General features: G+C 67.1%; 31 protein-coding genes and 2 pseudogenes. 17 read left to right on the forward strand and 16 right to left on the reverse strand.

Features of this window, described 5'->3' with window-relative positions:
* Positions 1-95: 95 nt before the first annotated feature.
* Positions 96-593 (forward strand): annotated as a pseudogene (locus ABZ842_RS35700) (IS5 family transposase); the annotation flags it as partial.
* A gap of 19 nt (positions 594-612) precedes the next feature.
* Here ABZ842_RS35700 and ABZ842_RS35705 read toward each other — a convergent pair.
* The 6 genes from ABZ842_RS35705 to ABZ842_RS35730 all read right to left on the reverse strand — a co-directional run bounded on the left by ABZ842_RS35705 (position 613) and on the right by ABZ842_RS35730 (position 6,981).
* The gene (locus ABZ842_RS35705) at positions 613-1,104 is read right to left on the reverse strand and encodes a MarR family transcriptional regulator (protein ID WP_361546866.1); all 492 of its coding nucleotides are present in this window, start codon (positions 1,102-1,104) and stop codon (positions 613-615) included.
* 656 nt (positions 1,105-1,760) lie between these two features.
* Complete coding sequence (locus tag ABZ842_RS35710) at positions 1,761-3,086, reverse strand: AAA family ATPase (protein WP_361546869.1); 1,326 nt, start codon at positions 3,084-3,086, stop codon at positions 1,761-1,763.
* 11 nt (positions 3,087-3,097) lie between these two features.
* The gene (locus ABZ842_RS35715; protein ID WP_361546872.1) at positions 3,098-4,546 is read right to left on the reverse strand and encodes a hypothetical protein; all 1,449 of its coding nucleotides are present in this window, start codon (positions 4,544-4,546) and stop codon (positions 3,098-3,100) included.
* Complete coding sequence (locus ABZ842_RS35720) at positions 4,543-5,685, reverse strand: hypothetical protein (RefSeq protein WP_361546874.1); 1,143 nt, start codon at positions 5,683-5,685, stop codon at positions 4,543-4,545. The genes ABZ842_RS35715 and ABZ842_RS35720 overlap by 4 nt, the downstream gene beginning before the upstream one ends.
* A 50-nt stretch (positions 5,686-5,735) precedes the next feature.
* Positions 5,736-6,524 (reverse strand): hypothetical protein, encoded by a 789-nt coding sequence (locus tag ABZ842_RS35725; RefSeq protein ID WP_361546877.1) that lies wholly within the window; start codon positions 6,522-6,524, stop codon positions 5,736-5,738.
* Positions 6,525-6,729: 205 nt separating this feature from the next.
* On the reverse strand, positions 6,730-6,981 hold the full coding sequence (locus tag ABZ842_RS35730) for a hypothetical protein (RefSeq protein ID WP_361546880.1): 252 nt from the start codon (positions 6,979-6,981) through the stop codon (positions 6,730-6,732).
* A gap of 124 nt (positions 6,982-7,105) precedes the next feature.
* Here ABZ842_RS35730 and ABZ842_RS35735 point away from each other — a divergent pair, with 124 nt between their 5' ends.
* From ABZ842_RS35735 to ABZ842_RS35760, 6 genes are all read left to right on the forward strand, one after another.
* On the forward strand, positions 7,106-8,347 hold the full coding sequence (locus ABZ842_RS35735) for an exonuclease SbcCD subunit D (protein WP_361546883.1): 1,242 nt from the start codon (positions 7,106-7,108) through the stop codon (positions 8,345-8,347).
* Complete coding sequence (locus ABZ842_RS35740; RefSeq protein WP_361546886.1) at positions 8,344-11,547, forward strand: SMC family ATPase; 3,204 nt, start codon at positions 8,344-8,346, stop codon at positions 11,545-11,547. Before ABZ842_RS35735 ends, ABZ842_RS35740 begins: the two co-directional genes overlap by 4 nt.
* 458 nt (positions 11,548-12,005) lie before the next feature.
* Positions 12,006-13,607 (forward strand): Mu transposase C-terminal domain-containing protein, encoded by a 1,602-nt coding sequence (locus tag ABZ842_RS35745; protein WP_361546889.1) that lies wholly within the window; start codon positions 12,006-12,008, stop codon positions 13,605-13,607.
* Entirely contained in the window at positions 13,604-14,377 is a 774-nt protein-coding gene (locus tag ABZ842_RS35750; RefSeq protein WP_361546892.1) for an ATP-binding protein, read from the forward strand. Before ABZ842_RS35745 ends, ABZ842_RS35750 begins: the two co-directional genes overlap by 4 nt.
* Before the next feature lie 116 nt (positions 14,378-14,493).
* Positions 14,494-15,561 (forward strand): hypothetical protein, encoded by a 1,068-nt coding sequence (locus ABZ842_RS35755; RefSeq protein WP_361546895.1) that lies wholly within the window; start codon positions 14,494-14,496, stop codon positions 15,559-15,561.
* Positions 15,562-15,737: 176 nt separating this feature from the next.
* Entirely contained in the window at positions 15,738-17,978 is a 2,241-nt protein-coding gene (locus tag ABZ842_RS35760) for a hypothetical protein (RefSeq protein ID WP_361546898.1), read from the forward strand.
* A 303-nt stretch (positions 17,979-18,281) separates the two neighbouring features.
* On the opposite strand, the gene ABZ842_RS35765 is transcribed toward ABZ842_RS35760, so the two are convergent.
* The 5 genes from ABZ842_RS35765 to ABZ842_RS35785 form a co-directional block, all read right to left on the reverse strand.
* Positions 18,282-19,103 carry a DUF4041 domain-containing protein gene (locus ABZ842_RS35765; protein WP_361546901.1) on the reverse strand — a complete coding sequence of 274 codons (822 nt, stop codon included), beginning with the start codon at positions 19,101-19,103 and terminating at the stop codon, positions 18,282-18,284.
* Between the two features lie 165 nt (positions 19,104-19,268).
* The gene (locus ABZ842_RS35770; protein WP_361546904.1) at positions 19,269-19,829 is read right to left on the reverse strand and encodes an ATP synthase F0 subunit B; all 561 of its coding nucleotides are present in this window, start codon (positions 19,827-19,829) and stop codon (positions 19,269-19,271) included.
* A 313-nt stretch (positions 19,830-20,142) separates the two neighbouring features.
* Positions 20,143-22,092: a DUF3732 domain-containing protein gene (locus ABZ842_RS35775; RefSeq protein ID WP_361546907.1), complete on the reverse strand. Its 1,950-nt coding sequence runs from the start codon at positions 22,090-22,092 to the stop codon at positions 20,143-20,145.
* 31 nt (positions 22,093-22,123) lie between these two features.
* A complete protein-coding gene (locus ABZ842_RS35780) occupies positions 22,124-22,609 on the reverse strand; it encodes a three component ABC system middle component (RefSeq protein ID WP_361546910.1) in 486 nt (161 codons plus the stop codon).
* A complete protein-coding gene (locus ABZ842_RS35785) occupies positions 22,606-23,817 on the reverse strand; it encodes an ABC-three component system protein (RefSeq protein ID WP_361546913.1) in 1,212 nt (403 codons plus the stop codon). The genes ABZ842_RS35780 and ABZ842_RS35785 overlap by 4 nt, the downstream gene beginning before the upstream one ends.
* Before the next feature lie 729 nt (positions 23,818-24,546).
* Here ABZ842_RS35785 and ABZ842_RS35790 point away from each other — a divergent pair.
* From ABZ842_RS35790 to ABZ842_RS35810, 5 genes are all read left to right on the forward strand, one after another.
* Positions 24,547-25,086 (forward strand): DUF4365 domain-containing protein, encoded by a 540-nt coding sequence (locus ABZ842_RS35790; RefSeq protein WP_262834366.1) that lies wholly within the window; start codon positions 24,547-24,549, stop codon positions 25,084-25,086.
* A complete protein-coding gene (locus tag ABZ842_RS35795; protein WP_361546917.1) occupies positions 25,083-26,291 on the forward strand; it encodes a hypothetical protein in 1,209 nt (402 codons plus the stop codon). Before ABZ842_RS35790 ends, ABZ842_RS35795 begins: the two co-directional genes overlap by 4 nt.
* A gap of 848 nt (positions 26,292-27,139) precedes the next feature.
* Positions 27,140-27,844 carry a hypothetical protein gene (locus tag ABZ842_RS35800; protein WP_361546919.1) on the forward strand — a complete coding sequence of 235 codons (705 nt, stop codon included), beginning with the start codon at positions 27,140-27,142 and terminating at the stop codon, positions 27,842-27,844.
* 61 nt (positions 27,845-27,905) lie between these two features.
* Positions 27,906-28,319 carry a hypothetical protein gene (locus ABZ842_RS35805; RefSeq protein ID WP_361546922.1) on the forward strand — a complete coding sequence of 138 codons (414 nt, stop codon included), beginning with the start codon at positions 27,906-27,908 and terminating at the stop codon, positions 28,317-28,319.
* A gap of 187 nt (positions 28,320-28,506) precedes the next feature.
* Complete coding sequence (locus ABZ842_RS35810; protein WP_361546925.1) at positions 28,507-30,858, forward strand: hypothetical protein; 2,352 nt, start codon at positions 28,507-28,509, stop codon at positions 30,856-30,858.
* A 34-nt stretch (positions 30,859-30,892) separates the two neighbouring features.
* Here ABZ842_RS35810 and ABZ842_RS35815 read toward each other — a convergent pair whose 3' ends face one another.
* The 3 genes from ABZ842_RS35815 to ABZ842_RS35825 form a co-directional block, all read right to left on the reverse strand.
* Positions 30,893-31,534, reverse strand: a complete 642-nt coding sequence (locus tag ABZ842_RS35815; RefSeq protein WP_361546928.1) for a hypothetical protein — start codon at positions 31,532-31,534, stop codon at positions 30,893-30,895.
* A complete protein-coding gene (locus ABZ842_RS35820) occupies positions 31,531-31,707 on the reverse strand; it encodes a hypothetical protein (protein WP_361546930.1) in 177 nt (58 codons plus the stop codon). The genes ABZ842_RS35815 and ABZ842_RS35820 overlap by 4 nt, the downstream gene beginning before the upstream one ends.
* Before the next feature lie 545 nt (positions 31,708-32,252).
* Positions 32,253-32,429, reverse strand: a complete 177-nt coding sequence (locus ABZ842_RS35825) for a hypothetical protein (protein ID WP_361546933.1) — start codon at positions 32,427-32,429, stop codon at positions 32,253-32,255.
* A 171-nt stretch (positions 32,430-32,600) separates the two neighbouring features.
* Between ABZ842_RS35825 and ABZ842_RS35830 the strand changes: the two genes are divergently transcribed.
* Positions 32,601-35,585 carry an ATP-binding protein gene (locus tag ABZ842_RS35830; protein ID WP_361546935.1) on the forward strand — a complete coding sequence of 995 codons (2,985 nt, stop codon included), beginning with the start codon at positions 32,601-32,603 and terminating at the stop codon, positions 35,583-35,585.
* A gap of 114 nt (positions 35,586-35,699) precedes the next feature.
* Here ABZ842_RS35830 and ABZ842_RS35835 read toward each other — a convergent pair.
* Positions 35,700-35,957, reverse strand: a pseudogene (locus ABZ842_RS35835) (IS5/IS1182 family transposase); the annotation flags it as partial.
* Positions 35,958-36,100: 143 nt separating this feature from the next.
* Here ABZ842_RS35835 and ABZ842_RS35840 point away from each other — a divergent pair.
* Both ABZ842_RS35840 and ABZ842_RS35845 read left to right on the forward strand, forming a co-directional pair.
* Entirely contained in the window at positions 36,101-37,678 is a 1,578-nt protein-coding gene (locus ABZ842_RS35840) for a hypothetical protein (RefSeq protein WP_361546938.1), read from the forward strand.
* Between the two features lie 49 nt (positions 37,679-37,727).
* Positions 37,728-39,965 (forward strand): hypothetical protein, encoded by a 2,238-nt coding sequence (locus tag ABZ842_RS35845; RefSeq protein ID WP_361546941.1) that lies wholly within the window; start codon positions 37,728-37,730, stop codon positions 39,963-39,965.
* Positions 39,966-40,009: 44 nt separating this feature from the next.
* On the opposite strand, the gene ABZ842_RS35850 is transcribed toward ABZ842_RS35845, so the two are convergent.
* Positions 40,010-40,192, reverse strand: coding sequence for a hypothetical protein (locus ABZ842_RS35850; protein ID WP_361546944.1), 183 nt, complete (start codon positions 40,190-40,192; stop codon positions 40,010-40,012).
* Between the two features lie 441 nt (positions 40,193-40,633).
* Here ABZ842_RS35850 and ABZ842_RS35855 point away from each other — a divergent pair, with 441 nt between their 5' ends.
* Positions 40,634-41,620 (forward strand): hypothetical protein, encoded by a 987-nt coding sequence (locus ABZ842_RS35855; protein WP_361546947.1) that lies wholly within the window; start codon positions 40,634-40,636, stop codon positions 41,618-41,620.
* 271 nt (positions 41,621-41,891) lie between these two features.
* Positions 41,892-45,065: a DEAD/DEAH box helicase family protein gene (locus ABZ842_RS35860; protein ID WP_361546950.1), complete on the forward strand. Its 3,174-nt coding sequence runs from the start codon at positions 41,892-41,894 to the stop codon at positions 45,063-45,065.
* Positions 45,066-45,812 lie beyond the last annotated feature (747 nt).

Raw genomic sequence — 45,812 nt, forward strand, 5'->3', positions numbered from 1 at the left:
ACTCTCGGCAGTACCGCCGAGCTGTCCCGTCAGCCCCCACAATCCAGATCATCCAGCCGTACACACCTCACGGCCAGGGATCACAAACACCTACTGAGCCCGACGACCATGCGCTCGGTCGTTCCCGCGGGGGCCTGAGTACGAAAGTCCATCTCGTCAGCGACAGCCATGCACGACCCTTGGTCCTCCATGTCACTGCGGGACAGGCGGGCGACGCACCGGCCTTCGAGGCCGTCATGGCCGGCATCCGTGTTCCGCGAAGCGGGCCCGGAAGACCAAGGACCCGGCCGGACACCGTCCTGGCGGACCGGGCGTATTCATCCCGCGCGATCCGGAGCCATCTCAGCCGACGCGGGATCCGTGCAGTCATCCCTCAGCCCTCCGACCAGGTCCGCCACCGCCTTCGACGAGGCCGTACCGGTGGCCGCCCGCCCGCTTTCGATGCCGAGGCTTACAAGCAGCGCAACGCGGTCGAACGATGCATCAACCGCTTCAAGCAGTGGCGCGGCCTGGCCATGCGAACGGACAAACTTGCCATTGCCTTCCAGGCCGCACTCCACCTCGCCGCCATCCTCATCTGGACCCGCGGCTGACGAAACTGCAACGAAGTAGCTAGGAGCTCCCGTCTCCCCCGACGTTGGCGATCATCGTGCGCAGCACCTTGAGCGCGGCCACGTACTCCTCGTCACTGATGTCCTTGTGGACCTCCGCGCGCAGCTCCGTGGCCAGCCCGCGCAGCAGGACCCTGGCAGCCTCGCCGGCATCGGTGAGGTGCAGGTTTTGTCCGGCGTCGATCCGTAGCCAGCCACGGTGCAGCAACTGGTCGATGACCCGAGGGATCTCGTGCTGCCCGCCCGCGAGGGGGGTCAGCTGGGCGATCACCTCTTCACGGCTGGGTGCCGTGGGCCCGCCGGTTACTCGGTTGAGTACCCAGTACTGCGGCTGGGTGACATCGATCCTGGCCATGGCGTCACGCAGACGCCGGGTCACCGCCTCGTGGACGAGGCCGGCCCAATAGCCGATGGGCTGGCTGGCCAACATGTCGTCTGTGGCGGCCGGATCAGCCGGCGCCTGGTCAGTGATGCTGCCGCTTAACGGTTTCATGATCGCGAAGCTACACCCCCGTCGTGCACGTGGACACTGTCGAACGCTGGATCTCGGCCTCAAGCACTGCGCGGCCTCGCGGGGCGCACCGGAAGGCTCGCCATCGCTACCAATTCACCCCGCCTCTCCCGTATTCGTATCGCCTCGGTGTCGACCAAAGAGACAGGCCCTAGCTGCAGACCGCGACCATTCTGCTCTGTCGGACCGGGTGTCCTGGCACGCATGGCGCCGGCATCGGACTCAGAGTCACACACCTGCAGCAGGGTGTGGTCCTGGAAGATCTCCACGATCAGCCGCAGGGGGCCGGAGGCGTGCTACACAGCGTTAACGATAGATTCGTTTACCGTCAGCACCATGTCATCGACCTGCTCGGCCGGATACGAGGCCATGGCGTTGCGGATCGCTTCGCGGGCCACGTTGGTCGGCCGGGCACAGTGCGGTGATCTTGTCGCGGCTGCTGCGGATGGGGGCTGTGGCCTTGTGGGGTACGCCGGCGGCGCTGGCGTGGACGAGGGATTCTTTCTCGTCGGCGAGGTAGCGGCCGAGCCATGCGCAGGCCACGGGCTCGGTCCCGACGGCAGCGAAGCAGGTGAGCAGGCCCGCGCGGATCGGCTCGGGATGTGCTTCCGCGTGGCTCGTCTCCCGTGGCAACGGGCCTACGTCGGGGCGTGGATGGTGTGCTGGGCCAGATGGGCGAGGAGGGTGTGGTGGGCCCCCCAGCCGTCAGGGGTCTTGGCGGGTGTGGGGTGTACAGGGTCGTTGGAGGGGTGGGCGTCGAGGAGTTCGAAGATGCCTGCCCTGGTCACGATGATGCAGGCGTGACGGTGGCGTGTGGTGAGAACGCACAGTCGACCGGCGTCCAGGTGGAAGGCTGAGGCGTTGCTGCGGCCGGAGAGGGGGTGCAGGACGATGGTGACTGTGCGTTCGCAGCCTTGGAGCCGGTTGGCGGTGTCGATGGTGATGCCGTGCAGCAGGGGGTAGTGGCGGGCGAGGAGTGCGCGGAGGTGGCCGACCTGGACGCGGTGGGTGGCGCCGATGGCGATGTCTTTGGGGCGCAGTTTGTGTCCCCCGGGGTTTTGCTCGCAGGTGGCTGTGGCGCCTCGGATCAGCAGTCGTTCGGCGATGCGGAGGGCTGCGTGGAAGGCTTCGCTGTCGAGGTGGTGAGTGGTGCGTGCTGGTAGTTCGAACAGTGCCCATCCGGTGCGGGCGGCGTGCTCGATGACGTGGTCGGTGGCAAGGCGTATTCCGGCGTTGAGGTACGTGAGGGTTCTGTCCGGTGCGTTGCTTCCGGCTTGGAAGGGTGTGAGGGGGTAGAAGGCCTCGCTGATCAGGGGGATGGCTGAGGCCGGCAGGCGCCAGGACACGGGCAGGGAGCGGACGGGCAGATCGGGGTTGTTGGCGAGTGCGACGGCGACTGCGCTGCTCATGGGGTCGTGGGTCATGTCCGCGAAGCGGTCGGTCTCGGCAGTGGAGAAGGGGTCGAGCTGTCCGGGATCTCCGACGAAGAGTGCCTGGTCGAAGAGGTGAGCCGTTCTCAGGAGGGTGTCGGAGCGCATCTGGTAGGCCTCGTCGATGACCCCCCATGGCCATCGCCGGTCGGTGACCGTGGCCCATTTCATGGCCGTTCCCACGATGACGTCTGCGGTTCGTTCGAGGTCTTCGATGCGGGTGCCGACACGGATGCCGGTGTGGGCCTGCAGGTCGTGGGGGGCCGCGTTGTCGACTCCGGTGAACCGGGCGATTCGAAGGTGCGGGTGGTCGTCGGTGAGCCGCTGCACGAGATGGTCGGCCTGATTATTGGTCTGGGCGATGACGGGGCAGGGGCCGCTGGACCTGGCGAGCGTGGCGGCGGCCTGGGCGACCAGGGTGGTCTTTCCGGCGCCGGGTGGGGCTTTTACGACGAGCCCGTGGTGAGTGAGTGTGGGCAGTTGTTCCAGGACGGCGCGGGTGGCGTTGTCCGTCTGCTGCTGTGCGGACGGCATGCGGGGCGGTGTCACGGCTTGTCCCCGCTCTGTTTCTCGTTGCCGTCGTGCGTATGGCCGGCGGGCGGGCCGCCGTGGGTCCAGGGAGTCTGGTCGCGTGTGGGGAACTCCGGCATCCGGTGGTGGTCGGGTGCGCGAGTGAAGACGAGGAAGGCGCCTGGTTCGGGCAGGACCGCGTGGTTGGGGCGGGCGATGGGGCCCATGCCCGCGGTGATCTCGAGATCGACCAATGTGTCGCTGTCTGTATGGGTGACTGTGCGGATCCTGTAGCGGGCGTTGGGGTGAGTGTGGCTGGCCAGGGGCCGGCCGGGCTCCAGGAGCACGGGATCTGTGGTGGACACCGTGAACCGGGGGCGCCAGAGTCTTCGGCCGGTGGGGCCGCGGAGAGTGTGTTTCGCCTCGATCGTGGTGACGGGGCCTGCGAATGCCTCACCGGTGGTGCGCAGTTCGGCCCGTACGAAGGGATCGTCGGCGGCGCGTTCGGCGGCGAAGGCGGTTGCTGCGGGTTCGGTGCGGGCTAGGCGGACGGCGGTGGCGACGGCTTGTTCGCGGGCGGGGCGGGGGCGTCCGTCCTGGGTCAGGTAGTTGTGTTCCTCGGTGAATGCGGTGCGCTCGAGGGTACGGCGGCGTGCGGTGTTCGGGGCTTCGGGGAGGGTTTGGAGGAGGGCGTAGGCGTGCCACATGCGGTCCCAGGTGGGCTGCATGTGTTGGGTGAGCAGGCTGTTGAGTTCCTGCAGGAGGGGGGTCTGGTCCTGTCCCCGGGCACGGGCCTGGGCGTGGGCGTAGAGGAGAGGGATGAGTTCGTCGTTGTCGAAGGCCGCGCCGGTGGTGGGTCCTGCGGGCCGGTGTGTGGCGGGGTCTTCTGCCTGGTCTGCGGCGTCGCGTCCGGAGGTTGTGTGACGCGGCGGGTCGATCCAGGCCACAAGGGTGGCGAGGTCCTCGTCTTCGAGGGGGCTCTGGCCTGTGATCCAGTGCATGCCGAGGAAGCCGGTCAGGGGGATGAGTGCGGCTGTTCCTGGGATTTCGGCACGGTCGGTGAAGTAGGTGAGCCAGTGTCCGAGGCGTTGGATGGCCCGGGAGCCGGGCGTCTGGTCGTCGGCACGACGCAGTCTCAGGTCGGTGCCGAGGTCTTTGAGGTACTGAACGCTCTGGGCGTTGGGGACGAGCAGCTGGGGTGCTTCGCCGGTGCGACGGCAGGTGTCGATGTAGGTGGTGACGGTGTCTGCCAGGGCGGCGAGCAGGGGTGTGTTGGTTCCCGAGAAAGGCGCGGTGTGGAGTTGGGGACGGTAGGGGTCTGTGCCCAGCATGACGGCCAGTGGTCGAGCTGTGGGGCCGGTTCGGTTCAGCGTGATCATCATCAGTGGCCGGTCGCTGAGGTGCAGGTGGCGCAGCTGGCAGGCGTGTTCGGCGTGGCCGGTGGAGGCGGCCCGCGTCCGCAGGAGCGAGGCCAGGAGGCTCATGTGCTGTCTTTCCTGAGTGTTTCGTGGATGCGTTGTGCGTGGCGTAGCGCGTGGGCGATGTCTTCGTTGCCCGGGGAGGGGCGGATGCGTCCGTCGGCGAGGTCCAGGGCTGTGTGGATGGTGTCGATTCCTGCGAGGTCGTCGCGGACGGTGGGGCCGAGGGCCCCGATGCTGCCCCGGTTGCGGGCTTCGGTGCGGCAGTGGGCAGCGAGGTCGCAGTGGTGGCGGCAGTCAGGGGTGTAGTGGGGCTTCATGGTGGCGAGTGTGGCGATGAGTTCGTCGCGGGGCCTGGTCGGTGTCCCGTCGGGTCCGGGTGCCAGGTCGCAGGTGGTGCCGTCGGGGAGGGTGTCGAGCAGGTCGGGCAGGCGGTGGAGTCGTGCGAGGTGGCGGCTGAGGTGCTTGATCTGTGGGGCGGCGTTGTAGGGCGTGGCGGTGGGTTGGCGGGTGAAGTTTCGCGGGTTGATGAGGATGACGGTGTCGGAGACGCGGGCGGCGGAAAGGTTGCGGCCGGTGAGGAGTTCACGCAGGGCCAGGATGTAGGCGGCGGCCTGGGTCAGTGATGCTGCGACCTTGAGGGGGTCGGGCCTGCCGTGGATGACGGGGAAGGATTTGATTTCGACGATGTGGAAGACGTCGTCGTGGTGGAAGGCGATCGCGTCGGGCTCGAGGTATGTCTGATGGCCGGCGACGGTCAGTGTGAGCACGGGGTGGTCGAGCAGGGTGTGGGGCTCGGATCTGTGCTCTGCCGCGCCGAGGATGCATGAGCTGGTGTAGGCACGGCGCAGTCCCAGGGGGGATGTGCCGTCGTCGGTGGCGAGGTTGTTGATGTCCTTGTAGGACGCTTGGTGCAGGGGCAGTTGGAGGGCTTGGCGGAGCAGTGGCGCCAGGGCGCCTCGCTCCGGGTCGGTGACCTGGCGCTCGAAGGCGATGCCGTAGTCGAGGGCGAGCTGGGACCTCCTCAAGGGCTGCGGAAGGTCCAGGTGGGTGGCGAGGGCGGCTTTGTCGATGCCGGCGGCATCGAGCAGGGCGCGGCGGTCGCAGTTGGGATTGGTGGTCAGAGCAGCCAGGGTTCGTGCGTTGTGCGGGAGAGGCGGGGCGGGGCCGCGTAACACGCTCAGTCGTGTGTCGAGCGAACTCACTGTTTTCCTCGGAGGAACTGGGCGCTTGCCCGGTGTGGTCGTAGGGGGGTTCACGCGGTGCGGTGTCGGCGGGAGACGACTCGCAGAGTGCTGCCGAAGTTCTGTTCTGCATCGCCGAGTTGTTCGCGGGCGCGTTGGGCCGCTTCGGTGCAGGTTTGGGCGTCTTCGTCTGCGTGGATCTCCAGCTCGGCTGTGGCGGCCTGGCGCAGGGCGGTCAGGTCGAGGGTGCCGGTCCGGGTGTCGTAGCCGTGGACGTTTTGGCTGTAGCGCAGGAGAAGAAGTTGGACGGGCTGGGGCAACTCGGGTTCGCCGCTGAGGTGTTCGGCGGCGTCTGCGAGGCGGAGGGCTGCGGTCAGGAAGTGGACCCGCTGGGTGAGTGGTCCCACGATGCGCCGTTCCAGGGGCCAGGTGCTCAGGGCGAGCAGGGCCCTGGTTGGTGCGAGCAGGTCGGAGGTCAGGGTGGAGCAGACGTAGTAGGCGCGGGCGTAGGGGGCGGAGCGGAAGGAGCGTTCTTCGTCGCGGCGCAGGGTGGTGAGACGTGCGGTGTTCAGGGGGGTGGCGAAGAAGGCCTCGTGGACCTGGCTGAGGAGTTTGGGGGAAGCGGGCACCGTGAGGAGAGTGAGTGCCTGGTGGGCCTGGTCACGGAGGGGCAGATTGTCCCGGGTGGGCTGCGGGGTTGCCGGTGTTGGTTGCGGCTGGACCCTGTCAGGGTTGCTGTCCAGGCCGCACAGCACTTCCCAGGCTCGCTGGACGCGCCTCAACTCCTCGCCCAGAGTGCCCAGCTGGGCGTTGTCGCCGTGCGTGAGCGCCTGCCGGATCGCATGCTGCAGTTGCTGCATACGTTCCTCGAGTGCAACCAGATGCTCATGCATACTGGGATGCTAGCAGCCACCCACCCTTTCCCATTTTCTTCCCGCTTTATTGTGTCGGGTTTTCGTTTCGAACGACAGGTCGATCTGGCGTACGATTTCCGTCAGATTCCCGGAGGGAGCCTGGGGAGGCCGGGGTCATTCGTTTGGGTGAATATGATGCGGCAGGCCAGGGCTAATACCGACGGCCCAGGTCGCTGATGCGCGGGCCGCTCCAGTCACTCGGGGCCGACGGCGAAACAGACTTCGGCGGTAGCCCGGACGGGGCGCCGTTCAGGCCGCACAGCACTTCCCAGGCTTGCTGAGAACGTCTCAACTCCGCGTGCAGAGTGCCGATCTGGGCGGCTTCGTGCTGTGCGAGTGCCTGCCGGATCGCGTACCGCAGTTGCTGCATGCGTTCCTCGAGTGCAACCAGATGCTCATGCATGGCACGACGCTAGCAGCACCCGCGATTCCCCTTTTTCTCCCGCTTTTTTGGTGTACAGTCCCGGCCTCATAAGGCACCGCCGAGTGCTGTCCTACGCCTCGCTTCCGAAAGGGCGCATGCAGGCATGAGCAGACTGCTCCACACGTCCGACTGGCATGTCGGCCACACCTTGCACGGATATCCACGCACCGACGATTTCGACGCCGTGTTCGCCGAGATCGTGGAAATCGCCCGGGAAAGCCGGCCGGACCTGATCGTCCATACCGGGGACCTGTTTCACACCTCCCACCCCACGGCCCCGGACCTCATCCGCGCCATGGAGGTCCTGAAACAGCTCGCAGCCGTCGCACCCACCGTGGTCGTGGCCGGCAACCACGACTCCCCCACCTACTTCCGCTTCTTCGACCTCTTCACCGGCCCGGCCGTGGGACGGGGCCTGTTCTTCGTCGACCGGTTCCGCACAGCCGAGGAAGGAGGCGTGTTCACCTTCGATGCGTGCGGCGGCGAACAGCGCATCCGCCTGGCCACCATGCCGTTCGTGCACCCGAACCGGTTCTGGCAGCGGCCCGCGCTCAGCACGTCGTACGCCGAGTACGCCGCAGGGATGCGCGGGTTGCAGCAGCAGCAGCTGGAGGCCATGGGAGAGGGGTACGACCCCGACCGGGACGTGCTGTTCTTCGCGGCGCACGTGTACGTCGCGGGCGCCACGCGCGCCGAGAGCGAGCGGCGGATGGACGAGTCCTTCAAGGTCGCGGTCGAGGATCTCCCGCAGGTGTCGTACACCGCGCTGGGACATATCCACTGCCCCCAGACCGTGCGTGGGCCCACGTTCCCGGCCCGCTACGCGGGCAGTCCGTTGGCCATGGACTTCGGAGAGGTGGGCGAGTCTAAGAGCGTCGTCATCGTCGACGCCGAACCCGGGCGGCCCGGCCGACCGTTGCCCCGCCCCCTGCTCAGCGCGAGACGGCTGGAGGTTTTCGAGGGAACCCTCGACCGGCTGAGAGCCGAGGCCGCCCAGTACGACGGGACCTACCTGAAGGCGGTGATCTCCGGGGAAGAGCCCGACGTGCAGCTCGCCCGGAAGATCGCCGAGATCGTGCCGAACGCGATCGTCATCAAACCGACACTGGACCTGGAGCCGGCTGCCGACATCCTCCTGGACTTCGACCCTGGCGAGGAACCGGAGCTTCCCGACGCGTTCCGCGTCTACCTCGGGCAGGAGGGTGTGAGTGGTGCCGCCGCGGACGCCACGGTCGCCGCGTTCGTAGAGCTGCTCAACGAGGTCGACACCGAGGCGCCATCGCCAGTCTCGGCCGAACAGCAGTTGCGCGCCGCGCTGGAAGACACCTGGACGGAGGAAACGTGAGACTCAGGAAGCTCACCCTCATGGGGGTCCGCAGCTATACCGGCCCCTGCACCATCGACTTCGCCGACAAGCGTCTGTTCGCCATCCTCGGCAACACGGGCGAGGGAAAGTCCAGCATCCCCGAGGCGATCATCTTCGCCCTGTTCGGGACGTGCTCCTGGTCGAAGTCGGCGCAGGAGCTGATCAGCAAGGGTGCGCACAGCATGCATGCGTCGCTGGAGTTCGAGGTGGATGGCCAGCCCTGGAACGTCCGGCGCGTTGAGTACGCGGACACCGCCAAGAGGCCGAAGGCGGTACTCGAGCCCCTGCCTGGAAACACCAAGAGCATGCGGGTCGACTACAAGAAGGCGGTGAACGAGGCGATCACCGACCTGCTCGGGATGGACCGGGACGGTTTCATCGCCACGTTCATGCCGCGCCAGGGAGACTTCGACGCCCTGCTGAGGGCGACTCCGGCCGTCCGGACCGGCATCCTGCGCCACGTCTTCGGCATCAGCTCGCTCGAGCGCGTGCGGGACCACGCCGAAACACGTCTGAAGCGGCTCGAGGACCAGATCACCAATGCGAGGGCGGCCCGGGGAGATCTCGGGAAGGACCCCCGCGCCGCGGCAGACCAGGCCGTGCTGGACGTCGAACGCACCCGCGGCATCGCCCACAGCCGGCGCGCGAGGCTGGATGCTCTGCGTGAGGCCCAGAACCGGGCCGCCGAGCACCACCGTCACAAGCGCGACGTGGACAAGGCAACACAGCTGCTGTGTAAGCGTGCGGTCCCCGACGCGGGCGCCACACTGCTCGCCCTGACACGCACGAAGCACGAACTGGACGAGGAAGCCGCGGCCCAGGACGCCATCGAGGGTGAGCTGAACCTGCAACTGGACGCTGCACAGAGCACCCTGGACGCCTGCGAACAGGCGGGTGACACCCTGCCGTCCCTGCACGGCGCGTTCGCCGTCCTGTCCCGCCTGCCCGACCGAGCGGCAGGCTTGAACACCCTGCGGCAGCGGCGGGAGCAGGAACAGCAACAGCACGCCGAACACGAGCAAGAACACGCGCAGGCACGACAGGCACTGGCCGAGCACGGGACGGCGATCGCGGAGCTCGCCGAGGCCGCCGCGCGTGGCAAGGACCTCGCAGCCCAGGCACGCACGCGTACCGAACAAGTCAAAGACGCCGTCCAGGAGGCGCTGCAGGAGGCGAACTCCGCGGCGACGCACCTGCAGTCGCACCAGGCCACGCTCAAAGCGGTCGAGGAACACCGTCAACGCTGCACCGCGCTGGCGGACACTCGGGAGGAACTGAACAGTGCCCTGACAGCAGCCCAGGACCATCTGGCTGCAGCCCAGCGCGGTGAAGCGGCCCACACGGCCGGCTCCGGCCTGGCCCCGGGAGAGGACTGCACCGTCTGCGCCCGGCCTCTCCCCGACGGCTTTACACCCCCAGCCCCGCTGGACGCCAAGGCACTGAGCCGCGCCAAACGCGCGGCCACCAAGTACGGCAAGGCCGTCAGGGATGCGGTCGTGGCTCAGGCGCAGGCAGTCGGCGAGTTGAAGGCCGCGGAAGAGACAGCCCACAAGCACCACCATGCACATGTGGCCGCCACACAGCGCACCACGACGGCCCTGCTGCGGGTACGCGAGCTGGACGACGCCATCAGGCCGGCCTGCTCCCCCGCAACAGCCGTTGCCCTGGACTCCCTCCACGAGCGGACAAAAGCACGGGCCCACCTGCTCGCCGAAGGCGACCCGGCGAGCAGGCAGCAGATCACCCGGATGGTCAGCACCCTCGTCCAGCCTCTGCTCAACGCAGAAGGCGATGCCCGTACGGCACACACGCAAGCGGAGGCCGCCCTTGCAGCAGCGCAGGCCGAACACGAAGCCGCCAAGGCCGACCTCAAGCGTCAGCACGGTCGCCTGCGACGTGAAGGAAAGCGACTGGACGGGCTCGTGCTGCAATTCGACACGGAACTGCAGACGCTCCTGACGGACATCGCAGGCCTCCCGCCATCCCTCCGCCCCGCCCAGCCTGACCCGGACGCACTACCCGAACCGCACGACATCGCAGCCGCACTCGACACGGCCGGCCGACGGCTCGAACAGCTAGAGAAGACAACACAGGAGCGAGACGAGATCAGGCAGGCGCTCGCCGAACATGCCGCAAGCCGGCAGGCCCTGGACGAACGCCGTCGGTGCACCGTCGACACCCCCGCGCGTCATCTCGTCAAACAGCTGGAGCGCTGGGCGGACGCAGCCGACGATGCCGCAGACCTTGTCGGCGACGAGACCACACTGCCCGCCGCACCGGACGGAACGGACCTGGCCACCGTCGACTCCTACCGTCTGTCCCTCGCCTCGCTGGACCAGAAGCTCGCCGAAGCGCTGGGTCAGGAGGCCCAGCGTGCCCGCGACGAGGTCCTGGCGTTCGAGAAGGAACTCGTGCGCCAGGGTGACCGCCCCGAGGACGCCAGCGACATCGCCCCTGGGTTCTTTGTGCCCTCCCAGGGCGATCTGCTCGACCCTTCTGTTCTCAAACCGCTCATCAACAAAACGGACCACGCGCACAGCGCGTATGAGCGGGCCAAGGACGACCTGCGCATCGCGCGCTCACGTATCCCCCATGCCGAAGCCCTCGACGCTGCCGTCACGGCCGGAGAGAAGCAGGCCGAGCTGTGGCGTAACGTGCGGCGGCTGCTGACGGAGGGCAAGTTCATCGGTTATCTCGTCGAACAGCGCACACATGCGCTGCTCAGTCACGCCAGCAGGAACCTCCTGGAGATCTCCGGAGGCAGCTACGCGTTCACCAACGGGTTCGAGATCGTGGACTGTGCCACGCACCTTGCACGCAATCCGCAGACTCTCTCCGGTGGTGAGTCCTTCCAGGCTTCGCTGGCCCTGGCCCTGGCTCTCGTCGAGCTGAACAGCCGCAGCCGCGGTCACCGCCGGCTGAAGACCCTGTTCCTGGACGAAGGATTCGGCTCGCTGGACGCTGAGCACCTGGATCTTGCCCTTTCCGTCCTGGGCCGCAGGATTGCCCCGGACACAACGATCGCCATCATCAGTCACATGTATCCGGTGGCCGACGAGGTCGACGACATCCTGCACGTCATGAAACCCGCCACCGGCTCCACGGCCCAGTGGCTCTCGCCAGAGGAACGCACCCGCATCATCCACGACGGCCTGCAGAAAATGCTGCACCACGCGTGAGCGCCGGCGGGCTCCTGTCGGCACAGCCACCAGGAGCCCGTCCCATGGGGGCAGTGTCCCCACACTCCGAAAGCGCGGCCGTTGCCTGTCTCCTGCCCTCGCAGGACTCTGTCTGAAGAGTCTGCTGCCGTCCCCGGCCGCAGACCTCCGTACCGGCGCGATACCCGCGGCCTGAACCACGCCCTTCGACATCCCTACGCAAACGCCCCACCTGTGTCCGCAGCCTTGGACCGCCCAGCCGCCTCGTGCGGCGCGCACGGCACACGGCCGTGTGCTTCCGGACAGCGGCTACCCGGTGGCTGGCGCTCGGCCACGCCCGCCGGCACGACGGCGGCCCCACCGCCACAGCGCGGTCCGCAATCCGGCCACGCGCGTACTTGAAACCCCCTCTTCCCACCGGTCGGGCGCACCGCGCCGTCGACTTTTCCCTGATCTCCTCGTCTGGAGGGAGCAGAACCGTGAGTGATGCCACGACGGACGGCGTCGGCGGTGCCGTCACACCAGTCTTCACCGCAAGTACAGGACGGCGGGCCGCGATGCCGCGGCTGAGGCATCTGGACCAGCACGGCCTGCTGACCAGCGCGCACGTGCGCCTGGTCGCCGCGACCGTGGGCTGCTCCGAGCGGACGGTGTGGAACTGGCTGGCCGATATGCGCGCCACCGGCCGCATGGGCGCCGTGGCCCGGCCACGGTTCACCGTCACAGCTGAAACCCGGCACCTTCTTGCGCTGTCGGGAGGCAATGCCTCCGCTGTGCACCGTGAACTGGAGAAACGGGCCCAGGCCGATCCGAACCTGCCCAAGGCTCCCTCCCTTGCGACGCTGCACCGGGCGCTGCGGCGGGACCTGACGCCCGGGGAACGGGCCGGCCTCGCCCGAGGGGAGGCCGCGCGGAGGGCCTTCGACGTGTTCGGCAAGCGCCCTCCCGGGCACCGCAACGAGGCGTGGGAGGGCGATCACAAGTGTGTGCCCGTCAAGGTGGGGCTCGAGGACGAACTCGTACAGCCGTGGCTGACGTGGTTCATCGACTGCGCCAGGAACGTCATCACTGGTTGGGCTGCGACGCCCCACGCACCGAGCAGGGATGCAGTGTTGGCGGCCCTGCGCACGGCGCTGGACCGCAGCGATCCGTTCGGCCCGGCCGGTGGGCTGCCTGGTCTGGTCCGCGTGGACCGCGGCAAAGAGTTCCTGTGCGCCACCGTGGCCTCGGCTCTGGGCGCGTTCGCCGTGCCGGTCATCGATCTCCCCGCCTACAGCCCGCATCTGAAGGGCACCATCGAGGCCCTCAACGACACAATCGAGCGGATGCTGTTCGTCTCCATGCCGCACTACACCGGCCAGCAGAAGCTCACCGGCGGGCGCACCGCTGATCCCGATGAGCCCGCGCTCACGTTCGAGGCTTTCGTGGAGCTGTTGCAGGAGTGGGTGCGGTGGTGGAACCACGAGCACAAGCCCAGGAAGCTGGGCGGCCTCACTCCGATCGAGGCGTGGCGGGCCGACCCCACTCCCCTGTATGACGTCCCCGCCCAGCAGCTGGCCCACTTCGGGCTCGAGGACGACGGAAAGACCCGCGTCATCACCACCCGAGGTGTGCAGTGGCGCAACCACGCCTACGTCGGCCCCTGGATGGTCGGCATGGGCGGCACCCGCGTCGTGGTGCGCTACCTCCCCCACCACGACGCAACCATCGAGGTCTTCGGCCTCGACGGTACCTACCTGGGCAGCGCCGTCCTTGCCGAGCAGGCAAGCCGGGAGCAGGTCCGTGCCGTGCGCAACGCCCGCAAGGCCAAGGAGCGGCGGCTTCGGGCGGACCTGAAGGCCGCCGCCCGGCTGCGGCGCGGGAAGTTCGAGGCCGTCACCTCGGCCACCCCGCCCCAGCGTCTTGGCTCGCTGACAGAGGCGGAAGCCGAAGCGGAGCTGTCCGAGGCAGCCGCTACGGACCTGCGGAACGTCAATCCCGGCTACATCCCTCACCTGCCGGTTCCCGATGGCTGGGCCCGGCCAGCCCAGGCGGACCAGGATCAGTCAGAGAGCGCTGACGCTGCCAAGGGGAAGGAGTGAGCGACGATATGGACTACGGCAGCCTTCCGGCGGAGGAGGACGACCACTTCCACCGGCTGGACGCACACCTGGTGGCCACCGACACGCTGATGACGACGCTGGACAACGTCCAGGCGACGATCGAGGCCAAAGGCATGATGGTCGCCTACGGAGCGGCCGGGTGTGGCAAGACGATGTCGGTGAACTCGGCGCTGCGGAAAGTGGCCCCCGACATCACCTACCGCCTGGAGCTGCGTTCGGGACCGACCCCCCGCGACATCCGGCACGGCTTGTTCCGTGCTCTGGGGCTGCCCGGGGAACCTCCCACCCGTCCCATCGAGTTCGACACCCTTCTGAAGGACGCGCTGTCGCAGACGTTCCGGGTGCTGGTGTGTGACGAGGCCCAGTGGATGGGCCGCAGTTCGTTCGAGTACTGGCGTCACCTCTGGGATGACCGGCACACCGACATGGCGGTGATCTTCGCCGGCGGGGACAACTGCTACAAGGTCCTCAAGCGCGAACCGATGCTGGCGTCGCGGATCTACATCTGGCAGAAGTTCACGCGCATGCCCGAGGGCGAGGTCGTCGGGACGCTGCCGGCATTCCACTCCCTGTGGTCCGGGGTCGATCCGAAGACGATCGTCGGCATCGACCGGGCTGCGGCGCACGGCAACTTCCGTAACTGGGCCACCATCACCAAGCACCTGATGGAAGGCATGCGGCAGAAAGGAGTGAGTGAGATCAGCCAGGACCTCATCGACTGGGTCTACGGCAAGCTGGGCGGCATGTAGCACCCATCAGCTGTGTGCGCCGGTTCCGCCGCAGGGTGGCGGAACCGGCGCCGGCCATCACACAAGGACACAGCGCCTGAGCCGATCCGCAACCAGGCGGCCAGAGGGCGCGCGGCATGGATGAGGGCAGGGTGGTGGCAGCGGGCTACGGAGATGTGACCGTGGTGGTGGACGAGCAGGACGATCTGTTCTACACGCGGGCGGCACTCGAGGCGCACTGTCCTGGCGCGGGCCGCGTCACGGTGCATCCGACACCGGCGAGCGGCCATCCTGCCGCGCTGGCGCACGACGTGCTGTACGCGCTGGGCAAGCGGCTGGCCCCAGGCCCCGACTCCCCCGACGTGTGGCTGGACTCGGTGAAGGCTGCATGGCAGGCCGCAGCCGCGTGGACGCAGGCGACCGGGGTACGGCACGTACTGATCCCCCGTGCCCATCTGCTGACGCCCCGACGGATCGACCAGCTTCTCACCTGGCGCACGGCAACTGAGGTGCAGCTGACGCTGCTGTGGCAGGAAAAGGCACGCAAGCTGCCGCCTGCGCTCGCTCAGGTGGAGCGCCGCCTCAGCAGCAGAGACAGCTTCGAGGAACTCCTCGCCGAACCGGGACCGATTCCCGCGCGTCCGTCCTTCCCCCCGGGTGCATCAATGCCGGCTGCGCCTGGGGCCAAGGTCGTGGCGGGGGTTTCACGGCAGCCGTCTGCGTGGCTGCCGCAGGAGCCCCGGCCGGCTTCGGCGAGGCAGGTGCAGCACGCGTTTCCCTGCGTCGGCGCGATGGCGACAGCACACCTGGTGCAAGCCGTGCCCTCGGTCGATGCCGCGGCGCAGGGCACGGCTGTCCTGTCGGCTCTCGCTCATCCGCTTGCCGCCGGGGCGCTGAGCGTGCTGGCTTTCACCCGGGTCGGTCTCGGCAGGCTGCGGAGCACGCGCGACCTCGACATCGCCGGCGACGTGTCCGTCATCAAGATCCACGGCATCGCGCACCGGTCCTGCGCCTTGTACGCGGTCCCGGACTGGGCACAGCCGCTGCTGGCGGCTGCCCGCGCCCATCACCGGCTGAAGCCACACCCGGAGGAAGACAGCGTGTTCGCGCCAGTGATGCGCTGCGAAGCGCGGCATCTGCGAGCTCATGCGGAATGCCTGCTACACCTCAACGTGGCTGCGCTCGTAGATGTTCTGGTCCCTTGAGTAACTCTGTGCTGGCCCGGTGACGGAGGTGGCAACCCAGATCTCAGGTCTGTCGAAGGCGTACGGCGTTGGACAGTCCGATGCGGTTCTCCCCATAAGCATGGTGCGATGTCGGCGGCCGGACATTGGTGTCCGAGGGCGTGGTTATGCTCACGTCATCGCTAGGGGGAGGTTGCATGCCGTACGGTCTGCTGACGCCGGACGTGCCGCTCGGTCCGTTCGAGGGCGCTGTCGTCACTCTGTGGTCGACGCAGGCGAGAGATGCGAAGCTGCACTCCACGTCCTCCTGTTCTTACGTGCGTTCCGCTCGTGTCGCCGAGCGGAAAGTACGGCTGGATGCCTCGGCTGTCGGCCGACTGTGTACCCAGTGCGCGTCGTACGGCTCGTGGGCACGTCCCGGGACGGGGCTGGCTGTCTTCCTGAACGCGGTCACGGGCATGGGTCTGTTGTATGAACTGGACCGCTACTGCGATGCCGAGGAAGACAGCTTCGACGGGCAGGAGTTGGACGACGCCGCCTCGCTGCTCTTGCCTGCCTCTGCGGAGGGCGTGAGCGCGCAGACCGGCGTAGAGGAAGAGGAGGACGATCGCTGGGAGGAGGTGCAGGAAGCCCGGCAGGTGCGTGAATCCGTCGTGGCCGAGTGGCTTGACGCCTTGGTCAGCCTGCACCGCGTGCACCGCGTCCTGGCTTTGTTTCCCTGGATGAGTTCCTGGGCTGAGCCGCGGGTGCAGCGGAAGCTGGACCGCCTTCAGGTGTTGCGTGCCCGGGCCAGACGGCTGATCGCCCCGGATGCACTGGTCTTGGCGGCAGCGGTGTCGGGTATGAAGGAACCGGACCTTCCTGCCTCGGATCCCGCTTTCGCCGTACTGGGTGCACGCGGCGAGGTGACGGACTCATTGACGTCATTGTGGCGGCAGTGGCGCAGCGTGGTGGAGGACAGCTGGGATCATCCGTGTGAGCAGGAGTATCTCGCCTACCGGCTGACCCGCGGGATGAGCAGTCGGCGCAAGGGGCGGGATCAGTTGCTGGAGCGGGCCCAGGCACTGCTGGGTGCCTGGACTGAGGAAGCTGCCGGATCGGTCACAGCCGACTGCGGGGAACGGGTCCTGTCCGTGCGGCTTGGCGGCGGTTCCCTTGCGGCATCCGGCCGGAGCACGTCTGCGCTCGACCGGCTCAGTCAGTGGGAGCGGGGCGTGCTCGCCTCGTACACGGTCTCGGTGGACTGGGCGGCGGCTGAGCCGGTCATCTCACTGCGGGTACCGGAGCCGATCGCGGCCCGCCTGTTGTCTCAGCGTTCCAGGCTCGTGTACGAAACCCAGGCCGAGGAAACGCCTCCAGCCGGAGACACGGCATTGGCTCTGGGGGCGGGCTCCGGTCTTGGGCTTGGGGTGTTCGACGACACCCCGGTGTATGGCCGCCAACTGCTGCGGCAGGAACACCTGCGGGCGCTGCGCGACACACCGGGCGGCGCGGAGCAGTTGTACGCGGTCCTGAGCATGGACGCTGGTGTGGAAGTGGTGACGCTGGGCGCTCTGGAACAGCGCTGCGCGGCCGGGTGGCAGGGTGTGATCCTCACCGCCGCCAGCGACCTTCCCGACGTCCTGGTCGATACCGCCTTGCGCCCGTACGCCGGGGAGTCGGCTGAGAGCGACGACGTGTGGGCCCGTCCTGTGTACGACCCGGAGGAGGATGAGTTCGGCCGGAGCCTGAGCGTATCGGAGGGCGAACGGGTCCTGGTGCGGCTGTGCAGGGAGAAGCGGGAGATCCGCCAGGCTCTGAAATCCCTGGCCTTGGCACGTTCGCTGCCGGATCTGCGGGATCTCGAGGCAGTCGTGGAAGACGAGCGGGGCTATCCGCTCAGGCCGTTTGCTGCGGCTGTGTGGAACGGGCTGTTGGCGATGGAGCAGCCGGACCTGGAGCCCTTCGCCTCAGACGACAACGAGGACTGGCCCGAAGGTTCGGGCCTTCCTCTGGGAGTGCTCGCTTCTGTGCAGGTGTACACCACGGATGCGTTCGGCCGTTTCCAGGGCCGGGCCCACTCCCCCGGCTGTGCGCACCGGCGGCCCTACACCGGGGTCGACCGCCAGGACGAGAAGGCGAGCATCGAGGAGCTGCTGCGCGCCAAGGGGTTCGATCCGTGCAGCAAGTGCGGCGGGTACGCGGTGCGCCGGCTCAGTGATGCCCAGGTCGCCTACTACCGGGCCGCACACCGGCTGCACAGCCTCATCCGGATCTCGGCTTCTGGCTCTGGGGCGGCCGAGGCCGGGTCGTACTTGAGTCGGCTCGATGAGCTCAGCGGTCTGGATGATCAGACTGAGCAGGCATGGTTTCCCGATCGGGGGCAGGCCCGACGTTGGCGGCAGGTCGTCATCCGTCTGCGCGCCACGCTCCAAAACCGCGGGGCCCTGGAGCGCTGACGCCACTGGCGTGGACGCGGCGCGCCGAACAGGTCGGGGTGTCTGGCTGCCGGGGCCTGTCGGTCTGGACAGCGCACGCTGAGGCCGCGGCCCGAAACCGGTGTTTCACACGCTGGTGGGCACACGGCCGCATGGCGGTTCTTTGGCCATGGGCGGAGAAGAGGACGCTGATCGCTACAAGCGCTCCCCTGACCGTGCCCCAGCCGGCGAGCCGAAAGGGAGAGGCTCCGTGAGCCGGCAGGCTCTGGATCACTGCTGTGATCTCGTCGGGTGCCTCCTCGGCCGTGGAGCGTCCTGTCCGGGTCAGCCCGTCTTGCTGGCGCGCCATTCGAGTGCCTGCGGGGTCTCGGTGAACTCCACCAGGTGTTCGCCCGCGAAGCGTTCCAGTGCGGTGCGTACCTCGGCGGGGGTGACGTAGAAGAACTCCTTTCTGTTGTTGACGCGGTTGACGCGTCGGTCGGCGAACTCTTGGTGGAGGCGGGTTTCGAGGCCGACGGCGTCCTTGCTGAAGATCAGGGCGTGGACGTCGAAGCGGAAGGGGACGGCGGCGCCGCTGAGCTCGTAGACCCGGTCCAGCGGTTCGAGGCGTCGGGTCATGCCGATCTTGACGATGCTGTCTCCGAAGACGCCGATGTTGGAGACGACGTAGACGTAGCCGGTGCGGACATTCGCCGCGCGGGCGTCGACGTCCTGGAGCGCCTGCTGGATCTCGGCGACTTTGGCTTCCATGTCGCGTACGGCCTCGTGGTCGCCCTGGGCGCGCATGCGTTCGAGGGCGGCCTCGTAGTGGTTGAGTTCCTTGTGCAGTTTCTCCCGTTCGCGGTCCAGTTCGCGTTGGGCGGCCGCCTCCTCGCGTTCGCGGGCTCTCGCCTCGCGCTGGGCTTCCTTCTCCTCGTCCTTCTTCTGCAGGAAGTCGGCTGTCAGCTGCAGTTCGCGGACGCGGGCGTCGTGGTAGGCGTCGGAAATGCGGATGTGCATGGTGGCGCCGAGCTTGGCGATGGTCTCCCGGCTCTTGTAGAGGCGGTCGACCAGTGAGGTCAGGCGGTGGGGGCGCATGGTGCGTACGGCGTAGTCGGCTTCGGCGTTGTAGGCGCGGAGCATCAGTTTGGAGAAGTCCCGGATCATCTTCCGGCCCTCGCGTGCGGAGCCGTTGACGGTCCAGTCCGTGGCTGCCAGGACCGCCTGGTTGTTGCGTGCGAGGTTCTTGATCTCGGTCTTCAGGGAGTCCAGGCGGCTGCGGTACGCGACTGCGTCGTGGAGCTGGTGATGGTAGGCGTAGATTCCGACCTGTTACAGCAGGACGGTCTCGTCGGTGGTGACGATCTGCGCGCGCAGCTCGGACAGGCGGGTTTCTGCCTGGTAGATCTCGCCGCGGTATTGCTCGGCTTCCTTGCGGATCCGTTCGGTGTCCTTCGCGGCCTGCTTGGCGTCGGCCTTGATGTCCTTGGCGGCCTGGCGGGCCTGGTCGACGACGGCTTGGGCCTCTGTCTGCGCCTGCGTCCGCAGCGCGGCCGCCTCTTGGCGTGTCCGCTGCATGAGTCCGGCGACCTGGGCGGCGTCAGCGCCGTGGGTCTGCGCGATCCACTGCCTCAGTTCCTCCAGTTCGCTCGCCTCGTCACGTCGCCGACGGCCGAACCAGCCCCTCTTCCGCCCGGCGGGGACGCCGGGCGGAGGCGCGTACTGCTGGGGAACGGCGGCTGTCGGCGGCGCGCCTTCGGGTGCGTCGGGCAGCCACATCTGCCAGCCGGACGGAGGCGGTGGCCAGGACGGGTCGGGCTCCCAGCCGACCGGCGGGATCCAGCCCTGGGCCAACGGCCAGTTCGGTGGTGGATTGAACCGAAAGCCGTTCACATTCACCCGTGCACTCCCCTCCCGGCACCGTCCGGTGCACCCTCGACAACTCGCGCGATCATGCCGTGCAGGCTGCCGGGAAGACGGCCGATCGAGAAATTCGGCGCAAAAGGCACCTTGGCCGGTCTACCGGCCCGGAACCTCAGATGACGGCGAGACTGACCACGATCGGAACACGGCGGTCGTGCCAGGCCAGCGCCGACCGCCGGCTCTGCCACATGCGCGGCTCTCGCGCCTCCCCGTTGCCAGGCGTGCTCGCGCTGGGCATGGCAGTGTCTGGTTCGGCACGGACGGCCTGGCCGCGGTGGCAGCGTCAGTCGAGCCAGTCCAGCGGAATCAGCGCGGTGCGATTGCCTTCGGCGTCGGGACGCCAGTTGCCGATCACGGCTTCCTGGAACCAGTCTTCGGGCAGGTTCGCGTGGTCGCAGACGATGATCTGGAACGCTCCGTTGTTGAGCTGCACGACGTCGTTGAGGAGTTGGAAGTAGGCGGTGACGGTGGCCCAGTCGGCGTCTTCGATGGTGGAGGCGTCGCGGGGTTTTTCCGGGAAGAACGCCTGGGTGGGCTGGTCGAGCATGAGGAAGCCCGGGACGGGCCGGTTGTTGCGCCGCAGGTAGGTGTGCAGGGCGAGGTGGGCGACCAGGTGGTAGCCGATGTGGTTCTTGGCGCTGCCGATGCGGGTGAGGGGCAGGCGTCCGGAGGGTCGTCTGAGGACGACGTTGAGGAGCTTGAGGCTGATGGCCGCCTCGGTGGCGTCTGCTGCTCCTCCGAGGTTGAGCCGCTTGGCCCAGGCGGTCATGCCGATGGCGACGTCGGCAAGGCGGCGCTCGGTCTCGGCTGCGACATCGTCTTCATCGACGAGCCGCTCAAGCGTGGTTGCGTGCTCTTCGGCGAGGGCGAGGTTGTGGCGCAGCCGGGTGATGTCGCTGTCTGTGCCTGTGCGGGTGAGTGCTTCGGAGATCCGGCCCTGGATGTGAGCGACTCGCAGGTTGTGTTCCTGCAAGCGGCCCATGCGTTCGTCGCTTGCCAGGAGTTCTCTGAGCTGGGCGCCGTTGATCCTGAGGCGCTCGGTCACGGCGGCGCGCTCGCTCTGGAGGGCGCGCCGGTGTTCTTCGCGTACGGGCTGGAGTGTCTGTGCCTGGGCGAGTTCTTGTGCGAGGTGGTCGGTCAGCTCGGAGATGTCCTGCGCTGTGGGGTCGGGGTGTTGCAGAGGCTGGGTGCACATGGGGCACACGCTGGTGTCGTGCTGGCGTTCAGGGCCGAGGAGCTCGAGCGTTTTGAGGCGGTCGAGCTGGAGGTGCAGTTCGCCGGTGAACGCGCGGCCCTGCTGCTGCCAGCGGTCGACTGCGGCCAGGGCCTCGTCGAAGTCCTGGAGCTGTTCGCGCAGGATGCGGCGTTCGTCGTTGAGTTCCTGGCGCCGGTCGCGCATGTCGAGTGGGGCCGCGGTCCGGGGCGCGGCGGCCAGGGCCTGGTGGAGGAGGCTGAAGACCTGTGCGTTCTCGGGGGCTGCGGGAACATCGGTGAGGAGGCCTTCGGCCTCCGCGAGGCGTACGAGAGCCAGACCGTTTGCGTCCATGGCCTGCTGGTGGCGCAGGGCGTCGTCGAGTTTCCGCTGTGCTGCGCGCTGGGCTCGCTGGGCTTCGCCGAGGCGGTGACGGCGCAGCGCCTGTTCGGGGCCGGCTGCACCGAGGAAGTACGGCAGGGTGTCCTTGAGGGTCTGGGCCATGCCGGGTTCGGTCTGGCGGTGGAACAGGGCCGTCTGGGAGGCGATCTCGTTCTGGTTCTGGAAGCAGAGCAGGGCCGCTTGGCCGATGGAGACGTCGAAGGCGCTGCGGGCCGCGCCGACGGGCGGCTGGAAGTGGAAGTCCTCGATCCCGAGGCGGGCGCTGAGTTCGCTGCGCAGGACCGCGACGTTGGAATTGTTGACGAGTTCGTCGGGCCGGGGGATGTCGAGGGTGGCGTCGCCGGTGCGGATGAAGGCGTGCTGGGTGGAGGCTCCGGCGGGGCGGGGCCGGGCCAGGACCATGCGTGAGCTGTCGGCGAAGGTGACCAGGAGGGCGTACCAGCCGACGGTCTGGTCGATCAGGTCGTCGGGCAGGTTGGGTGCGCTGCGTCCGAGGCAGTAGTCGACGATGGTGAGGACCTCGGACTTACCGGTTTCCGACTCGCCGGTGAGGATGTTGAGCGCCCCGGGGCGGAACCGCAGGACCCTCGGGGGTTTCCTGCCGTCTCGGTGGTACAGGGCCAGGGCGAGCAGCTGCATGGCGGTTCTGGGGCTCCTTTGTAGGGGCGGGTCAGGGGCGGACGCCGAGGGCGGTGAAGGCTCGGGTGGGGTCGGTCACGGCGAGCCAGCGGCCGACGAGTGCGGCTGCGCGGGCGCAGTCGGCGACTTCCTCGCCGGGGGCCGCGGACGGGGGCCTGGGGGTGCGGGGGCAGATCAGTCCGGCGGGGGTGACGTCTATGGCGTGGTGGCGCATGGCGGTGCGCAGGCTGGCACGGGTGTAGGTGGTGAGTGCTGCGGCGCGTTCGGCGAATGCGGCCTGCAGACGCGGGTTGTCGTTGGCCCAGGCGGTGAGCGTCACGGTGGACTTGCCCGGCAGGGATTCTCTGGTGTCTGTGGGCAGGACGAGGGGCAGGATCAGGAACGCACTGGGCCAGGGCAGGGGGCGCTGCGCTTTATTGGTGGCGGTGCTGACGGCGCTGGCCAGGAGGTAGGCGCCGAAGGCGGGGTTGAACAGCGCCTGCGCCTCCGACACGTTGCGGTGGGAGTCGCTCGTCACTGTTCCTGCGTTTCGTCGGGGTGCTTGCAGCGGTTCTGGTAGTCGGGGTGCCAGCCGAGCTGCCGATCGGGCTGCGCGGTGTCGGCCTGGTCGGACAGGCCGTGGGTGCTTCCTTTGCCGACCCAGGGCGCGGTGACGGTGCCGGGGCGCAGCGGGGTGTCGGCGACGCGGTCCATGGTGGCGTCCAGGATTTCCTGCCCGATGGCCTGGCGCTCCTCTTCGCCCGTGTCATCGGGGATGCGGCGGGTGCGGCGGCGGAAGGCGGTCTCCCACTCGTAGTGGAGCTCGCCTTCGTACTCGTCGAGCCGCTCCGGGGTGATCTTGAAGGTGCGCAGCCATTCGGAGCGCTGGGCCCGTGCGAGGTGGTAGTCGCGCAGGTGCATCGCCACCTCGGAGTCGGGCAGCCCGATCCACCGCATCTGGGCGACGACCAGGCGGTCGCTGTAGCCGGCGATCTCCGCCTCGGTGAGGTTGCGCAGGGTCTCGGTGATCGGCAGGTGCTTGCCGGTGTAGCGGCCGGTGACCTCGTCGCGGCGGCACATGAGTTCCTGGGCGCTGACGGAGGCGCGCATGTGCTGGGGGTTCTTGCGTTCCAGCAGTTTGACCGCCACGCCGTACCACCACCCTTTGATCTCCTCGAGGGCGGCCTGAGCGTGGTCGCTCGGCGTGATCCCCAGTTCTTTGGCCAGACTAGGGTCGAGGTCTGACATCAGGGGGGCGCCGTCGTTGACGGTGATGGCACTGACGAGTTCCTGGCGCCGGGCCGGGGTGAGCCTCATGAACAGGCGGCGGTCCTTGGCTGTGGTGTCGGGCCCTTTCTCATCGCTGGCGACCTGTTCCATGCGCTGCAGCGCCTTGGCTTCGTCCCGGTCCGGGCCGGCGCCGACGTAGTGGAAGAAAGTGTCCCGCGGTGCGGTCTGGGTCGAGACGAGGCGCAGGATGGGCATGGCGGCGCCCGAGGGTTCGGAGAGCTTTTTGAGAGCGTCGATCCAGGACCCGACGGAACGCCAGAAGTCTTTCCCGGTCTCGCTCAGCGGGCCGGCGGCTTCGCGGTGCTTGGACTGCAGGAGCTCCCGTGGCGTCTTGTCCGGGTCGAGCAACTCGATGTCGTCGAGGAGTTCCATGCGGATCTCGGCAGTGGGGTCCTGCCAGCTGCGGCGGGCGAGCTCGAGCAGGGCGAGCTCGCACTGGTAGAGGTACCCGGTCATCTGCCCTGCCGCCGAGTGCGACCTTGCTCGTGCCACGTTCCCCACTACTGATCGTGCTTGTCCGAGCGGCGCGAGTCCCACCCCTGTGACGGACCGCACCAGATCAGCGCCCTTGGGGCTGTTTGGTCTGGTGTGATGCGCTGTGCCGCTCCCCTGCGGCACAACGTAGCACCCGCCGCGGCGTCGCCGTCAGCCTTGAAAGGATCGCCGTCCGTGATCTTCGGCCGCTGTGTGGTGAGCCTGGTTGCAGGTCTGCCGCCCAGAGACCGCTGCGCTGCCCCTTAGCCGAGGGTGGCTCGCCGTTGTTGCTGTGGGCTTGCTGTAGACCGTCTTCCTATGACCGCGCCACAGGTGTGCTGGCAGGGGCGTGCCCCGCCCCTCTGGGGTGAGCTGCGGTGAGAAGCGTCGATCGCTTAGCGGACTCTCGGTGGGACCCGGGGGTCCGAGGGCCACAGCCAGTCGTTGGGTCTCCCGGCTCATGGGACGCCACCGGTTTGGCGAGGGCCGATGGGGGTGGCATGCGCGGGGTGGTGGGGTGGTGTTGCGGACGTGGATCGCCCCCATGTTCGGATGCCCGTGGCTTGCCGCTCGCCCTGGCGTCGCGGTCGGAGGCGTTCGCCCGCCGCGTGTGCAGGGGGCTTTCGCATTCGGGGAGGGCGAGCGGGGCATAGGGTGTGGCGAGGGTCGGGCGGTGCGGGTGGGCCCTTGGGGCGGGAGCGTGATCGGCGGGTGGACGAGGCGGGGTTTCGCCGAGCGGGTATCCCGGCGAGCGCGCACAAGGAACGCGCGAGCTATCACGTCCTGGGGCTTGTGGCCAATAGTGCGGGCTGCCAGCTGCAGGATCCGTGGCTCGACTACGACTGTCTCGACACGACGGTGCTGGGTTCGGGGCCGCACTCTCGGCGCGGTCCCCGGTTCGACGTCCAGCTGAAGTGCACCAGCAGCGTCCACACGGCGAGGCCGCTCACCAATGGCGACTACGCGATGAGGCTGCCGGCCGACCAGTACCTGAAGCTACGGGAACCGGGTTACGTGCCGGTGCGGCTAGTGGTGATGATCCTCCCAGAGGGAGTAGAGGTTCCGCAGGTCAGGAACGACGGAAGCTCCTGGGCCCTGGACGGTTTCATGCTGTGGTCCGACCCAGAGGACTGGCCCGTGCTTGAGCCTGGGAGGAAGTTCGGCAGAGTGGTTCTTCCGCGGGAGAACGAGTTCACCCCGGAATATGTCAGAGATCTGATCAAGCGCCTGGGCAACGGAGGTGGGCGGTGAAGCTGGACAAGCTGGACACTGGGGCCTTCCGGCCTCTGGTTCCGTCTGTCTCCGTCGCGATGATCTCGGACTTCCTTCATGAGGCCGGATGGGTGCTGGCCGACGAACGTGAAGGACTAGCGGAGTACTGGCTGTCTCCCAACACGGAAGCCGATGGGACGGAGGATGACGCCTATCTCCTGCCGCTGAACGACGGGATGCGCGACTACGACCGCAGGCTGGCCGAGCTGCTCGCGGGATTGGCCGACTACTTCGGTGATGACGCCTCGCAGCTTCTGCAGCGGATCAGTTCCGTGGACTGGGACACACTGCTGTTCCGCGTAAACCCTGTCGGCCCCGGCGAGTCCGTGCCGCTTGCCGAGGCGGCGAGCGTCCTCGCCGTGGGCTCGGAGATGCTGAGGCTGTCGGCCCTCTACACGGACAATCCCGAAAGGACCGGATGGGGCAGTCGCCGCAGTGCCAACGTGGCGGACTATCTGCGCGACGGAGTGCGGCTCGGCCACACCCGGCAGGGCAGCTTCGTCTTCCCTGTGATGTCTCGTACCGGGCCGTGGCAGGGGTCCCTGCCGCCATTCGGACGGCAGGTCATGATGAACCTCGCCGCAGCGCTCGACCGTGTTCATCGCTGGGCCAGTCCCGGTGCCCACGAACGTGAGGGTATGCCCCCGTTCGAGACCGCCGTTGCAAAGTCCTTGCGCCCGCTTGCACGAGCCGGAGACCTGTCGCTTCATCTGTCGTTCCAGTGGGCCGCAAATCCGCCCGCAGCAGAAGACATCCGAAACAGTTCCCTGGTCTTCGACGTCTCCGCCATACGGACACTGGACAGACGCGTACAGCAACCTGCAAAGGCCCTGCCGCGCAGCACCCAGGACGACCTGCTGGCGCCGGCAGGGACCGCTCTGCGGTCTCCTCTCACCATCACGCGCCGGCACCCGGAACAAGAGCTCACCGGCGAGGTCATCGCCATCGGCGTGGACGACCGGAATGCGGCCCGAGGGGAGAACCCCTACTTCATCGTGCTCCGTGTTAGGGAGAACGATTACGTCATGGCGGTCAACCATGACGAGCATGACTACGCGCTCCGCGCACGCGCGGACGGACGGGGGGTCACGGCCAGAGGGGAAGTCACCATTCGTGAGGCTGGGGCAACGATCCAGGGATCTCTGGTCCGGGACCAAACTCCATCGCTCCCACGTCGTCCCTAGGATGCACGGGCGCAGCCGAGAAATTGCTGATACCCGGCACCCGCGCCGACGATCTGTACGAGGTATGCGGTCAAGCAGCACGTGGCGCGAAATGGCGTCGCGAGTACGGAATCGACGCCCTGCTGCGAACAGTGGGCCGCGGAGCGGGCAAGCACGCCACCCACCATCCCGGCAAGACGCCTTACCTGATCGGCAGTGTCCAGGACGCTGTACGCGCCCGGGAACGCACACCCTGCCTTCGCCCGCACATCACCACTGCCAGCAGCCCGCAGCAGTGAACAGCAGCACCTCCTCGCCGGCGCCTCCTACGTCAATGCCTTCACCGAAGGTACTTTCACCATCTGCTGCAGCCCATGGCCCGAGCAACTACACCGACCGCCCATTGCCACCGACGCCTGGCTGGGCTCGGCACTCGCGGACCCGGCTTGACCGCCGCCGAGTGGGTGGTAGACACCGACAGAGCGCCCTTCGATGGATCTACCAACTCCCCGCCCGGCGCATGAGGACAGCGGAGCACGTGACACTGCTGTGTGGCGGGAGCCACGAAAGTTGCAAGCCTATGGCGGTCATCACGGGACGTCGTCACGGCACGCTCTGCCGCTTCAGCCCTCCAGTCACCCCGTGCATGTCCGAGACCGGTCCTATGCTGATGACGTCTTGACCCGATGAGGCTTCGTCCCAGTCACTGTGCATGGGATGGAAGCGGAAACAGAGGTTCCGTGTCGGAGTCGTCCCTCGGCCCACAGGCACAATCCTCGGCAACGGCTTCAGGTGAACGGGCCGTTGCGGCCGCGGGCAGTATCACCACCGCTGTAACCGGCGACGGGAACGTCGTCATAGCTGGCGATGTGAACGTCATCAACTGTTACATGCTCTTCGGCGGCGCCGAGAAGGATGGACCAGGGCCGGCAGCGGTGGCGGCGATGCCTCAGCCTCTGGCCGCAGCCAGGGGGAAAGTAATCGTTCCTGTGCTTGTCGGCATCGTGAACTGGGTGGGCCAGGACGTCTCGCTGCATCCCGGCCCACGCCTGGTGCGTTCCTATGTCGAACACGCCCTGCGCCAGGTAGGCACCGACGGGGTGATCGCCTACGGCCAGGAGCTCGACAATGGCGACACATTGCTGTTGTTCACTGGCGCCGATGATGTACGCGCGCTCGGAGCGCTCCTGCTTCGCGAGCTGGATCAGCTGATGGCGACAGACTGGCAACGAGCCACACGCAAGGAGGGCTATCTGCTGCCGCAGGTACGACTGATGCTGCATGCCGGGTTCGGGGAGTTCGACGGCTCCAGCATCTCCAGTCCGTCACTTGTTGATGCCCTGCAGTCGCACTCCAGGACCACGGCGATGAACGACGCATACGCCGGGGACGCGGTCGGTGTGGTGGCACTGGTCACGCGTGAAGCCTTTGATGCCGAGGTCTACAGGCTGTATTACGGCGAGAGGCAGCGCTGGCTTTCGTTCACACAAACGATGCCCGGTGCTCCCAGTCTGGACTTCTGGTCCCGCGGCGCGCTAGGCGTGGAACGTCGCGAGCCGCCTGCCGACACATGATGCGGCCGGACCCAGGATTCGCAACTAGGTTGCTTGGCAGTAGAGATGAGCAGGAGTGGTGATGCTGACAGGTTGGCGCAGGGGCGTGTTGTGGACGGTAGCGACGGCTGCTGGTCTGGTCGTTGTGGGTTTGACGCTGCTGCTGTGGCTGAAAGGTCTTGGGACCGCGGGGACGGTGGCGGGTTTCGTCGCTGATACCGCCGCGATCATCATCGTCGTCCTGACCGTGCGGGCGCTGTTGCTTCAATCCGGTCAGCAGCAGAATCACACTACGGCGTCGGGCCCGGGGGCGGTTGCGGCCGGTCGTAGCATCGGCAGGGCCGTAACGGGCGACGGCAATCAGGTATCGGGGCCAGCCCCGGCCGTTGCGCCGGGTGGTGCAGCGCCGGGTGGAGCGGTGGAGGCGTCAGGCTCGAAGTCGGTCGCGGCGGGTGATTCGATCGGTGAGGCTGTGACAGGCGACAACAACACGTGAGAGACAGCTGGAGCTCCATCGGCTGGGCGAGCGTGGGGGACGGGATCAGCGCGTGAAGTCCTGGCGGAGCCGTTTCGGCATCGGGTGGGAGAACAGGTGGTCCCGTAGCTCCCAGCAAGGTTCAGCTGAATCGCGTGAGGTGTCGGCGTCGGGTGACGGGGCCGTCGCGGTGGGCGGGGATGCTGGCTTGATCCTGAATGGGCACAACAACACGGTGCTCATGGATCCGGCGTACGGAGGGCCGAGAACGCTGGATGACCTGGCTGCCGCAGGTCGGGCCCGCATGGTGCAGCGCTGGCATGCGGCTGGCGTTCCGCTCGATGTGGCGTGCGCGTTCGCCGATACCCCACGGCTGGGATCCCTTCCCTCTGCGATGGTCACCTCGTCCGAAGGCCGTGTAGTGGTCCTGGAGGGTGGCTTTGGGGCGGGCAAGTCACTGGCAGCGGAGCGGAAGCACCAGCAGGACATCGCTGCGGCCCGCGCCGATGCGCAGGCCCCCATTCCTGTTCACCTCCACGCCAAGCACATTCAGGGCGGTGTGGTCGACGCGGCGATCCGGGCAGCACGTCCCATCGGTGATCCCGCAACACGTGGTGTCGCTCTGGTGGTGGACGGACTGGACGAACCCGGCCCGATCCGCGGCAAGGAATTGCTGGATCAAGGTCTCAGCTGGACCGCATCGACGGCCGGGCAGTGCTGGCGCATCCTGTTCACGGCCCGTCCCGGCCTGGAGCTGCACGACTCGGTTCGCCGGATCATGCCGGAGCTGGACGAGGATGAGACGGCCCTGCTGATCGACCGGCTCGGCGGGAACGGATCTGCCGTGGGCGGTCAGCCGGGCATGGTGCGCCAAGTGCTGCGTCGGCCGCTGTTCGCCATCATCGCAGCCGGCCTGCAGCGCAATCAGAGCCCTCTGCCAAACAACCCGTTGGTCTTCCTGCAGGCGCTGGTGACCCGGGCACTGCGCGATGCGGAAGAGGCCAAGGAGGAACGCGCCGAGCGGTTGCTTCAGCGGCTGGCCACGGAGTGTGTGAGCAATGCTGGTCTGGCAGCGGCCGCTGACGTGGGCAGTCCTGGCGACATGCACGCGCTGCTGGATACCCGACTTGTGGTACGTGTCGGCGAGCGACACCTGGCGTTCGCTCTACCCGTGCTCGAGCAGTACTTCGCTGGTCAGGCTCTGCTGACCGGCGGAGTACCTGCCGAGGTGACGCAGAACGTAGAGCTGCTGGACCGCTGGCGCTACGGGCTGGCCATGGCGGTCGCCTCGGCAGGCTGGGAGGCGGCACGAACGGTGCTTGAACCTCTGCTGCGCACCCAGCCGGGCATCGCGGCCTGGGCCGTCCACGAGGCCATCCCTCGCACTGTGCATGAGGGAGAAGGTCTGTGGCCGGATATGCCTGCCAGTCTGGTCAGCCAGCGCCTGCAGACGACACTTGAGGCCTGGCAACAAGGTCTCGGCCCGGCAGGTGACCTGATCTTCCTCTACACAAGATGGTCTGGTCCCGTCACGGTCGATGCCCGCCTGGAGGGCAACGAGCTGGGACTGCAAATCCTGCGTCGCCATGCCGACCACACGCCGGGACTCGCTATCCCAGTCTCCCATCGCTGGGCAGAGCCGCGTGAAATACGTCCCCTGGCGGCGTCGGCCGGGCCAGTTGCGGCGGACTACGCCGCCTGGCCCTGGCAGGAGACCCTGGGCATAGTCGCCTCGTACCTGCACACGCTGTGCGAGCGCAGAGACTTTGACCTGGCCGACTGCGACGCCTACACAAAAGAGCGGTTGTGGTTGGCAAGCACAGGCCTGCTGAGACGTTCACGCCGGCGCTTTGCACCGCTGCAGGCAGACGAAGCGCATCAGGCCTTGCGCCAAAGCCTCTACTCCACGGGAAGCCTGCCTGTCCGGTCGAGCTACGGTCACCAGTTCAGCGGCCGACAGGCGGAGTTGCTTCGGATTGACGAGCAACTCGGCAGTGGTCAATGGGCTGGCGACAGCGGCATGCTTCACTACCCCTATGCTGTGCCCGACCAGGAAGACGGTCCCCACGTGCACTGGGTCTGGAACACCTACAGTCCTCCACAGCTCAGGCTGCGCACCGAGCAGGTCCTCACCGCTGCCGTTGAGATCTACACCGCGCTCGTCGACACCTGGTTCCCCCACCTCAAGCAGGTCCTCGGCCTGGCCAGCGCCTGCCCCGCCACTTTGGTCGCTGACCTGTACATAGCCCCGCCCCAGGACAGTGACTCCTACGAACCACCCCTCATGCGGCTCTCCCTCCGCCCCTCGACGGGCAGCTCGGTCAGCGTCCGTCTCGTGCCGTCAGAGGATGACCTCTACGCTCCGGTCCCACCTCTCCCACCCGGAAACGAGCCGACAAGGTCCCCATGGGCGCGCCCGAGCACGCCGGTCGTCAGCGAACCCGAAGTCTTCGACGATGCTCCCGCGACCGGCTATGCCTACGCCTGGCTCCACGAAGACCTGCACCGCCTGCATCTCACCGAACACGGACCACGAAGAACGAACTCTGGCCTGCCATAGCGCTCTTACGCGCGGCGCACGGCAGAGCTGCCTGTTACGGCACGCGGCGCTCGGGTAGCAGGCCCAGTTCACGTGCAGCGGCCAGGTCCTCGTACGCCGTGGTCCGTCCAACATGCATGCCGGGGCAGACGAGGGTCTCAATCACCTGGCGTGTGGAGAGATCGGCTGGTGCATCCCAAATGATCTGCGCGGTCTTCTCGATACGGGGCAGGTAGGTGCCCCACCATCGTGGCCCCGTACGGCGCCGGAGCTCCCTCACGAGGGCGATCTGCGGATCGGGCATAACATCGCAGAGCCTTCCGACAAGTGGTGGCCCCCATCCGTCGTCGATCCACTCCCAGCCCTCCTTGGTACTCCTGAAGGGGCCATAGGGAATCACGGACAGAGCGAGCGGCAGGGCGAGCTTGCGAGCAGAAGCTCGAATCCGGTCCTTCTCCTGGTCCGAAGTCACGCCGCCAACCGTGGTGGCGTTCTCTTGCTCGACGAACCCTCCGCGGTCGACCTCGAGCGCGACGCACATGTCCACGCCGGTGGCGCTGCAGCTCAGCCAGATGCGGAAGCGAGGCGGGAAGAGATGGCCAGCCACCTGTACCGGGCGGTCCTTGAACCAGACCTCGTCTCCGTCGTGAAGACTGGAAGGCTCAACGATCAGACCTTCCGTCCAGTACCGGTTCACTCGGCTCCCCCACCACGATTGCTGCGGAGCGCACCGATCAGCAGCAGACCAAGAGTTGTCGTCCCGGCGAACGCCACGGCGGCGTCCCGTACGGCCTTCGTGACCGGCTCGGAGTCGACCTGGGCAAGGATCACGGCTGCGGCAGCCGCAAGCAGCCCCACCAAGACAGCCACCAGTACGCGGTAGTGAGTAGGTTGCACGGCTCCACTCTCGGGGCATCGAGCCCGGCAATCCAGCGTTCCTTGGTCCGCAGAACACGGGACGGAAAGGCGGACAACTTCTGACCTGCAAAGATGTCCCTTCAACGTTGCCCCTGGGCGGGCGGCCGGGAGCTGCCGCGCAGGCTGCGGGGCTCGTAGGGTGTGCGGTGGGACGGCGTACGAGCCCGCCGCCTTCTTCGGCTGCCGCCAGTGCCTGGGCATTCCCCTCGTGGGGGCCTTCGCCTCCGGTTGGCGGTCCGCCGCGCGCAGGTGGTGAGAGGGACTTTTCGGTGCTGTCCAGCTCGGGGCGTTCTCGCCGGCGGTGTGCTTTCTCGCCTCGGCGCACGTGATGCGCCGATCTCGGTGACGGCGTCGAGCACGCCGGTGAACTTCCAGCGGTCAGCTGATCGGTGTCCTCAACCTCGCAGGGGCGGATCACCAGGCGGTGAATCTTGGCCGCCGGACGGCAGGTGCCCGGCGACATCTACCTCTGGGCATCGGCGGGCACCTGCTCTGCGTCACTGGTCGTTTCTGTCGCGGCCGAGCAGCAGGGCCAGGACCATGCGGGCCTCCTTCCTGCGTTCGGCGGACGGGTCGAGAACGGCCATCAGAGCGGTGGTGGCGACAGTCAGGCTGTGGGTGGCGATGACGGTGGCGCTGATGGGCTCGTTGATCAGTTCGAGCAGGGTAAGCACGGTTGGTCTCCTCACGGGTCGACCCCGCCGTTCATGGCGTGGTGAGGTGATTCGGCCTCGTCCGGGGAGTTTCCGGCGACGTTCGCTCGCGTTGCCGGGAACGTCTACGCTGGTCAGGGCCCGCATAACAGGTTTTCCGGCGAGTGCGTGGCCCGGATGGGGTGGTGGTGGATGGCAGGGCGGACGGCGGCCCAGGAGCTCGCGAGCGTGCTGGGTGGTCTCCACCTGAAGGCGGGCAAGCCGACTCTCCAGGCGCTGGTCCGTGCAGGGCAGCAGCAGGTTCCGGCTGTTTCGCTGAGCACGTCTTCGCTGGGTGCCTGGCTGAAGGGAGAGAGCGTTCCTTCAAACCGGGCAGCTGTCGGGTTCCTCTTCGGACACCTCACGGCACTGGCCCGCAGGAAAGGTGAGCCGGTCCCCGACGTCTCGTGGACCAAGCTGTGGGAGGAGGCCTGCGCGGAGAAGCGGGCTTTGCGCGGCGGGCGTCCGCCTCGCCCCCGTGTGGTGACAGCCGAGTCCCTCGCTGCCACTGAGGGACGGGGAACGCTCGTTTCGGCTCTTCAGGCTGCCGACGCGTGCAGCGAGTGGGAAGTACACCCCTCGGCAGTTGCAGCTTCCGGCGCAGGAGGGGCGCTGCCGTTGTACATGCGCAGGGCGCACGACGCCGCGGTGCGGCAGGTAGTGGCGCAGGCTGGGGCCGGGTCGAGCGGGATGGTGGTTCTGGTCGGGAGTTCGTCGGCCGGCAAGACCCGGGCATGCTGGGAGGCGGTGCAGGAGCTTCCGGCAGGGTGGCGGTTGTGGCACCCGCTCGTCCCGACTCCTGCCAAGGCGCTGGCCGATGCCCTGGAAGAAGGCGTTGCGCCGCGCACTGCGATCTGGCTCAACGAGCTCCAGCGGTACGTCGGGGAAAGCGCCGACGAGGAAGCGGAGCGGGTGGCAGCGGGCCTGCGCGCGCTGCTTCAGGATCCAGAGCGTGGTCCTGTCCTTGTCCTGGCGACCGTCTGGCCGGAGCACTGGACCGCGATGACCGACCGTCCCTTCATGGGTGCTGACCGCTATCCGCAGGCACGTGAGCTGCTTGCGGGCCGGGCCGTCCACGTGCCTTCTTCCTTCGACCAGCCCGTAAGCGACGACATACGTGCGGTCGGTGCACACGATCCGCGGCTGGCAGAGGCGATGGAGCGGGCGGCGGACGGCCAGATCACGCAGTATCTGGCCGGTGCTCCTGCTTTGACCGACCGGTATCACACAGCTCCGCCTGGCGCGGCCGCGCTGGTCCGGGCCGCCATGGACCTCTCCCGCCTCGGTGGAGTGTCGCGGATACCGCCGGGATTCCTGGAAGCAGCCGCGGACGGGTACCTGAGCGACAGCGAGTACGACGCCCTGGGCGAGGACTGGTTCGAACAGGCCCTTACCTACGCGACCACGCCGTTCCGCGGCGTGCGGGGCATGCTCAGCCCGGTCCGCACCCGCCCTGGCGTCTCCGACAGCACACCCCGGTTCCTGCTGGCCGACTATCTGGACCAGACGGGTCGCAAGGAGCGCCGGTACGCCGCTCCCCCGGCATCGTTCTGGCAGGCGGCACGCCGGCATCTGGATGAGCCTCAGGTACTGACATCGCTGGCCAGGGCGGCTCAGGCACGATGGCGTGATCAGGAGGCGACGCTGCTCTATCAGCAGGTCCTCGACAGCGGTGACACGCGTTCCGCTCTGAGCCTGGCCTGGTTGTGGCAGCAGCGCGACAGGCCCGAGGAAGCCGCACAGGTCCGCCGGCAGGCAGCCCTCGCAGGCCATGTGGAGGCTCTTGAGGAACACCTGCGGGAGCTGGTGGACGCAGCAGATCTGACAGGTGCCGAGGAGGTGCTGCGAGAGGCGGCGGACAAGGGTGTGCCAGCCGCTCAGCTCATTCTGGCCAGGGCGTTGGAGGAAGACGACCAGCTTGACGAGGCTGCCCGCTGGTACGACGACGTGGCCCGGTGCGGTGATACGGAGGTGCTGCGTGCGTATGCGAGTGACCTTCGGTCCAGAGGTGACCTTGACCGCACCCGCCGCATCCTGCAAGCGGCAGGAGACGGCAAAGCGGTACGTGAGCTTGCCTTTCTCGCGGCCGAGTCCGGTTCTGCGGAGGAGGCCGAGAAGGCTGCCGTGGAGGCATTCGCGTACGGTGAGACGCGGCCGCTGCACCTGCTCGCACAGAAGGCAGTCGCCGAGGGACAGTCTGCGGACGGAGTCCGGTACTACCGCCATGCTGTCCCCGTGATGGAACGCCGGCGCCGGCTCCGTTCCACGCAGGGCGGTCTCATCGATCTCCTGGCTGGTCCAAGGCCCCTGACGGACTTCATCAACCCCAGCGAGCTGCCGATGCCTTCGGGCGAGACGTGGGCTCTGCGTGAACTGGTGGCCCTCCTGGACGAGGTTGAGGGGCAGCAAGCAGGCGACAAGGCCCTGCGCAGCGCCGCTGATGGCGGAAACCGGTGGGCCCTGGAGATGCTCATCCGCCGCCTGCACGAGCGGGGAGCAGAAAGGGACGGTGAGGCGCTGCTCATGGAAAGGGCGGCCGAGGGCGAGCTGTGGGCTCTATGGACACTGGCCCACCGTGCCCGCCACGATGCGACCGCCGACAGGGCCCAGGCGCAGGCCCTGCTGAAGAGCGCGGCTGCCGCGGGCATCGCGCAGGCTTATGCGGCCATGGTCGAGGACTCGGAGAACGCCGGCCTTACGGAAGAAGCCGACCAGTGGGCCCTGCGTGCCGCAGCCGGCAACTACACACAGCCACTGTGGAACTTGATCCGGGAGCGGGAGAAGACCGGCAGCTTCGACACGGCCGAACGGCTGGCCTGGCACGCGGCCGCCTCCCTCGGGACCTCGGTCGTGCGGCAGCTGGCAGAGAAACGGAACGCGGACGTGGCAGTGCCCTTGCTGTGGCGCGCCCACGAAGCGGGCATGCCCTGGGCTCCCGGCATGCTCGCCATGCGTCTGGAAGCCGCCGGAGAACACACGCGGGCTGAATCCCTCGCCCGGATCGCCGCTGACACCGGCGACAGAGAGCCTCTTGAGGTTCTGGCCGGGAAACGGGCATGTGACGATCCCGGCGGCAGCTGGAGGGCGCTGCTGGCCAACGGCCTGACGGCACAGGGCACAACCGCGCCTCCCTGGTGAGATGAGAGGGCCGGCAGCCGCAGGTTCGGGCCCGCGACGAGCCTGCCGCGCCTGGCTGCGGACCTCCCCGGCGAGAACTCCGGCATCGCGGTTGGGTTCGGCCGACCGCTCGGGTCAGCTGGCTGGCAATGGAGTGGCCCGGGCGTTCTCCCTGACCCATCGCAGCTCGGCGCTGACGCGCTCCCCAGCAACTGCTTGAGGCGGCAGAAGCAGTGCTTGGCGACGTTGCGGACCTTGTAGGCCTTGGGTATTGGAAGTGGGTGGCCGTCCGCCAGCGGAACCGCGCCGCTTCCGGTTGGCGATCTGGTCGGCGCGTTCGGGGATGACAGCCCGGATTTCCCGCCCGCGCAGTCCGGCGCGGGTCGCGCGGCTGGGGCGAGCGCTACTGAGTGGTGACCAGATATCTGTGCGGGCGATCGGTGCGGCTGCGATAATGAGGAACGAGCAGCAGATGCGGCCGTGGGGGCAGGAGACGCACTCGGCCCGCCTAACAGGAACATGCCATCCGGGGGACCGTGCCGAAGAAACGCAACGCCGCCCAGCGCATCGGGGCGATCGGAGAGGACCGGTTCCGGCTCTCCTGCCAGGAGAACTTCATCATCCCCAACAAGGTCGAACACGACTTCGGGTTCGACTTCCTATGCCAGCCGGACCTGACCTCGGGCTTCGGCGGGATCGGACCGGTATCCGGAGTTTTCGTCGGCTTCAGCGTCCGCGCGACGGATCGGGACGACGGACGGATCAGGCTGAACCGGGCGGATGCCGAGTGCCTGCTGGCAGCCCAGTTCCCGACCGGTCTCGCCCTGGTGAAGCTGAACGGGCCGAAGTCCGCAGCCATCTATTTCCGGATGATGGACGCCGCCTTCATCGTGGAGCTGTCCCATTTTCTGGCGTCCGCCAAAAAGTCCACGCACTTCACCCCCAAGGACATGCGGCCCGTGGCGGAGATCCGGGACGCGATCGGTGAGGTCAGCGCCCCCGGCTACCTTGAGCAGGTGCGTGCCGACGCTGCCCGCAAGATTGCCGAACCGATCACCGGGCCAGTCCAGATCCAGATCCACCGCAATGCCAACAGCCAGGCAACCCTCATCACATCCCTGGACCTGTATGCATGGTTCGAGCAAGGAACACCCGCTGAGCAGGAGGCGCTCTACCTGGCCACCTTCGGCGAACCGGAGCGACGTGACCAGAGGATGCGCAAACTCGCGCTGAGCGGCAAGGTCATGGGGGGCCTGGCGCACCTGCCCCAGCCGTATGTGCTGGCCGGTTTCGTCATGGACCATCCCACCAGGGTGCGCGTCCAGACCACTCCCGCCTCCGCGGAACTACCGGTGCTGCGTACCGCCAACGAGCACCACTTCGGTTACGTCTACCCTGCGGGCTTCGCCCTGACCGTTTCCGCCCGGGTCGAGAAGGACGGTCAGCACGTGCACCTCATGCGGGCGCTCGCCGACCCGGACAGCGACGCTCTCCTTGCTGACCATCCGGTCCTGCTTGACTTCCTCACCACCTGCCACCCCGAGTCGGTCTTCCGTTTCGACAACGGCGACGGACTGACCCTCGATGTGACGTACTTCGATAGCTTGGGCGATCTGGCCCAGTGCGTGGCGGCCTACCGCGACGCCCAGAGCCTGGACGACTGGGACGCGGTGCCTGTCATGGTCAAAGACATGGCCAGCCCAGAATCCCGAAACTCCCTGATGTTCCTCGGCGCGGCAGCCGACCCGCAGACTCAGCCGATCCCCCGGGGACTCCTCCTGGCGGCGCCGGAGGTGGAGGAGAAGGACTGCGATACCGCTTCAGGGACCATTCACGTCCCGGTTGTCTGCAACCTGGTCGACTCCACCCTCGTCGCCTGGTTCTCCGGCCACGGATCCGTGCTGTTCCACGATGGTGATCTGTGCGGATTCAAGGTGCCCGCCTTCCACGTGGACACCATCGAGGTCCTGCCCCGGGTGCCAAGCCAGTCCCTGTTCCCCCGAGTCCTGCTCGGACCGCGGACGCTGATCTGCAACGAAGGACGGTGGCAGGAGAGCGACGCCGACACCGGGCTTTGGGCAGACGACGTTCGCCTTCGTTTCCAACTGGACTAGGTTCTGAGTGTTCAGACGTAGTGCCGGGGCCGGGCCAGGAGGGGACGCAGTGGGTACAGGCGAGGAGAGTGCCTTCTTCTCTGCTTTGCGGCGACTCGGCGCGATACATGGCAACTACCTCTCGCAGCGCGTGAGCCTCCGGGCTCTTTCTCGGGGTGCCGGGCGTGCGGCGACCACGATCGGGGCATGGCTGGACGGCAGCCGGTTTCCTCAGCAGATAAATTCGCTAGTCAAGGTGGTGGAGCAGTTACGTGCTGCGGCTGCTGCCGAGCGGTTCGAGTTGGCTGTCTGTGAAGCGCATCTCTTCGATCCATCGTGGTGGCGCCGGCAGCACGAGATGGTTGCCCGTCACCGGGCTGAGTCGGTTCGGATCGGAGTGCAGCGTTCTCAGGCGGAGGCCACGCTTGGTGAACATCGGGCAGGGCAAGCGGTAGGTCGTCCTCTCTCGGAGTTGGACCCGTTCGATCTGGAAGTCCACCACAGCATCGATTACCCCTTCACCTGGCTGCTCGATGACTACACCTTTGCCTACGCCCATGTCGAAGAGGCCGGCGCCGGTACAGAGAGGGCGGCATCCTTGCCTGCTCTCACTCGGTACATCCCCCGGGCGCACGATGAGCGTCTGCGTGAGCTGGTCGACCGCGCCAAGGAGGGGTACAGCGGGATAGCGATGCTCGTGGGCAGCTCGTCCTGCGGCAAGACGCGCGCGTGCTGGGAAGCCGTTCAGATGCTGGGGGACGACTGGCGGCTGTGGCATCCCTTCGATCCCACACGTCCTGAGGCCGCACTGGCCGACATCCAGAAGGTCGGTCCGCGAACAGTGGTGTGGCTGAATGAGGCACAGCACTACCTGATGCCCTCAACTGGCGTGCTGGGCGAACGTGTTGTCGCTGGCATGAGGGCGCTGTTGCAGGATGAGGCGCGTCGCCCTGTCCTGATCCTGGGCACCATGTGGCCCGAGTACTGGGACACGCTCACTGCACTACCCCGCGTGCAGTCGCCCGACGTGCACGAGCAGGCCAGAAAGCTCCTGGCAGGCACCAACATCCCGGTGGCCTCGTCCTTCTCCCCGGCTGAACTGGAGGCTGCCCAGCGTGACGGGTTTCATGATCCCCGATTGTTCTACGCCTCTCTGCGGGCCGCAGACGGCCAGGTGACACAGTACCTAGCAGGTGGCCCGTCCTTGCTGGAGCGGTTCCGCAACGCTCCTCCCGTAGCGCGAGCCGTACTGCGCGCAGCTATAGATGCCCGCAGGATGGGCAACGGCCTGGCCATTCCTGAGTCTCTCCTGAGGGAGGCCGCTCCGGGATACCTCACCGACCAGGAGTGGGATCAGAGCAGTGATGACTGGTTCGAAGAGGCGATGGCATACGGCGCGCGGCCCTGTCATGGGGCACGCGGGACACTGACCCGGATCAGGCCTCGGCCGGGGCAGCAGGCTTCCGCTACTGCGCACTACCGGCTCGCCGACTACCTCGAACAGCACGGCCGCGCAGCTTATAGCCGGACGGACCCTCCAGGCACGTTATGGGAAGCAGCTCTTCAGCACGCAAAAGACGAGGATCTTTTCGCCTTCGCCCGCTCGGCCCGCAGAAACACGAACGTGGACCATCTGGCGTTTGCTCTGAAGGCAGCCAGGGCCGGCGACCACGCGGCAGCATGGGATGCTGCCGAGACACTGAACAGCTCAGAAGACTTCGAAGAAGCCCTTGAGATGTATCAGGCTGCGGCAGCGAACCGTGCCTACGTCTTCGCCCGAAGGAAGGCAGCCGAACTGTTGCAGCGCTTGGGGCGCTTCGACGAGGCACTCGCCGAATACCGGGAAGCCGCCCTGCAAGGCCACCTCCCCTCCGTTTACACCACCGTGGACATACTGCTTGAGCGTGATCAACCCCAGGCAGCCGACTGGATCAAGCAACTGGTGGAGAATACGGATCTCGACATCCTCGATCTTGCGATTCCCCTCCTGCAGGGCGTCGATGAGGGTGCTGCCATCGACATCATCGGTTGGCTGAAGGACCTGGCTGATCGTGGACGCCCCGGAGCTCTGGGCCGTGCGACCGACTTGATGCAGCAGGCAGGCCAGATCGAAGAGGCTGTGGCCTGGCTCAGAAATCTGGCCAGAAGGAACTATCTGGGAGCTGAACTCCTGCTGGCTGAGGTCCTGGAAGAGGACGGCCGGATCGAGGAAGCCACCCAATGGTACCGGCAGGCAGCCAAGTCCGGCTATCCCGGCGCCCGCAGTGCGCTCAGGCGACTCACGCCCACTTCACGCGTCTCTGGATGAGCTGCTGGAGCGGGGCTCTTCGCGGTGTTGATGGTTGGATCCTGTCACCGGTAGGCGGCAACTGCGGCCAGGTAGATGCCCAGGCCGGTAGCGGCTGCGCCAGCGCCGGTGAGAAGCGCTTGGGGAACGCCGGCACCCGCGCGGTGGGCCAGCAGGCCGGCTGTGACGGCGATGTTGAGGGCGGTGGACATCGCCAGCAGTAGGGACAGGATCTGCACAGGGCTCATCGCGAGAACTCTCCATCCTTGTGCCAACCCCGGTTGGGCCAGGCGGAATAAGTCCGAAGGTGGCTGTCCAGAGTGCTGTCCCGCAGGAGTTCACCGCCGGGTTGGACACGTCGACTCCATGAGAGCCGGTCGATGCCGGTGCTTGATGCGCGACATCGTGTGTGCGGGCAGAGGTGTCCAGGGGCTGTGTGGACACTTGCAGGGCACTGCCTGGGGCATCGGGCCCTTCCCGCCGCGGCATCCGACGGCAGCGGCCGAAGGGGAGAGATCTCGGCTGTCGACCGCCGTATGTGCTGCGGTCAGGCAGAGCAGGATGTCCACGGCCAGGGACGAATAATGGTGCGCCAAACTACGAACATGAGAAGGATCCTTCTTATGCGTGCTGACCCGGGAGGTCAGTGTCTGCAGGAGTCCGAAGGGAAGGACGGCAGCGTGAGAATCATGCTCGACAACAACATCTGGTCCTATCTGGGGGATGAGCGGGCAGGGAAGCGGTTCAGGGCGCTTGCCCATTCCCTTGGACACCGTGTGGTGACTGCTCCGAGCGTCCTGCTGGAGGTGCTGCAGCATCCCCGCTCGGACATGCGGGCAGCCATCGTCCAGGCCATCACGACGGCGACGGACGAGCGGCTGCGTAGCGAGGCCGACCGGGAGGGCGAGGAAGTGGTCTCAGAGGTACGACGTCTGCACCCGGAGTGGCTGCGCTCAGTGCCTGACACCGGACGCGAGGCAACATGGCGCACCTACTGGACCAAGAGGGTCTGGCGGGAGGCTGTGGAGCAGCACGAACGATTGCGCGACGCGGAGCCGGCCCGGCGGACCGCACGTACGGTGCGGTTTCTCGTGGACAACCAGAAGGAGCAACAGGAGATTTGGCGCGAGGCCAAGTTCAATCTGCGCGACCTCTCCCTGATCACGATGTCCCCGAGTGAGGAGACGACGGCGGAGCAGCAGGCCGGATGGGCACCCGGCGAAAAGATCGCGGCATGGCGGCCGTACAACCAGGAGGTGTACTGGCGTGCTTTCTGGACGGGCCGCCGAGCAGTACTCACGCACGAGGACACCACCTACGCCGACTGGGTCGGCGCACGGGTGGACCTGCACGCCATGTGCGCCTCCCGGGAGGCATTCAACCGCTTCTGGTTGTACGAGGTGGAAGCGACCCACATGCCGCGCAATTGGCTCCGGTGGGCTGCCGACACCGTGCAGGCGGACATGAAGATCACCAACGGCAACCCAATCGATGTCCAGCACGCCGCCTACCTGCCAGACTGCGAGGTGTTCCTCACCGCTGACAAGAACTTCGTGCGAGTGCTCGACCGCATCGCGGAGCAGGCCCCGGTCCCCGTAGGGAGGGCCCACCGGGTCGCACCGGCAGCCCACGGCGGCATCGTGGAGGCAATTGAAGCCACACTGCGTGCCCTCTGAGGGCGCTCCTTGCTGTGCGCGGGTCTCCACAGCTGGCCACGGCTTCCGGAGGTACTGGCGCCACCGCCGGACGTACCTGCCCCCGGTTCAACCACTTTCAGGATTTGATCCGCGTTTCTGCTGTCGTAGGCAGATTATGGTTCAGCTGCTGCACATGGATGTGCTGCTCACTCCACTGGCAGCTCCTCGAGGGGCCCACCCTGCCGCGTCAGCACGCATGTCCGGCTCAGTGCGGCGCGCCAGGGTGTGTGCGGACAGGAGTGATGCAGGCGTGGCGGCAGGTTTGCGTACAGAGGATGTGTGGGCGGTGCCGCGGTACTGGCAGCGCAACATGGTCAGCCAGCTCCTGATCCCGGCAAGTTCTTTGAGTCTGGGCGAGGAATCCGGATCCCGATTCGTTCACAACTCTTTCGGGCGCTGGCCTGCCACGGCCAGCCAGGAAGACAGCCTGACCGCGCAGGTGTCTGGCGAGCTGGACGGCGAGGTGCAGTGGGTCGGGTCTCAGCCGCTGTCCACCCCGCAGGAGGTCCTGGACTCCTACACAGACGCCATCCAGTTGCACGATCTCGTACGAGAAGGCGGGCTGCGGCCGCCGCAGGCCGGCGCTCTGCATTCGGTCCTCGGCTACTGGTACTCGCAGCTGCCCGAACCAGGCCTGATCGTCATGCCGACTGGCACTGGCAAGACCGAAACAATGCTCACCCTGCTCGTGGCGTGCCGTCCCTCACGGCTTCTGGTGCTGGTGCCCAGCACAGCGCTGCGCGACCAGATCGCGGGAAAGTTCGAGTCACTGGGCATTCTGCAGAAGCAGGGCATCGTCGCCGCAGACGCGCTTCGGCCATGCGTAGGCCGGGTGACCCGCCGTTTCACCGACGCGGCTGAGGCACGGGAGTTCGCAGCGGCCTGCAATGTCGTCGTGGCCACACCGAGTGTGCTGAACTACTGCACCCCGGAAGCGCGTGAGGCTCTGCTGCGCGAGTTCAGCCATCTGATCGTCGACGAAGCCCACCATGCCCCGGCGTCGACCTGGACAAGCGTGATCCGCCGCTTCGAAGACCGGCGCGTGCTGCTGTTCACCGCGACCCCCTCCCGCGAGGATGGCCAGAAGATCCCCGGTCGGACGATCTTCCGCTACCCGCTTCGTCAGGCGCAGGCCGAGAACTACTTCACCCGCATCGACTATCAGGCAGTGCTGAGCCTGGAGGGTAACGACCGGAAAATCGCCGAGCTGGCCGTGCAGCGGCTGCGCACCGACCTGGACGCCGGGTACGACCACCTGCTCATGGCGCGCGTGAACACCCACAAGCGGGCCCGCGAGATCTGCGAGCTGTACCAAGGCCTCGCCGCTGACCTCGGTGCGGTCGCTCTCCACGACGGGCTACCTGCAAAAGACCGCAAGGCCGCACTGGCCGCGATGCACGACCGCAGCAGTCGCATCGTGGTGTGTGTGAATATGCTCGGCGAGGGATTCGACATGCCCCAGCTGAAGGTGGCGGCGGTACACGACGTCAAGAAGAGTCTGAGCCCGATGGTTCAGCTCATCGGCCGCTTCACACGCACCTCGTCGGCCTCCGCCCGTCCTCTCGGCAGCGCCTCCGTCTTCGTCGCACGGGATCCTGCGATGGCACGCTCACCCCTGCGTGACCTGCTGAAAGAGGACGCAGACTGGAATAGCCTCCTGCACGACATCACCGAGCAGAGCGCCACACGCGGCGAGGAGCTCAGCGAGTTCGACGCCTCGTTCGCCGGCGTGCCCGCCGATATGGCGGTGAGCACGCTGGAGCCGAAGATGAGCGCAGTGGCGCACCGAGCTCCGAGCAGCGACTGGGACCCGCAGGCCGCGCTGACTCTGTACGGCGAGGACCGCGTCTTGGGACAGACGGTGGCCACCGGCGCCGATGGCAAGGTCGCCTGGTTCGTCGTGGAACACCGCACCATGGTCGACTGGGGCGCCCCACAGTTTCTTGAGCAGATCGAGTACGAGCTGATCGTCATGTACTTCGACGACGAGCGGCACCTGCTCTACATCTATGGCTCCCACAAGAGAGGCGACTACAAGGAGCTGGCCAAAAAGGTCCTGGGCGGCGACAGCCTCCCAGTCAAAGGCATCGACACCTTCCGGGTCTTCGCCGGCCTGCAGCGGGTGGTCGCCACCAACATCGGGCTGCTGGACGCCCGCGGCCACTTCAACCGCTTCTCGCTCCTGGTGGGCAGCGACGTCTTTGAGGCGCTGAACTCTGAGGCCCGCAGGAACCGCAGCCAGACCCACATCATGGCCTCAGGCGTCGATGAAGGAACCAAGGTCTCCGTCTGCGCAGCTCTTTCGGGCCGCTTCTGGTCCATGCGAGCCGCACCCAGCCTGCTGGAATGGACGCAGTGGTGCGACGAACAAGGCACCAAGATCCTCGACGTCAGCGTAGACCTCGAGAACGTCATGGCCGGCTTCATCATCCCCGTCGACCAGACTGAACGTCCTCCGTTCCCGCTCCTCGGCTTGGAGTGGCCGTGGGAGTGGCGCGCCGGCACAGGCGAAGGCCCGCCGTTCACCGTCGGAAGCACGGCCCACCCTGTCACCGACATCGGCTTCCGCGTGGACGACTTCACCCCCGACGGGCCCTTCAGGTTCTCCCTGGTCTCCCCCACTTGGGAGGTCGCCTACAGAGCCGACTTCACCGACCAGGGGCTGGTCTACTCCCCCATCGCCGCCGACGCCGCGGTGAGATACAGGCAGACAACCGTTCCCGCCGCCGAGTGGATCAACAAGCACAAGCCCTACCTGTATCTCACAGGTGACCGGCTGCTCACCCCAGACAACCAACTCCTCGAACCCCGCACCGACCTGCCGCCCTTCGACCTGTCACTCCTGAGCCCATTGAGCTGGAGCGGAGTGGACATCAAAGTCGAGTCCATGGGACCCGACAGACTCCCCCACTCGATCCAGCACTACATGTCCCTCCACCTCAATGGGCGAGAAGACTTCGACATCCTCCTCGACGACGACGGCGCCGGCGAAGTCGCCGACCTTGTCGGCATCACCGCCAACGACACCGACATCACCGTCACCCTCGTGCACTGCAAGTACTCGTCCGAGCCATCGCCCGGCGCCCGCGTCGGCGATCTGTACGAGGTCTGCGGCCAAGCAGCCCGCGGCGCGAAATGGCGCGAGTATGGCATTGACGCACTGCTGCGAACACTCGACCGCCGCGCGGGCAAGTACGCCGCCCGCCATCCCGGCAAGACGCCGTACCTGATCGGGAGCATCCAAGAGCTGTACCGCATCCGCGAACGCGCACCCCACCTGCGCCCTCACATCAACACCGTCATCGCCCAACCCGGACTGTCAGCAGCAGTCTGCAGCAGCGAACAACAGCACCTCCTCGCCGGCGCCCACTCCTACGTCAAAGCCCTCACCGGCGGCACATTCACCGTCCACTGCAGCCTGTAGACCAAGCATCGATACAGCTGATCATGACCAGACCACGGCGATCGACGGAGATTGCAAGCCTCTGACCTGCGCAAACATCCAGCTGTCATAGGAGTCTGCACGAGATCGACCTGGCCTTTCGTCACTGCTGTCAGTGCCAGTACGTCACCACTCGACAGTAAGAACTCGCAGGTCACCCGGGCTACACCACTGACATCCAGGTGACGATTCTTCACTGACAGCCTCACGCAGACCATCAGCCGCTCCGCGAACAAAGTGAAACCGCCCATAAGCGCGACGAGTTCGTCTTGCTTACCCAAGGCGGGGAGGCGGCAGCAACCGGATGGATGCGCCGGGATTCGCCCCCCGTCAGGGAAGGTCACTCTGGCGCAAGGTTCCTGTTCCTCTATGCGAATGACTGGCCTAGACCAAGGCGAATAGCCTACCCAAATCAAGGATCGGACAGGGATTTCCCCCGCCCCTGTCTAACCGGTTGCTCGTGCCGAGACGCGTTGACTTGAGGCGGAAGCGAACAAGTTCGCCCGGATCGGTACAGCTGACCGCCCTGGCACTTCTCATAGGGCATGGCTCGGGGACACGAGAGGTTGGTCGGAGAAAATTGCAGAAGATAAAGGCTAGTCGCGCACTTACCGGTCCGGTGTTGGGAGTGCTGCTAAGGGCTGTCCCGTAATCCCTGGCGGGCGCGCGACGACAGCTACGGCGCCTCGCTGCGTTGTCGGAATCACCACATACATCCAGTATGCGGTG

The organism is Streptomyces sp. NPDC047315 (genome assembly GCF_040643215.1).
Taxonomy (GTDB): domain Bacteria; phylum Actinomycetota; class Actinomycetes; order Streptomycetales; family Streptomycetaceae; genus Streptomyces.

Coding starts and splice junctions, on each gene's coding strand:
- ABZ842_RS35705 (WP_361546866.1), bottom strand. CDS start 1,104: ATGAAACCGTTAAGCGGCAGCATCACTGACCAGGCGCCGGCTGATCCG.
- ABZ842_RS35710 (WP_361546869.1), bottom strand. CDS start 3,086: ATGCCGTCCGCACAGCAGCAGACGGACAACGCCACCCGCGCCGTCCTG.
- ABZ842_RS35715 (WP_361546872.1), bottom strand. CDS start 4,546: ATGAGCCTCCTGGCCTCGCTCCTGCGGACGCGGGCCGCCTCCACCGGC.
- ABZ842_RS35725 (WP_361546877.1), bottom strand. CDS start 6,524: ATGCAGCAACTGCAGCATGCGATCCGGCAGGCGCTCACGCACGGCGAC.
- ABZ842_RS35730 (WP_361546880.1), bottom strand. CDS start 6,981: ATGCATGAGCATCTGGTTGCACTCGAGGAACGCATGCAGCAACTGCGG.
- ABZ842_RS35735 (WP_361546883.1), top strand. CDS start 7,106: ATGAGCAGACTGCTCCACACGTCCGACTGGCATGTCGGCCACACCTTG.
- ABZ842_RS35755 (WP_361546895.1), top strand. CDS start 14,494: ATGGATGAGGGCAGGGTGGTGGCAGCGGGCTACGGAGATGTGACCGTG.
- ABZ842_RS35760 (WP_361546898.1), top strand. CDS start 15,738: ATGCCGTACGGTCTGCTGACGCCGGACGTGCCGCTCGGTCCGTTCGAG.
- ABZ842_RS35765 (WP_361546901.1), bottom strand. CDS start 19,103: ATGATCCGGGACTTCTCCAAACTGATGCTCCGCGCCTACAACGCCGAA.
- ABZ842_RS35775 (WP_361546907.1), bottom strand. CDS start 22,092: ATGCAGCTGCTCGCCCTGGCCCTGTACCACCGAGACGGCAGGAAACCC.
- ABZ842_RS35785 (WP_361546913.1), bottom strand. CDS start 23,817: ATGACCGGGTACCTCTACCAGTGCGAGCTCGCCCTGCTCGAGCTCGCC.
- ABZ842_RS35805 (WP_361546922.1), top strand. CDS start 27,906: ATGCTGACAGGTTGGCGCAGGGGCGTGTTGTGGACGGTAGCGACGGCT.
- ABZ842_RS35830 (WP_361546935.1), top strand. CDS start 32,601: ATGGCAGGGCGGACGGCGGCCCAGGAGCTCGCGAGCGTGCTGGGTGGT.
- ABZ842_RS35850 (WP_361546944.1), bottom strand. CDS start 40,192: ATGAGCCCTGTGCAGATCCTGTCCCTACTGCTGGCGATGTCCACCGCC.
- ABZ842_RS35855 (WP_361546947.1), top strand. CDS start 40,634: ATGCTCGACAACAACATCTGGTCCTATCTGGGGGATGAGCGGGCAGGG.